This is a genomic window from Compostibacillus humi (assembly GCF_014637175.1).
GTDB classification, from domain to species: Bacteria; Bacillota; Bacilli; order Bacillales; family Amphibacillaceae; genus Oceanobacillus; species Oceanobacillus humi.
This window is the reverse complement of sequence record NZ_BMEV01000018.1, coordinates 1-52,549: the sequence shown is the minus strand read 5'-3', so window position 1 is coordinate 52,549 and position 52,549 is coordinate 1. Positions and strand designations below refer to the sequence as shown.

The window sequence follows — 52,549 nt, the reverse complement described above, 5'->3', positions numbered from 1 at the left end:
GAGGCCTCTTTCTAAGTGTATTTGCCTGGTACGCATACATTTATGATAGAGTGCCTCTTCCTTTTTGGCTAGGATTTTGTAGAAATATCACCGAGAACTATTTTACACATACCTGCTTTTTTAGTCAAACCTCAAATATCTTCATTACAGGAATGCTTCCTCTGTAATCCAGCTTTCAAGCGTATCCGTAATATCAATCATCTGATCGTGCTCTGTCGTGCGTAAGTGAAATGTTTTCTCCACTTTTTTACCTCCGTCCTAAAGAATAAATAGAATGATAGTTGTTTACACCATTATTTTATATAAATATAGCTGAATATTACAGTTTAAGCGGAGCCGAAATCTTACATTGGATGGGCTTCTGTCAAAAAAATAATGCGCCGAAGCTTGGCACAACAATATTTCAAACCGGAAAATCAGATATGATAGTAATTTCTTATTTTCGGAAAATGAACTGTAACCCTGGTAAATTCTCCTTCGGCGGATTGTATGGATATGTCGTGGCCTAACTTATTTGCTAATTTTTTTGCCAGATACAATCCCATTCCGGTTGATTTGGAATGAGCCCTTCCCGTCGTGCCAGTAAAACCTCTTTCAAATACCCGGTTGATATCTTCCGCTTTGATTCCGATGCCATTATCTTGAATTATCAGCCGTTTTTCGTTACCGTCCTGTTCAAAACGGATCGAAATACTCCCTTCATTTTCTGAATATTTTAAAGCGTTCGTGATGAGTTGGTCGATGATAAATCCCAGCCATTTTTTATCACTATGAACAATTTTTTCGCTGTCATAATCCATTGTTAAATGAATTTGTTTGTTAATAAAGATTTTCGAGTATTTTTTGACACTATGTTTGATAATCTGGTCTACATCCACCTCGGTAATAAAATAATCATTGGCAAAAGAATCGACCCGGGAGTAATAAAGGGCTTGCTCCACATAATCCTCGATTTTATCCAGTTCGTCTTCCAGTTTATTCACAAGTTCATCGATTGTTTTTCCTTCATAGTTTTCCATTAGCAAGCGGCTGGAAGTAATGGGCAGTTTTACTTCATGTACCCATGACATTATATATTCTTCATGTTCTCTTTTCCGGGTATATAACGATTGTAACTGTTTGTCTTGCTCACTCATGATTCTTTTAAAAAGATCCAGATACAGCTTTTGCTCATGGTTCTGTGCTTGAGGCAATAACGAAAGTGCATCTTCATGAGGGTTTTGAATGAGCTCTTCCATTTTTTTATAAAAATGCATGCGGTAAAAGTACCCGATGACCATATATAAAATCGCAAAAAACAGGCAGCTAATATTTATGTATACTACATTGCTCCACACCTCTTGCGGTTTGGCGCTCAACAATAAGACTAGAGAAACAAAAATCATGATTACGGCATAAAAGACCAGAAAATAACGCTTATCTTTTACATATTTTAGGAAATTCATTTTATGAAATAGCCTTCTCCTTTTTTCGTCGTAATGAAGTTTTCAATCCCCAATTGCGATAATTTTTTTCGTAAGCGGGTAATATTCACGGATAGCGTATTATTGTCAATGAATTGTTCATGTTTCCAAAGGGTACGCATTATTTTATTCCGGCTCACAATACTTCCTGCATTTTTCATTAATAGATGCAGAATGACAAATTCTGTTTTTGTCAGCTCAATCTTTTTTTCCTCATAATATACTTTTAAATCATTCAAATTTAAAATAACCCCTTGATGTTCCAGTACGTTTGTCTGTGTTTCAGTATAGGAGTAGGAACGCCGCAGGAGGGCTCTGATTTTTGCGATAAGCACTTCTGTATCGAATGGTTTCTGAATAAAATCATCGCCGCCCATGTTCATAGCCATAATCATATCCATATGGGACTCCCGGGAAGAAATAAAAATAATCGGAACTTGCGATACTTCTCTAATTTTATTGCACCAATAAAATCCGTCAAATAATGGCAAGTTAATATCCAGCAATATAATAGCCGGCTGCTCATGCAAAAAATCTTCCAATACATTTTCAAATGACTTTAACGCTGCGACCTCAAAATTCCATTTTTTCAGGGATTCTGCTAACAGCTCTCTTATTGCCTGGTCATCTTCAACAATCAAAACTTTCATTGTGGACACTCCATCAATTTGTTAGTAACAGTATGACATTATTTGTATAAGAAATCATTCCTCAATCTAATATTAGTATTTTCGTTCATGTTTTTGTACCATTCTTTCAAAAATGTAAGGTTCAAGGCTCAACCTGTAAGGTTAAATCATAGTAACTTCCGATAGAATAAAAACATAATGATTCATATGGAGGATGGAACGCAATGAATATTGTTGTAGATGCAAAAAACGTAAAAAAAGTATACGGAACAAAGGGAAATGTATTTACTGCATTAGATCATATTGATGTAAAAGTATATGAAGGTGAATTTGTCGGTGTGATGGGGCCTTCTGGTGCTGGAAAATCAACACTTCTAAATATTTTAGCAACAATCGACCAGCCAACTTCAGGTGATATTTATATTGATGGAACAAACATTGTAAATATGAATGAGGAGCAGCTGGCAGCCTTCCGCCGCGATAAGCTTGGTTTTATTTTTCAAGATTATAATTTGCTCGATACATTAACGGTGAAAGAAAATATCATCTTGCCTTTAGCCTTAGCCAAAGTGAGTGTGAACGAATTAGAGGAAAGGGTCAACAAAGTAGCAAAAACCTTTGGAATCCATCAAATATTAACGAAGTATCCTTATCAAATTTCTGGCGGTCAAAAGCAGCGTACTGCCGCAGCCCGCGCTATTATAACGAAGCCGAGCTTGCTTTTAGCGGATGAACCAACGGGGGCATTGGATTCAAAATCAGCAACCGATTTATTGGAAAGCTTAAAAGATTTAAGTGAAGCAGACCGGGCAACGATCCTTCTCGTCACCCATGATGCCTTCGCTGCGAGCTACTGTGATCGTGTGATTTTCATTAAAGACGGCAAATTATTTACAGAACTTGTGAAAGGAAAGAGAACACGGAAAGAATTTTTCCAGAAAGTTCTAGATGTACTGTCAGCACTTGGAGGTGGCCTAAGTGACACTATTTAGTTTGGCGAAGAAAAATATAATCGGGAACTTTAAAAATTATCTGCTATATTTTATATCCATGATCTTCAGTGTCGTAATTTACTATACATTTGTGTCGTTGCAATACAGCCCGGAAGTACAAAATGCGATTGAATCTTCAGACAGTATATTGAATATCTTTATTGCAGGTTCTGCAGTGCTCATATTATTTGTATCCATATTTATTTTCTACTCGAATTCATTTTTTACAAAAAAACGAAAGAAAGAAGTGGGATTATATTCCCTTTTAGGTTTAAAGAAAAAAACGATCGGCAGAATGCTTTTTTATGAAAATATCTTCATGGGCGGCATTGCGGTTCTTATCGGGATTATCGTTGGAACGATTTTATCGAAACTGTTTACGATGATGGTGCTTAAGCTCTTGGATGCGCCGGTTGAAGTCAGTTTTGGCCTATCTGTGGAAGCAATCATAAATACGCTTATCGTTTTTCTGATTATCTCTTTAGTTACTTCCTTTCAAGCTTACCGTTTAATCTATCGTTTTAAATTAATTGAGTTATTTCGGGCAGAAAAGGAAGGAGAAAAAGTTCCTAAACAATCTTTTATCGCGGCAATAGCTTCCATTATTTTCATCGGCTTCAGTTATTGGCTTGGCTTTGAACCGCCAACTGAAAATCTGCAAGTGCTTACTAATCTTGTTTTGTTTTTAATCAGTATCGTTGCAGGCACCTATTTGCTGTTTCGTTTTCTAACGGTTTATATATTGCGACGGATACAGAATAGAAAGTCGAGTTATTATAAGGGAACAAATTTAGTTGGAATCTCGCAACTCATTTACCGGATTAATGGCAATGCCCGCACCCTTACCATCATCGCGTTGCTCAGTGCCGTTACGGTAAGTGCAATATCCGTCGGCTATAGTTTCTATTATACGAATGAAAAACAGGCAGAAAAAGCAGCACCTTTCAGCTATATGCATATTTCAGCAAGTGATTCGACCGACAGGGAAATAGAAGATGTCATTCAATCAGATACCGAACACGCGGTGATCGGGCAAATCGATATCCCGGTTATTATCGCAAGCGGGGAAGTTACAAGCCCGATTCTGCAGGATTATTTAGAAAACGGACCGATTAAAATCGTATCGGAACATACGTATCACGAAGCATTAGAAATATTGGGCAAGGAGTGCAATATTCAGCTTACGGACAAACAAACGCTTGGCATTCAGCCGCTTTTAACGGAATATACTTCCGATAATTATAAAGGACATACCGTTACCGTACAATTGCCAAATAAAGAACTGGATTTAACGTTTCACTCCATGGCAGAGGACAGAATAATTCCGTGGAGCTATCCGGATTTTACGATTGTCGTGAGTGACCAGCTGTTTTCTGAAATCGCGGCACACGTAAATCCGGTAACGATCAAAGCATATGAAGTTGCCGATGAAAAAACGACTAAGGATACGGCCTCTCAATTACAAAGTTTAGCAAGTGAAGAGATGCATCTAACCACCTATTACGATGTTTATCGAGAAGGGCTGGAATCAGGCGGATTAAACCTGTTTATTCTGGGATTTTTAGGGCTTGTTTTTCTGGCAGCAACGGGAAGCATTATCTATTTTAAACAAATAACCGAAGCCCACGAGGACCGAGGCCGGTATGAAATTTTACGCAAAATTGGCGTGAGCAGAAAAGAAGTTAATGCGATCATAAGAAAGCAAATGATTTTTGTGTTTGGATTGCCTCTGATTATTGGTGTTGTGCATGGTTTAGTCATTTTACAAATTGCTTCGAATATTTTTTCCGTATTAATCGGAACGGACTTAACGGTTCCAATTGTTGTAACAACGCTGGTGTATTTTATCATCTATCTTGGTTATTACTTTTTAACCCTCACGACCGTGAAAAATACGGTGAATAACTAGAGGTAAAAGTTTCTCGTATCATGGAGCGACTTTGGAGAACAATCCCTCATATGGACTGCAAAACTGAATATGAGGGATTTTATTATTTTCTGATAGGAACGGTCTTCATTTTCCATTGTTTCTAAGCTTTTACCGTATCATTAGAACGAATATGGGCAAAGGAACCTAGCGCAGAAAAATAAAAATGCACGGTTAAAGATGAAATGTTGAAGTCAAGCAGAAAACGATATTGAAGCTTCCAAACATTTGCAGAAAGTACGGGAAATCATTGAAGGATATGAAACTCCCTATGGCCTTGAGTTATTGTCAACCATCCACGCGGTGATTCATTCAAAACCTGAAATTAAAAATAATCTCCAAAGCGTTATAGAAGAAGTTCATAACTGGAATGAACGGAAGAGAAAGATATTTAAAGAAAAACACATTAAAGTAGCTTTGAAACATCTGAATAATGTCACAGTTTAAATAAAACCAACTTGCATGCAATCGTCAAGTTGGTTTTCTTTTTGACCAAACCATTAAGGATGCCTCAGCTGCTAGTTCCTTCTGCTATAGAATTTTTACATGTAATGCATTTCAATATGAAATGCATTACAATATAATGAAATAAAGGAACTGTCCGTATAGCTTGCTGTTTATGAAGGAGGGAGATTCTTTGAACATTCCAAAATCATTTGATAAAAGGCTTTCTTATTCGGATTATCTTAATTTGACCGACGAGGAACGATTGGAAATCATTGATGGGGTTCCGTACAATATGACTCCTGCACCTTCGACAAAGCATCAGCAAGTTTCCATGAACTTATCCTATTTGCTGATGGACTTTTTCAAGGAGAAAAAATGTGAAGTGTTTGCGGCCCCTTTTGACGTGCGGCTTTTTTCAGAAGGGAAAGCAGATGAAGAAGTTTATCATGTTGTCCAGCCTGATCTTTCCGTCATTTGCGATAAACGCAAATTGGACGAAAAAGGCTGTGCAGGATCTCCGGATTTAATAATCGAAATTCTGTCCCCATCGAGTGCAAAAATGGATAAATTGACGAAGCGTAATTTGTATGAAGAGGCTTTGGTGAAGGAATATTGGATAGTTGATCCCCAGAACGAGCTGGTGGAGTTGTATCATTTAGGTGAAAATGAACTGTATGGAAAACCCGATTTCTTTTCAGCGGAAGATACAATTGAATCCATTTTGTTTAACGGTTTAAAGCTCGAAGGAAAGAAAATTTTTTCATAGGTTGGGACGTCTAAAGAAACATGAATTACTGAAATGCACTTCTCGTGTTGTAAATCTTCGCGGTATTCCTAAATTAATAAAAGGAGTGACAACGTATTAAAACAAAGGATATTTAAAAGTTTATTGATCAAATAAACATAAACTGTACATTCATTTATTGAGAAGAAAGGAGAATCAGACCTAATGAACTGGTCCGAAGTCAGAAGAATGTACCCAAATCGATTTGTCAAACTAAAAGTACTTTCGTCGCATATAAATGACAATCGGGAATTTATTGATGAAGTGGCTGTAATCAAATCAATACCAGATGAACTAGCTACGAAGGAATTGTTGAAAGCGAAAGGCGATGAATTGGTTTATCACACCGCAAATGAAGAGATCGTCCTTGAAATTCGGCAAGATGTAGGTTTAAGGAGAATCGATTACTATGAAAATCAAGTATAATCGCCGAATATCATTCTGTCGTTTAATGGAAAAAGCTATGGTAGTAGATACTGGGGCAGCTAGGACACTTATTTTGCAGGATGCTGTAGAAGATATTGGTATACAAGTTGATTCACATGATAGAATGGTGACTTATTTTGGAGTTGGTGGAAAAGAACATGCTTTTAGAAAACGTGTCGATCAAATTCAAGTGAATCAATTTATTGCTAAAAATTTGGAAGCAGATTTTAATGATTTCGGGTATGAAGATATTAACGGATTACTTGGATTGGATTTGCTAATGAGAGCAGGCTTGGAGTATCTTCAAATTTTTAGATATAGATAAACAAATTACATAACCGCATAAATCCCCCCTTCACAAAACTTCATTGTTTTTGAATGTTACCAACTTTTGCAAACATAATTGTAAATAGGTTTATCACAGTACATCAACCCCGCTTAAAATGGATGACGGTATGATGACGACATATGAAGCCATTATTGAATTTTGCATAGCTTTCGCAGCAATATTAACACGAATCATCACGATTGTGGTCAATAAAACAAAAAAGCCGTCCACATGACGGTTGATTTTATTATTAGTTATTTTGTCATAAAACGGATTCCAACATCCCCCTTATTAAATTTTTATATTTTTTATGCAAAATTAAATTATTCTTACCTAATTTCTAGTATAATTAGGATATCTTTTCTCCTTTTTTGTCGAATCTTGTCAAAACCTAATAAAGAGTTTCGATAAAATCAACCAAAAGACTGGGATTTCTTCCTAAAGTAACGGAATTTTTCCAAAGAGCTTGGTTTTTTTCCAAATCGCCTGAAACAAGGCTTTATCAATCTTCCAAAACAGTGTTGAATCGTCCAATCGGTCAGGATATCAGCCGGCCGAACGGGTTATCTTCCAAAAACACGGAAGAATCGTCCGAAAATGCAAAAGAATCTTCCTTTAAAAGATAAGAATCGTCCACACGGATAGACAATCGTCCAAAGGAAAAGTAAATCTTCCAGGAAAATCAGAAATCATCCAATCTGTTTTACATTCTTCCAAGCAGACTGGTAATTATCCAATCTCATTAACAATCATTCAAGCAAAATAAAAAAACAACAATTTTCAACAAAAAATGAATCCTATTTGTCTGTTGTTACGTATTATCATCATCACATTATAGTAAAATATATCTATTATTTAACAACATACATATTGCAAGAAAGGAAATCTACCTATGGAGAAGATACTTTGTCCCCACTGTCAGCTGTTGAGTGAGGACCTTGAATATTGTGATCATTGCGGCCGGGAAATCGGGACAAGCCAGACCGAAACTTCCGCACAACAAGAGGAAACGGACTGGAGTCAGGATACACTCGTTTGCGATACATATATTCGTCCTGGCCAGGCGGAAATCATCCCTGAAATCCCGTCGGTCGTCGAAAGCCCAATACATACTGAGCCCCTGGAAGACGGCATGGTAAAGCTCTATTTTCTGCAGTCGGAGAAGTGCTCCCTGCCCGAATTGCTGGAATAGAATGGCCCTCTTTCCTTTGAAAATATCACAACGATTTTAAAACGAATGGGAACTATTTTTACTGCGATCCACGAGGCAGGATACATTTTAGGCAGCTTTAACCTCACCGATTTTTGGGGAGTAAACCTGGAAAGCTTTCAATTGCGCCCCATCCGCACTATCCGCGTCAAAGGGATGGCTGAGAAATTTGGAGATAATGGAGAATTTGCTGCACCGGAAATGGGAACGGCACGAGCAATCGATGAGTCAGCAGATGTATTTTTGTTAGGCCATCTCTTTCTCTCCTTCGTGTTCGACCGGAAACAACCCTTTTCTGATTACAATGAATTGCGCTATTTATCCCATCAATTGCAAGCCTTCCGCCCGGAAATTCCATTCACGCTGCATACATGGCTGGAAAAGTCGACAAATCTGTCGCCGGTAAGACGGTATCATACCGTATCGGAACAAATAGAAGCCTTTAAACAGGCGCTATGGCAGGATAAACAACGCCGGGGAAACCATCCTGAAATATTGGAAACACTCTTCGCAATAGATTTGTCGGTAAAACAAACTCTGGCTGAACCAACCCTGCTTGAAGAACATGCAGAAAGACGAAAAAAAGACATCAATGTATGGCCGGCAGAATCGGAAAACAGTTCATACTCAGAATCGCTACCATTAAATGATAACACCGACCAGTCTGATGGAAAAACGCACATGGTGAATGATGTTGATTCTGAAATAAAGGCTCTCACAAACTCAAAATCAAGTACTGAAGAGAATAATGAAGAGAAACATGACGAAAAACCGCAGAAAAAATCCCTTTGGAATAAAATCACGCGCAAAACGGCTGCGGAAAAAGATGCGGAAATTCACGGCCCCCATAAGGCATTGGACGGCACTACCTACACCATTGACAATGAAGAATTAGTGTACGAAGAGCCGTACATCGTTATGCAAATGATTGCACCGTTTTGGCAATGGCCGGCCGGTCTTCCACCAAGTCATAGACAAGGTGGAGTTTTGGTGTGCCCGGCATGGGTGCAGACTATAGGATGAAAGTCCCGAACAGTGTAGGCAGTAGTAGCTGTAGCTTAAGACAAGGGCATGGGGGGTGACCGTCATGTCTGAAGGAAGTCGGCGGCAAACTTCCGCCCCGAGGAACACGAACCTCATATAAGGCTAGGTAATATTGAATGAGTCTGCCAAACAAGACAAAGTTCTTACTGCCAAAGGTATTACAGAGTAAATGAGGCGGGGACGTGGAAGGAAAGTCTGTACTCTTACCCGGGGAGAACCTGTTGGAATGCCGTGCGCTCACGGTAAGCAACTTTGTGAAGGGTTGTTGAACAACAGGCGTCAGCAGAGGTCATAGTACCTACTTTACTCAAGGAAGTAGGGAAGGACTGAACCGATTATGAAGAATCACGTCTAGGCGTTCATCCCGTTTGAGGAAGCAGAAAAGATAACAACCTACTTTAAGGAGGAAACGGTGAATCCCGTGGGGACTTGGCAAACTAAATAGCTATCTTAATGGTTGGCTTGGTTACTATCAGTTAATCGAAACGCCAAGCAACCTAAAAGAGTTAGAATCATGGTTACACCGAAGACTCCGAATGATACGTTGGAAAGAATGGAAATTGCCAAGAACCAAGAAGAGAAAACTAATCTCATTAGGAATATCGCCACAAAAGGCATATGAATGGTCAAACTCCAGGAAAGCATATTGGCGTATCGCAAAGAGTCCCATATTACACATAGCCCTTGGTACCAAATACTGGTCAAGCCAAGGGCTAAAGAGCATATCCGCTAGATATGAAATTTTGCGTCATACATAATCTGGAACCGCCGTATACGGAACCGTACGTACGGTGGTGTGAGAGGGACGGAGGTTAGTCACCTCCCCCTATCTCAATTCGCCTGGTTGGACTTAATACGGACAGGAGGTGCTGATTAAAGCAAGGCGCTACGATAAAGAGGAAGGGCTCTTTTCCTACAAAAATAAAATGAGCCGGAAGGAAAAGATTGAAACGATTCGGAAGCGTCGTTATCGACGTACAGGGAGATACAATCTATGCCCAACTCACTTTCTCTGACAAACAGTGGATCTCCACGCTGCATCAGGAAGTGGTAACAGAACTTGGCGATGAACTGACCGTTGATGAAGAAATGTTAGAACGGTTAGGCCAATGGCTGGAGCGTTTTGAATCGGTTCAGCCGGTATACGCCGGGTACGGCTCTTTTCCTGAATTAGGTTTGCAGGAGAAAGAGGGACCATTTGTCAGCTTAGTATGGCTGCTCACTGACTTACAGAAGTAATCGGATTCTAGCAGATGCTTACAGCAAGGACGGAACTGGTCGCGGGAAGCTGACCTTATAGCATATTGGTAAAGGCCCAGAAAAAGACATTCTGGGTTCTTTCCCTTTTAATATATTAATAGAAAGGTGGGGATGGGATGAAAAAAATTCAGGTTATCGATCTGTCCATCTTGCAAATATTTGACCGTCTTTGTATTTTCCTTTCCTTTGGATACATACTTTTCTTTTTCCTGGGGGATATTGAAGGCACCCTTGCTCCCTTCTTTTCCATCGGGCTGATAGCTATAAGTATTTATTTGGCAAAGGTACGCAATAAAGTGCTGTACTCCGCCGTTGGCTATGCTTTGTTTTCATTATTGATGATCGATATTGTCGTTGGCAATTTTGATGATATTACGTTTAAGCCATCTTTTATTTTTATTCCATTTATTATTTTTCTAACGGTAATGATTATCGAATGGAACAGCAATTTTTTAAGCGGATTTTTGTACGGCTATTGGGCAGTGTTTATTTACGAAGTTGTGAAAAATTTTGGCGATGTGCCCATCCTGGGATTTTTGGAAGCAGCTTATTCACCTGACCAATTCTACTATTTAATCACTGAGCATTTTGGCGTCATAATGCTGATAGGGATTATTTTCACATTGATTGGAAAAAATCAATCCTTTGATTTTAACGGCTATTGGATTGAAAAAGTCGACTATACCTTTTTCCTCATGAGCTCAGGCTATTTCGTCATGTGGGTATTATCTGGTTTTGTCATGAAATATTTATTCGTGCTCCTTGTTTATGGTGTATTGACTCACTTCAATCTGCAGGCAAAGGCAACGGGAAAAAGCACTACTTCCGCTTTTACATATGGTGCTGTGACTTTTTTGCTCGCCTATGCTATATGCCAATTATTCCAAGTGGAAAGCATTATTCTGCCGATTATCGTTGCAATCATCGTTTCTTTATTAATTTTAAAGTTGAAAATTTCCACAAGCGGAGTCACCTTCCTCCTTGGGGTATATTGGGTGCTGATATTTTATCAAATGTGGAAGGCAGCTCCAGCGTCATGGGGAGAAGGCTTGCTGATGATTTTCCATCTTAACTCCATTCAGCAGCTTTCCCAATACGTGAATCTTATCGGAATAGCCCTCGCCCTGTTTGTGTTTGGCAACTTCATGATTCAACGGCAAAAGAAAACGGCAAAAAAATAGCGAAAAGCGCAAAATCATTGAGGTAACCAATGGTTTTGCGTTTTTTATTGGGATGCTGCGGGAGTTATAGGTTCCTGTGATTGGGAATCGGCTTTCGTGCTATAGATATCGGCGTTTATTAGGAGATATCGGCTATCTCGCAATATATCGAGCATAAACTGGAAGATATCGGCGAAAATCGGTAAATCGGCGATAGGAGCATAGATCGGCGTTCACCAGGAAATATTGGCTTATCCAGGCAAAAATCGGCACTAAGGAAAATTATCGGCACAAAACGATAATCCGGAGTACCCAAAATTATTAACTGAGCACTATTATTCTCTTTTCTAACCTTTCGAGCATCAAATTCAGCGCTTTTGAAAAGAATACAGCGTAACTCTCGCTGTTTTTAGCGGAGGAATTTAAGATTCTGACGTATCGCAGGAATTCTAACGATCCTTGTGATAATTTCAGCGCAGCACCCGATTATTCTAACGGAAAAAATTTAATTCAGCGCTTCGGCCCGATTCTAACGCTTCCTCCTAAGGATTCAGCGGTAATCGGGATATTTCAGCGCAAACCGTTATTTTTCTAACGGAAAAAATTTAAATTCAGCGCTTCGGCCCGATTCTAACACTTCCTCCTAAGGATTCAGCGGTAATCGGGATATTTCAGCGCAAACCGTTATTTTTCTAACGGAAAAAATTTAAATTCAGCGCTTTGGCCTGATTCTAACGCTTCCACCAATGGATTCAGCGGTAATCGGGATATTTCAGCGCAAACCGTTATTTTTCTAACGGAAAAAATTTAAATTCAGCGCTTCGGCCCGATTCTAACACTTCCTCCTAAGGATTCAGCGGTAATCGGGATATTTCAGCGCAAACCGTTATTTTTCTAACGGAAAAAATTTAAATTCAGCGCTTTGGCCTGATTCTAACGCTTCCACCAATGGATTCAGCGGTAATCGAGATATTTCAGCGCAAACCGTTATTATTCTAACAGAAAAATAAAAATTCCAGCACATCCCAAGGATTCTCACGGTCCGTGCACAAGATTCAGTGATTCTGAAAATTATTCAGCGCAACACCCGATTATTCTAACGGAAAAAATTTAAATTCAGCGCATCGCCAGGATTCTAACGGTCCGCGCACAAGATTCAGCGATTCCGGAAAAATTTCAGCGCAACACCCAATTATTCTAACGCAAAAATAAAAATTCCAGCACATCCCAAGGATTCTAACGCTATAACGAAAGAATCTGACGGTTCCCATCAACATTCTAACATCCCAAATAAAAATTCTAACGTATTGCATAGAAAATTCAGCCCTACACCTAATCAACTCCGTGGTTCCCATCCTCCGTTACCTGCACAGGACCTCAACCCTAAATCTCAAACTGCAATAAAATGATTTTAGCAAAAAAGTCTTAGGAAAATTTGGTATTTTCCCTCCTTTTTCTTCACATCTTTCGTAGTAATCCGATATATAACATATGCAAAGGTTTTATAGAAGTAAGGAGGGACATCATGGACAGGACATCCATCATTGGACTCCTTCTCGGATTTATCGCTATCGGTGTAGGGATGATTCTGAAAGGAGTAGATGTTGCTGCATTAATCAACCCGGCAGCCATTTTAATCATTTTGTTAGGAACCACTGCCGCAGTCATTATCGCTTTCCCTTCCAGTACGATCAAAACAATTCCCGGGCTGTTAAAAATTATTTTTACCGAGCAGAAACAGACCGATAATAAAGAATTGGTACGCTACTTTAGTGAACTGGCAGACTTGACGAGAAAAGAAGGACTCCTTTCTTTAGAAATGAAAATACCTGAAGCAGACGATCCTTTTACCCAATTAGGACTTCAGTTAGTCGTGGACGGCCATCCGTCAGAATATATTCGCGACCTGCTTCTGGAAAAAATTGAAGCGATGGAAAGGCGCCATGAAGAAGGGGCTGCAGTGTTCACTCAAGCAGGAACGTATGCACCGACTCTAGGAGTACTGGGCGCAGTCGTCGGATTAATTGCAGCATTAGCCGACATGTCCGATACGGATACATTAGGTTACGCCATATCTTCCGCCTTCGTTGCAACGCTCCTCGGTATTTTCACCGGGTATGTGATGTGGCATCCGTTTGCCAACAAATTGCGGGAAAAATCGAAGAAAGAAGTCATGCAGAAGGAAATGATTGTGGAAGGAATTTTATCTATCACGAACGGGAATTCTTCGCGGATGGTGAGAGAAAAATTGAGTTCCTATTTGTCCACGAAGGAACTTATCGAGCTGGAGCAGGAGGATCAGGATGCGTAGGAAGAAGGAAAAGGTAAATAGACGCATTAGTGAATCCTGGCTCCTTCCCTATGCGGACATGCTTACCTTGCTCGTTGCTCTATTCATCGTGCTTTTTGCCATTAGTGATATCAACTCACAAAAATACGAGCAAATCGCCAATTTCTTCCGCAGTGAACTTGCCATCGGCGGAGTCGGAATTTTGGATGATAATGATGGTCCGGAAGAGACGCCGCCGAGCAGCGACCCTGATGAAGAAGAGGAAGAAAAACAGGAATCGGAAGAAGCGGAAGAAGATGAAAGCAGCGTCGAGCTGAAGCAGCTGCAGCAAATGGAGTCAGACATTAACGGCTATATCGATGAAAACAATCTGGCGGAAAAACTCGGCACGGAGCTAACCGATGAAGGGCTGTTAATTACGATGCAAAATGAAATTTTCTTTGATTCGGGCAGCGCGGAAGTGAAAGCGGACGGCGAGGAAGTGGCAAAAGAAGTGGCGAAACTGCTGTACACCGATCCGCCGCATCAAGTAGTTGTTGCAGGGCATGCGGATGACCGCCCAATCTCCAGCGCCGAATATGCTTCCAACTGGGAACTTAGTGTGGCACGGGCGGTAAACTTTATGAAGATTTTATTGGAAAATGAAGATTTGGACCCAACGTTGTTTAGCGCCAAAGGTTATGGCGAATATAAGCCAATCGTTCCAAACACGAGTGAAGAAAACCGGGCGAAAAATCGGCGGGTAGAAGTACTGATTACACCAAACTATGAAATAAATGTAAGTGAAGAAGATTAAAGATTGTCCAAAAATGAAAAGAAAGTATTATATTTTCTGTCATTTAAATAAAGCTTTTTGCCTATTTTTCCGCTATGATGAGAATAGATATTGACAGGAATGCATTCTTTAGAAAAGAGGTTTTTCCATGGCGCTATCCATACATGAAAGAAATCGGTCTGTTACCCATTTATTAAACGGTACCCACACGTCGTTACAATCCATCGTTCCAATTCCTTATAAAATTTCCAAGCCAAAATTGCTGGGAAAGGCATTGGATTTGCAATTTGGCGTATTAATCGGCTTTACGGGAGATTTAAAAGGAAAGCTCATCTTATCCGGCGAACATGCGGTTTTTAGCGAGATCGGCAAGTCTATGTTTGGGATGGACATTGAAGGGGAAATGCTGACATCTTTTAGCGGCGAGCTGGGAAATATGCTGGCTGGCAATCTATCGGCAAAAATAGAGGAGCATGGAATCCGCACCGATATTACAGCACCGACAATTATGGAAGGAAAGACAACATTGTCCGGGTTTGATAAAGCGATTCAGCTTACTGCTGACTTTGAAAATACAGGAAATATGGATATATATTTGCTGATAGACGAGCTAGGCTAGGAGAGGGGGAAAAGGATGGAGAAAAAGAAAACGCGCAGGTTGAGGTCGATTCAGAAAAAAATTTTGTATCCTACGATTATCCTTATATTTGCGGCGACTTTGGTCATCTCCTATATCAGTTATAATTTCGCAGTCGAACTGACGACAGAAGAGCTGGCACAAAATGTGGAGAGCCAAATGGCGGGCATGAATGAAGCTTTTCATATATTTTATGAAAATATGGACAGCATTTTGCAGCGTTTAAATGAACAAGACGTTGTCAAAAACGGTGACCGGAATCAGCTGATCAAATATTTAGGGGATACAGTAGATGTGACTCCAAGCATTCAAAGCATGTATTCCTCTTATGAACAGTCCGGGGAAACGATTATTTATCCAGTTGTCGATTTAGGACCGGACTTTGATGCCCGGGAGAGAGGCTGGTACAAAGCTGCGGTGGAAGCAGAAGGGAAAACAATTTGGACGAGTCCATACATAGACCAGGCAACTGGGGAAATTATCGTTACGGCAGCCAGAGCTTTTTATGATGAAAGAGGCAGATTGCTTGGAGCCTCCGGAATTGATATTTTTACCGGCACGTTAATGGAGATGGTCGGCAAAGCGGAAATCGGAGATACCGGGTATGCCATCGTGCTCGATAACCAAGGTAATTTTATTTCCCACCCAAATGCTGCCCGTATCGGTGAAAGTGCTGCACAAACTTCCGGCTTTTCAGCTTTGCTGGATGCGGGGGAGAAGGGAATTCTCGAATATGAGTCCTCCGGAGAAGAACGAATTATCGGATTTGTGAAGAATAGCGTTACCGACTGGATTATTGCCGGAAATATTTCCAAGAAGGAATTTGAAAAGAAAGGCCTCGCCATTACATTGCCGATTTTTATCAGCCTGATGATCTTTTTAATTCTTGTCATTGCGGTCATTATATTCATAACAAGACGAATGATCAAGCCAATCCGCAAGCTCCAGGAAAATATGAAACAAGTGGAACAGGGAGACCTTACTGCAAAAGTGGAAGTGAACCGGGATGACGAAATTGGCGAGTTATCCCACAGTTTCCAAGTAATGGTCGATGAAATCAGAGCGTTAATGAAAAATATTTATGCCTTATCAGGGCAGGTGAAGGCGGCATCCCAATCATTGCTTTCCAATACGGAAGAACAGAATGTTTCTGCCAATGAAGTGGCGGCAACGATGGAACAAATTGCTGCAGGTGCCAGCAGCCAGTCGGATATTGTGGAGAAAAACTTAGAGCAGATGGAAATGATGTCGGAAATGCTCGATCGCGTTGCAGATGAAAACCGTACGATGCAGCGGGAAGCCGAGGAAATGTCACAGATGGCGGATAAAGGAATCGGCATTATTCAGCAGCTCCGCCAGCAGACAGAACAAACGGGCAAAGAAACAGAAAATGTTCTTTCCGCCATTCACAAATTGGACGAACGTTCTAGTGACATTAACCAAATCGTCCAAAAGATTACTGACATTGCCAATCAAACGAACTTGCTCGCATTGAATGCATCCATCGAAGCAGCAAGGGCGGGGGAACACGGCAGAGGTTTTGCCGTCGTTGCTTCCGAAGTTGGAAAACTCGCGGAACAGACAGGGAAAGCATTGGAAGATGTATCTGCATCGATTGCCGAAATGCAGCAGGAAATGAAACAGACCGTTGAAATTATAACGAAAACGAGCGATATTTTTATGACCCAATCTGAATCGGTGAAAGATACGGAAGAATCGTTCTATCAATTGACGGAAAAGGCAAAATCAACGGGTGAAGTAATTGAACGAACGATGCATTTAGTGGAGGATGTGCTGAAGCATGGAGAAGCAGTTACCGAGTACATCCGGGATATCACTTCCATTAGTCAAGAAACTTCAGCAGGCACGGAGGAAGTCTCCGCGGCGATGGAAGAACAGACAGCCGCGATTGAACAGCTGTCCAAATTGGCAGCTAATCTGGAAGAGGATGCGATGAAAATGGAAAAAGAAGTCGGAAAGTTTAAGATGGATTAAGCGTGCACGTCTCCAAAACAATGGCCCTAAAACTGATAATGCAGGGCCTCTGTTTTGGGGACGTTTTTTTGTGTAATTGTATTGGCAGGAAAAACGCTGCTCTTACAGCTGATGGGCTGCTTAGGTCTTAAGTTCCAAAGGTGCAGGAAAGCCGAAAGGATATTTCTTGTTTCTTCTTTAAAACCATTCTCTTATTGCCGATAATATAAACAGATAGTTTCATAGAATAGACAGATAGGTCTTAGATACTAAAAGGTACCTTCGATTTACCGTTTTATCTGTAAAATATGGTAACATACAAGTAAGAAGTTTCTTAGATTTCGCACGAATCTACAACAATAGATAATCATGATAGAACTATCAATTGGGAAGAAGGGAAATGCTTATGGAAACGGATCAATATTTAGACGTGTTTTTGGATGAAAGCCGGGAACATTTGCAGGCAATTAATGACAATATTCTTGAATTGGAACAGCAGCCAAACAATCTTGACATCGTACATGAAATTTTCCGTTCTGCCCATACCTTGAAAGGGATGGCAGCAACGATGGGATTTGAGGATATCGCCTCTCTCACCCATAAAATGGAAAACGTCCTTGATTTGATTCGCAATCAAAAACTAAATGTCACTTCTGAACTCATTGATATTATTTTTGTTGCCATTGAATATTTGGAAGAAATGGTCGCTTCGATCAGTGAAGGAAACGATGGGAAAAAAGACGTATCCGAGCTTGTTCGCCGCTTGGAAGCAGTGGAAAAAGGAGAAGCTGCACCACAGCCAGCAGCAACGGAGGCGGCAGCAGCAGTCGCGGAGGAGAAAGATTTTGACATTGAACTGGACGAATTCCAGCTGGAAGTGATTCAGCAGGCGAAAGAGCAAGGCTTTGGCGCCTATCAAGTTTCCGTTGGGTTAACGGAGGATTGTATTTTAAAAGGCGCAAGAGCATATATGGTCTTTGAAGTGTTGGAAAAATACGGGGAGATTATTAAAACAACGCCGGAAGTTGAGGAAATTGAAGAAGGAAACTTTGACCAAAACTTTTCCTTTGTCTACTTGTCGAAAGAAAATATCGACAAAATCAAAGGTGCCATTTTTAAAATTTCCGAAATAGAAAAAGTGGACATCATCGCTTTTGCCGCCAAAGCACCTTCGGCTAAACCGAAAGAGGAAACCCCGGAGCAGCCAGCGGCAAAACTCGAAAAACCGACGCAAAAAGACAAAAAGAACGCTGTCAAATCAGAGTTAAAGAGTGCTGCTTCGAAAACGATCCGCGTGAATTTGGAAAGAATTGACGACTTGCTTAATATTTTTGAAGAAGTCATTATTGACCGGGGCCGACTGGAAGTAATTGCGGAAGGTCTAGGGAACCAGGATTTAACGGAGACAGTCGAGCATTTAGGCCGGGTTTCTTCAGAAATGCAAAGCTTAATACTGTCCATGCGGATGGTCCCGATCGAACAAGTATTTAACCGCTTTCCAAGGATGGTGCGGGGCTTAGCCCGGGACTTAGGCAAGAAAATTAATTTGGAAATCATCGGTGCAGAGACGGAGCTGGATCGGACAGTCATCGATGAAATAGGCGACCCGCTCGTTCATCTTATCCGCAATTCGGTGGACCACGGAATTGAAATGCCGGAAGTAAGGAAAAAGGCAGGGAAGCCGGAAACCGGAAAGATTATTCTTCGCGCATACCATAGCGGCAACCATGTGTTTATCGAAATCGAGGATGACGGAGCAGGAATTAACCGGGAAAAAGTTCAGGAGAAAGCAATCGAAAATGGGTTAGTGACAAAAGAAGAAGCCGAACTATTAACGGATGACCAGATTGCCCAGTTTATTTTAGCCTCCGGATTCAGCACAGCGGAGAAAGTTTCGGATATTTCCGGCCGCGGTGTCGGACTGGATGTCGTAAAAAATAAAATTGAATCGTTAGGCGGGCAAATTAATATTGAAACCTCCCAGGGCAATGGAAGTATTTTTTCCATTCAATTGCCGCTGACGTTGTCGATTATTTCTACTTTATTAGTGAAAGTTCAGCAGGAAACGTATGCCATCCCGCTTTCTTCCATTATTGAAACGGTCCTGCTGGAGAAAGAGCAATTGATGTATGCCCACGGTTCAAAGGTGATGGATTTCCGCGGGCAGGTTATTCCGCTCATCTCGCTGACAGATGTATTTGAAGTACCGGTGACAGAAGAAGTCGATGACACGTATTACGCCATTGTCGTTGTGAAAAAGGGCGAAAAATTAACCGGACTTATCGTCGATTCCTTTATTGGCCAAAAGGAGATTGTCCTGAAATCCCTCGGCAATTACTTAAAAGATGTTTTTGCCATTTCTGGAGCAACGATTTTAGGAGACGGGGAAGTCGCCCTCATTATCGATCCGAATGCATTAGTAAAATAGGTTATATTGCTGAGGCGGCCCGCTAGTTTACATGCGGGCCGTTGAAGCAGAGGGTTCATTAGTTTGTTGGGCGTACTCTCCTTGGTGCAATGAGTACATTATGCAGCGGCTGGAATCCTGCGCAATTTTTAAATATGAGGGAGCTGTCAAAAGGTTACACCAGGATGTTGAAGATGGAATTGGTGTAATCTTTTTCTTAACGTGACGTTTGTATTGAATTGAATTGGGGTGAGACAATGTCTGAAACAGCAAAATACATTATATTTAAATTGCGGGAACAATCCTTTGCGGTAGATATTCATCAGGTGATTTCCATTGAACGGATACAAAAATTGACGGAAGTGCCCCGCACATCCAAATTTATTAAAGGTGTGACGCAAATCAGGGATGTTACGACTCCTATCATTGATCTAAAGGAACGGCTCTATATGCCGAAGTCAGAAGTGACGGATGATTTTCGAATCCTTGTTATTCAGTTTAACGAGATGCAAATTGGCCTGATTATTGATGCGGCCGAGGAAGTGAAGGATATTGCCAATTCGGCAATTCAGCCGGCGCCGCCGATTATTGGCGGAGTTAAACAAACCTTTGTGAAAGGAATTGCCAAACTAGACGAAGAACTGCTGATTATCCTCGAACTGGAAACAATACTCAACGCAGAAGAAATCAGCGAACTGGAGAAAGTAATCGATTAATGCACGTGCTGATGCAGGCGCTTCCCAAAGTTTGTCAATTAGAAATGGTCCTAGTGACGTTTCATCATAAGGAGGAATTACATAATGCCGGATAACATCTTAGAATTGCTGAAAAGCCATGTATCAATCCGAAAGTATAAAAAGGATCCGATTCCGGATGAAAAATTAGAAGAAATGCTTCATGCAGCACAGCATGCAGCAACATCAAATTTTGTTCAAGCCTATTCTGTCATTAAAGTAACGGACCCGGAGAAAATCAATAAGTTAGCAGTGCTCTCCAATAACGAGCCGCAAATTTTGTCCGCGCCGGTCGTGCTTCTGTTTTGTGCCGATATGAAACGGCTGGAAGCAGCAGGCAAAAAAGCAGGCGTCAACATCAATGTGGAGCATTTGGAAACATTCATTGTAACGACAGTGGATACAGCATTATTTGCCCAAAACTTTGTAATTGCTGCGGAAGCCCACGGTTACGGAATTTGCTATATTGGCGGGGTTCGGAACAAACCGGAGGAAATTAGCGAGCTGTTTGGCCTGCCGGATAAAGTATTCCCATTATTCGGGATGACCGTCGGTATTCCGGATGAATCTCCGCAAGTGAAGCCGCGAATCCCGGTTCAAGGGATTTTGCATGAAAATAGCTACGATGAGGAAAAATACGACGCTATTTTAGAAGAATATAGCAAAGTGACCGAAGAATACTATCGCAAACGGCTGACGAACAAAAAGGATACGAACTGGCCGAAATCGATGGGAGAATTTCTGAAAGAGCCGCGGAGACCGCATATGCGGGATTTTATTACTTCAAAAGGTTTTCTTTTAAAGTAGAGCAGACGAGGCAACCCAAGCTCGGTTGCCTTTTTTGGTGTCTGCAGGTGCTGCCGGAATGACCGGGGGTACCAGCCGGACAGGCACTTCTCGAATTTTGACGAAAAAGGGCAAGTGACAGACAACGATGATTATATTAAAATAACTTCAGGACACCTTGGGAAAGAGTGATAACATGCCAAGAGAAATTTGGATTTTAGTAGTTGCAACGACGGTGAGTGTCACAGGGGGTTCCTTCCTGTGGCCGATGAACTCCATTTATATGCATAATGAGCTCGGAAAAAGCCTGGCCTTTGCCGGCTTTATTTTAATGCTGAATCAGGCAGCAAGTGTAGCAGGGAATCTGATTGGCGGAACGCTATTCGACAAATACAGCGCCTATAAAACCGTTTTAATCGGGACATTCTTATCGATGACATCGGCGATTTTGCTTTCCTTTTTCCATACAGCCGCCCCATACACGATTTTGCTCATCGTCATGGGGTTTTCATCCGGAATTACGTGGCCGGTAATGTATGCGATGGCAGGGTCCCTATGGCCGGAAGGGGGACGGAGGACCTTTAATGCGATTTACGTCGCCCAAAATTTAGGTGTCGCACTTGGAGCAACGGCAAGCGGCTATGTTGCCAGCATATCTTTTTCATATATTTTTATGGCAAACGCCTCATTGTTTGTCGTCTTCTTTTTCATCGTCCTATTTGCATTTAAAGACTTTGACAAAAAAATCGACAGACAGATGCAAACATCCGTCATTAAACAAAAGGCAAAAATCAAACAAAAAGACCCGCTTATTGCTTTGTTAATTTTGTGCGGAGGATTTTTCGTAATTTGGTTTTCCTATTCCCAATGGCAGGCAACGATTGCGCCGTATACGCAGGAAATCGGAATTCCATTGGAACAATACAGTACGATATGGGCAGTAAACGGTTTTCTGATCGTAATTTCCCAGCCCCTTGTACGTTGGGTTACGTCGAAAATCCCTTCTACAAGAAAGCAAATTTATATTGGGAACGTGTTGTTGATTTTTTCCTTTATTGTTGCGATGGTTTCGGAAAATTTCGCCATGTTCGCCGTGGCGATGGCGATCTTAACGATGGGGGAAGTCATTATGTGGCCTGCCTTTCCGACAATTGCCAATGAGCTGGCACCGAAGGGAAGAGAAGGATTCTATCAAGGGCTCGTCAACAGCATCGCATCGGTAGGAAGAATGATCGGCCCGGTACTCGGCGGATTTATCGTCGACTACTTTAACATGGAAATTCTTTTCTATTTCCTCCTCGTAATCCTGTTCATTCCATTTGTTACAACGAGATTTTATGACTGGAAGTTGCGGGAAAAGGAAATGGTGAAAGGTCAGGAAGAAACTGCATAACGATTGACGGTTGCCGCCTTCCAAAAAAAGATCTGACTCATCTATCCCTTTCTTTGTCTCTGGATTAGGGGTATAATGTATCTAATATGAGAAAAAGGGGTTGCATTCATGTCATTTTCACGCGGACCAAAAGAACCGGTCCCTGAGGTGGAAACAAACGTATGGGCTTGTACAAGTGATGATTGCCAAGGATGGATGCGGGAATCATTCAGTTTTGCAAAGGAACCTAATTGTCCGTTGTGCAATTCTGAAATGGAGTTAGAAGTACGCATTTTACCCGAAATAAAATAGTGCGTTATATATTTCGTAATTTTAAATGAGATGTCAGGTTTTCTGGCATCTTTTTTATTGGCTTTATTCACTGATAAACAACAACAGGATAAAAGTATTGTGCAATTATTAATATACGCCAATTGAAGCAGGTAAATATATCCATTATAATAAAAGTAAGCAGTTACAGAATATTTTAATAAATTTTATTTATTTTAGAGAGGGGTGTCCTGTATGGGGAAAGTTCTTGGTTTGGATATCGGCATTTCATCTGTAGGATGGGGAATCATTGATCAGGAAACTGGGGAAATCATTGATGCAGGTGTAAGACTTTTTGAAGAAGCGAGTAGAAATGCAAATGAAGAAAGACGTTCCTTTCGTGGAGCAAGGAGATTAAAAAGAAGAAGAACTCACCGCTTAGAACGGTTAAAAGAATTATTTGATAGTTACAATCTATCGTGTGAAGGAATTGGTAAGTTCGATCCCTATGAAGCGAGGTACAATGCGATTTATAATGATGTAACGGAGGAAGAGCTTGTTGCAGGCCTCTACCACATTGCCAAAATGCGTGGTACAGTACTAGATTCTCCAATGGAAGAAGATGTTGATGAAGAATCATTGTCTACGAAAGACCAGATTGCATATAATAAGAAATTATTGCAGAACAAGTACATTTGCGAAGTACAATTGGAACGAAGAAAAACGGAAGGAAAAATTAGAGGACACAAAAATAGGTTCCGAACCCAGGATTATATAGAGGAAGCAAAAGCGATACTGAATAAACAAAGGAAAATACATACAAAGATAGATGATACATTTATAGAGCAATATATAGAATTAGTAGAGAGCCGCAGACAATATTATGAGGGCCCTGGATCTGAAAAGTCACCTACACCATACGGCCGTTTCTTTATTAATGAAAAAGGTGAACTGGAAGAAGTATCTTTAATCAATAAAATGAGGGGAAAATGCACTTATTTTCCGGATGAATTGCGGATTGCAAAAATGTCGTTTACTGCGGACCTATTTAATTTGCTTAGCAACGACCTAAACAAAATTCAAATCAATGGTGAGTATTTAACTTACGAGGATAAGAAATTTCTAGTAGAAAATTATATTAAAAAAGGAAAAAACATTACACTAAATCAAATTTTAAAATATAAAGGCGTTTCTAGTGATGCAGATGTAACCGGATATCGGATAGATGTTCGGAATGATAAACCTCTCTTTACAGAGTTTAAAGGATATAAAGAGATTAAAAAAATTGTAGAACAACACGATCTTCCGCCTGATATATTAGATGATATCGATCTACTGGATGATATTGCTGAAGTATTAACAGCAGAAAAGGCTTACCACCGTCGGGAAAAAGGACTCTTACGACTTTTTGAAAAATATGATGAAGAGACAAAAAGAAAAATTATCGACGCATTAAAAGAGTCGACAGCTTTTACCGGTTACCATTCCTTATCCAAAAAAGCGATAAACACTGTTTTACATGACTTATGGCATACAAATAAAAACCAAATGGAATTATTTGCCGAGCTAGGGCTAGAAGAAAAAAGATTATCAAGATTAAAGGCGAAAAATAAAATTGTATTTGATGATACGGCAATACTGAGTACGGTTGCCAAAAGGGCACATCGGGAAGCGATCAAAATCGTAAATGAAGTTAGAAAAAGATATGGAGAAATGGATTCCATTTTGGTGGAAACTGCAAGGGAAAAAAATAGTGAAGAAAAAGCACAAAAATATAAAGAATTTCAAAGGCAGACGAAGAAACACGAAAATGAAATGGCGAAATTATTAGGCGTAAAATCCCTTAAAGAATTAAAATTAAACAGTAAGCAGCACCTAGCATTAAAGTTATTGAGCAGTCAGGACTGGAAATGTATTTATTCCGGAAAATCTATTACTGCTCACGACGTAGTAAATAATCCTTACTTATATGAAATTGATCATATTATTCCAGTCTCCATTTCCTTTGATGACAGTCAGGCAAATAAAGTAGTCTGTTTGCATGGCGAAAACCAGAAAAAAGGACAAAATACCCCATTTCAATACTTTAGCTCAGGGAAAGCTTCCCGTACTTTTGAAGAGTTTAAGGATGAAGTTATAAGGCTATATAAAAGCAGAAAGATTACTAGCAAGAAAAAAGACTATTTATTAGAAATGCGGGATGTCAAATTTAACGAAGAATTACAAAGAGAGTTTATTAATCGAAACCTTGTAGATACCCAATATGCGATGAGAACCTTTTCAATGAATTTACGATCATTCTTTAAAGCAAATAATATAGACACCTCTGTCTTATCAATTAGAGGGTCTTTTACAGCAGCTTTAAGAAGACATGCTAAATTAAATAAAGAAAGGGAGGAGGGCTATGCCCATCATGCCATAGATGCACTTATAGTTGCGGCGATTGGCAAAATGCCCATCTTTGAGTTCTTTCATAAATTTGAGATGAACGAAACAGGTGCTGTGATTGATAGGGAAACGGGTGAAATATTAAGTGAAGAAGAAGTATTTGACAACCGATTTATTTCTTTTTTGCGCAACTTACAAAATTATGAGTCGAAAATTAAGTACTCCCATAAAGTGGACAGAAAACCTAATCGTACCATTTCCAATCAAACAATCTATACTACAAGAATGAAGGATGGAGATAAATATACGCTAGGAAAATATAGCAATATTTATGAAATGAATAAGAATGAAGTTAAGAAGGTAATCGAAAAACTGGAAAAGAAACCAGAAGACTTTTTAATTGCTAAACATAATCCGGAACTAATGGAGCTCATCCTAAAGATTATAAAAGAATATAAGTCTGCAGATAATCCTTTCCGGGCTTACAAGGAAGAACATGGATATATTAAAAAAGACGGAAAGGTACCTGTCAAAACGCTTCGCTACTATGATCAAAGACTAGGGGTGCATTTAGATATTACACATAAATACCCTGATGCACGACATAATGTTGTGCTAAAAAGTATCAAAAGCATTCGTATTGATTTGTATAAGAATAAGGATGGAAAATATAAGTATATCGGTGTCCCGTACTACTGGTGGAAACAAGAGGGAGATCGATACGTTTTAGATATGGACAGGTATAACATGGAAAAAATGCAGAGCTACAAGAAAATTGACGATAGCTATGAATTTGTTTTTAGTCTATATAAAAATGAAAGATTTGCTTTTGAAAAAAATGGAGAATGGCATGAACGGATTTTTCGCGGTGACAATAACCCAAGACAAAATAAAATAGAGGTTGATTTTGTTGACAGGAAAAAAGCTGCACGGAAGGACGGAATTTTAGCCCCATCAACATTTAGTCATGTTTGTAAGTATAAAGTTGATATTTTAGGAAATAAATATCTAGTGGAGAGAGAAAATTTCAAAAACTATTTACAAATATGACTAAATGGGGTATATTAATAGTACGATAGATTTAATTCTATCGTCTCTATACCAAAGATTGGGAGAACCTACCAAAATAAGGGTTTATCCCGAACGCAGCCCCATTTATTGGGGCTTTTTTATTTGGAAAAAAGGAGGTATAGGGTTCGGTGAGCTGGAGAATAGTATATGTTTCAGAAGCAGAAGAATTAAAGTTATATCTCGATAACTTGAAAGTAGTAAAGGGAGAACAGGAAGTATTAATTCCTCTCTCTGATATTCATACCATCGTTGTGGATAATAGCAGAACAGTAGTCACGGGAAAATTAATGAATAAATTAGCTGAATATCATATTCTCTTAATCATTTGCGACGATAATCACCACCCAAATGTATTTTCCTTAGGATTGTATAGCCATTATAGGGTTTATGGTGTTTTGTACAATCAGATAAAATGGGATCCTTCTATAAAAGAAAAGATGTGGCAAAAAATAGTCCGAATCAAAATAAACAATCAGGCATCTGTATTAGAATTTCTTGAAAAGGACAGATCAGTTATTCAGCGATTAAGAAATATGGCCGATAATGTAACACTAGGTGATTATGATAATCGCGAAGGACATGCAGCAAAATTATATTTTGACGAATTGTTTGGGGCGTCTTTTAGAAGACGAAGAGGTGCCGTAGACTCATATAATGCTGCATTAAACTATGGTTATATTGTATTAAGAGCATGTGTTGCCAGAACAGTCGTAGCTTATGGTTTACATCCGGCATTTGGAATAGGGCATCGTAATCAGTTTAACGCATTCAATCTGGTGGACGATTGTATGGAAGTATTTAGACCGATTATTGATATTTGGGTTGCTACAACAGTTGAAGAGGAAGATTACTTAACTTTAGAGATGAAGCAGCAATTAATAAGTCGCTTAAGTTCAAAAGTGAGGATAGGCGGTCAGAATCAAACTGTGTTAAATGCAATCGACTTATTTGTGCAATCATTCATTAAATCAATGAATGAAAACGATACTAGATTACTGGTGTACCCGGAGAATGGCATCGCCGTATAAAATTATGAGACTGCTGTTATTTTTTGACTTGCCTATGACGACGAAAGAAGAGCGACGAATATATTCTAAATTCAGGAAATATTTAATCAATAATGGATTTACCATGATTCAATTTTCAGTGTACGTTAAAATCTTCCCAAATAGAATAAGCTTGTTTCAGTATATTGAAACTTTAAAAAGGAACTTGCCGAGCAGGGGATCGATCAGAATAATGGCCGTTACAAACAAACAATATGAAAAGATGTTAATTTTAGTCGGTGATAAAACAATCCAGGAAGAAAATATTACAGAGGATCCGTTGGTGATATTATGAAAATATGGTCAATTGAATCAGATAATGGAAATTTTGATATCGAAACAAATAACATAACCATTTTGTTTGGTGATAATATCAAATGGTTTCATCTGATAAGGCAAATAGATGATTTTTTTAACAATCGCTATTCAACCGTTAAAATTTATGAGGATGCTCAGTTAATGAATAAAAAAGAGTGGGATTGTCACTTTATTCCATTCGATGCGCATATTCAATTAGATAAAATAACTACGAAATCTCCATTGTTTAAAATAAGAGAAAATGCTGCTGAACAGCTCACTTATTCGCCCTTATACAATGAATTGCTTGATGTTTGGAGCGGGCTGAATGATGAGCTTGTACTATTTAACCAAAAGTTAAAAAGATGGGGTATTCAAGCAACCTTAAGGGAAACAGGGACAAAAGTTTTTTCAGAGAATATTGTATTTTTTCCTATAAAAAAAATGAAACCGCTGGATTATAAAAAATTGTTTTTGAATATTATTGTTGATAGTCCCTTTGAGAATAATAATTTAATTATTTTGGAATTGCCCGAATTATATACCGATGAAGAGGAAATGGATACGTTTTGCGAGTATATAAAAGAGTTGGCAAATAAAGGTTATCAAATTTTTATAGTAACCAATACAAAATTCAAAGCAATGGGCAGGAAAGAAAGCTGGAATTACTGTATAATGGATGTAATAGTAAATCATGCAGTAATTGAGCAAAGAAAGAGTAAAATAATAAATGATTTGCCATTTTTCTGTGAGGATGCGCTATTTGAAACAGCAAAAGAATTACTTTTTAAAGTTGTGGATAACTCCATTTCATTGCATGAATTAAAGCAAATAATTGATAAAAATTATGACTCAATAGTAACAATAATTTTTGCCATCCTATACAATTTAGGTATTGAAATCCCTTATGAATTGGAGGATCTAGAACCAAACCTCAAAATGTTTTTACGGGAATATAAGTCATAGTCGAACAAAAAATGAGGTTTTGGTACTCTCCTGATTTTTGGTATAGAGAAACGATAAACGTAAAAGCCAGTATCTGGCATTAGTTTTGGTACTCTCCTGATTTTTGGTATAGAGAAACCACTGTTAGAAGCAGAGTATATTATCACGGGTTTTGGTACTCTCCTGATTTTTGGTATAGAGAAACTTACTCTAATCGATAACGGCGAATCCGTATGTTTTGGTACTCTCCTGATTTTTGGTATAGAGAAACTGAAAGATAATTATGGAATTCGTAAGATAGTTTTGGTACTCTCCTGATTTTTGGTATAGAGAAACTTTATAAAAAATAACAATGGTCGTTTGTTGTTTTGGTACTCTCCTGATTTTTGGTATAGAGAAACATCAAATCGGGCAATCAATAATAAAAGCTAGTTTTGGTACTCTCCTGATTTTTGGTATAGAGAAACTTTAAATGGTTACTGTAACCATTACATCAGTTTTGGTACTCTCCTGATTTTTGGTATAGAGAAACATATCTTCCAGAAAGCCTTTCAAGGACTAAGTTTTGGTACTCTCCTGATTTTTGGTATAGAGAAACAACTTTTTATTCAAGGAGGTTAAAAAATGGGTTTTGGTACTCTCCTGATTTTTGGTATAGAGAAACGTTTTACCTCTGATAAAAACTTTTTTATAGGTTTTGGTACTCTCCTGATTTTTGGTATAGAGAAACTAAGGGAGAGGGTAAGTAATGAAAATCAAGGTTTTGGTACTCTCCTGATTTTTGGTATAGAGAAACCCGTAGAAGCACAATTTCAAAGTGTTCTTGGTTTTGGTACTCTCCTGATTTTTGGTATAGAGAAACGGAAAATAAAACAGCTGCAGGAACAAGTAAGTTTTGGTACTCTCCTGATTTTTGGTATAGAGAAACGAATAAACGCATAAATACGCAAGTAACATGTTTTGGTACTCTCCTGATTTTTGGTATAGAGAAACAGGGGTTTGCCATTTCAGGCAAGCCCCCTTGTTTTGGTACTCTCCTGATTTTTGGTATAGAGAAACTAGATACGGTCCTAACTTTTATAAGGATGAGTTTTGGTACTCTCCTGATTTTTGGTATAGAGAAACAATGCCGCCCCCCGAATAACCATCGGGTTAGTTTTGGTACTCTCCTGATTTTTGGTATAGAGAAACCCTAGAATTTGTTCTTGTTGGTACTGGGTGTTTTGGTACTCTCCTGATTTTTGGTATAGAGAAACTGCCCTTTTCAAATGTTGAGTATGATTTTAGTTTTGGTACTCTCCTGATTTTTGGTATAGAGAAACTATATAACGTAGGTATACCAAGCTTAACGCGTTTTGGTACTCTCCTGATTTTTGGTATAGAGAAACTATACTAATCTCTAAATCTTCTTTCGTTGTGTTTTGGTACTCTCCTGATTTTTGGTATAGAGAAACAAAATATCGAACATCGTAGAAAGCGAAGCAGTTTTGGTACTCTCCTGATTTTTGGTATAGAGAAACAGGATGTTAAGGAGCATAGCGAAGCAAATCGTTTTGGTACTCTCCTGATTTTTGGTATAGAGAAACTTCAGGATTGGCATGGTAAGTATGGACAGTGTTTTGGTACTCTCCTGATTTTTGCTATAGAGACACATTTTTCAATTCCTCATAGGTAAGAGTTTTGGTACTCTTCTAATCTTGGTATAGAGAAATAGTGAGTGAATCATACTCATATTTACACTGGCTTATATCAAGCCTTTTTTTATTTGTCAAAAAAATTTAGTGCAGGACCCTGCATTTTTCTTTGCAAAGTCCTGCACTATAATTTTGATTTTTGCTTACCTACATCACTCCGCCCCAGGCCTATACATTGTCACTTGATTCCTTCCGTTTTTCTTTGATAGATATAACGCCTGGTCCGCCATATGAATGAAATCGTTTATCTCCATTCTGTCTGTAGGAATAACAGTAGCAACACCAATGCTGATGGTGACGCAATCGCAAATGTCTGAAGAAGCATGGGGGATGTTTAAATCCATGACCGCCTGCCGCATTCCTTCAGCGATACAACGGGTTTCCTGTTCCGTCCGATTAATCAGGATAACAGCAAACTCTTCTCCGCCGTATCTGGCGGCAAAATTAAGGGAGCCCCCTTGAAAGGTGCGGAGGCAGTGGGAAATTTTTTTCAGGCATTCGTCTCCTTCCAGGTGACCGTACGTATCATTATAATTCTTAAAATAGTCGATATCGAAAAGGATTAAAGACAAACATTTTTGCTCCTTTTTTGCCGTATTCCACTCTCGCTCTAAATATTCGTCAAAATACCGTCTGTTAAACAGCCCTGTCAATCCGTCCGCATTGGCCTCCGTTTTTAAAGTATGGAAACTGGAAGACAGTTCCTCCCGCATTTGATCTACATTTCGAATCAGTTCAGATAATTCGTCCTTTCGTTCGTAGACCGGAATTTTTTTGGAAAAATCATGTTTCGTATACGCAGTAACACAATCATTTAAATGAATAATCGGTCTGACGACAGATTGCAACACTCTGTAGTTAATATATACATTAATACATACAATGGCGATGATGCTTATCACGAGACTGACAAGTGTAATTTGTATGCCTGTTTGCATTTTTTCCCGGACAACAGTTCTTTCCGCTTCAATATGCTGGAAAAACACTTCCGAAGACAGCCGGAACTCATCAAGGGCTTGCTTACCAGCAGACAATAGCTCAAGGCTTGGTGCTTCGCCTTGCTGGGACATCTCGACCAAAGGCTCCCCGTAATGATGATGCCAATATTCACCTTTTTCAATCAGTTCTTTAATTTCAGCAGTTAAACTTGGATATTTAATCATCAGTTCCGCTAGTGCTTTTGAGCTTTGAGAAAAATCTTCCATTCCCTGATAATAAGGTTCCAAAAAGGAAGGGTTATTCGTTAAGTTATATCCCCTTTGCCCCGTTTCCTGATCGATGAGAGAGTTATGCAAAACGTTTACCGATTCATCGATTTGATCTAAAATTCGCTGTCCTTGAATGTTCTCATATAGGAAAAAACGAACGCTAATTACGCTTAATATCGTTAATACGATAATAGCCATTGCTGAAACAGTAATAGATCGCAGCATTCGATTTCCCAATTTTCCTAGGTATTTTGAATACATGAAGCCTGACCAACACCTTTGACCTATTAAATTCTACCGATATTTTATCATATTCATAGTAATAAAGAATGATTATACTGACCAATTCATAGAATGTTCAGTTATTTATTTGTGATTGAACTATTTAATGGTAAATCTGTCATTTTCCTATCTCCAGCTGCATATACGTTAGAATAGGACAGCCCATGACTTTCATCGCAAATAATAAGGAAGAGGGGGAATGTTCATGCGGTACAAAAACCCAAATACGGACGGTGCCGTCATCCACTTTAGAGAGCGGTACGATAACTTTATCGGAGGAGAGTATCGTCCGCCGGTAAAAGGGATGTACTTCGAAAATGTCAGTCCGGTGACAGGGGAGGTGTTTTGTGAAGTAGCACGTTCGACAAAGGAGGACGTGGATCTTGCTGTTGCGGCAGCCCATGCGGCAAAGGACGAATGGGCGCGGACTTCGGTGACAGAGCGGGCCAATATTTTGAATAAAATTGCCGATCGCATCGAAGAAAATATGGAAATGCTTGCTGTTGCAGAAACGTGGGATAACGGGAAAGCGGTGCGGGAGCCGTTAGCTGCAGATTTGCCGCTTGCTGCCGACCATTTCCGGTATTTTGCCGGAGCTATTCGCGCCCAGGAAGGCGGCATCAGCCAAATTGATGATGACACGGTAGCCTATCACTTCCATGAGCCGATTGGGGTAGTGGGACAAATTATTCCTTGGAACTTCCCGCTTCTCATGGCGACTTGGAAACTTGCTCCAGCTCTGGCGGCCGGAAACTGTGTCGTATTGAAGCCTGCAGAACAAACACCGGCATCGATCCATGTTTTCCTCGAGCTCATCCATGATCTGCTGCCGCCGGGTGTTGTCAACGTCGTAAACGGTTTTGGCTTGGAGGCAGGTAAACCAATTGCAACCCATTCGGGCATCCAAAAAGTGGCCTTCACGGGTGAAACGACGACAGGACGGCTTATTATGCAATATGCTTCAGAAAACTTAATCCCGGTAACGCTCGAGCTTGGCGGTAAGTCACCAAATATTTTCTTTGCTGATGTAATGGACAAAGATGACAGCTTCTTGGAAAAAGCTGTTGAAGGCTTGACGATGTTTGCTCTCAACCAAGGGGAAGTATGTACTTGTCCGTCCCGGGCGCTCATTCATGAATCAATTTATGATGACTTTATGGATCTTGCCTTAGAACGGGTGAAACAGATTAAAATTGGACATCCGCTTGATACCGAGACGATGATGGGAGCCCAGGCATCCACGGAGCAAATGGAAAAAATCACGTCTTACCTTGATATCGGCAAGCAGGAAGGAGCAGAAGTACTGATTGGCGGAAACGTGAACAAGCTGGAAGGGGAGCTTGCCGGCGGCTATTATGTCCAGCCGACGATTTTCAAAGGGCATAACAAAATGCGCATCTTCCAGGAAGAAATTTTCGGTCCGGTTCTCTCGGTAACGACCTTTAAGGACAATGAAGAAGCATTGGAAATCGCCAATGACACGCTTTATGGCCTGGGCGCCGGGGTCTGGACGAGAAATATCAATACAGCGTATCGTTTTGGCCGGGCGATTCAGGCTGGCCGTGTCTGGACGAACACCTACCACCAATATCCTGCCCATGCGGCCTTTGGCGGTTACAAGAAGTCGGGAATCGGAAGAGAGACGCATCAAATGATGCTCAGCCATTATCAGCAAACGAAGAACTTGCTCATTAGCTACAGCGAAAAACCGGCAGGATTATTTTAAACGAAACGGCTTTTACCAACTGTACGTCAGTAAAATGGGCTCCATTTTGCTGACGTACTTTTTTGGGCAATGCGGCGGCTTTTTTTCGGCTAAAAAAAGTGGTGTACCCATTGCAACACAGCATAAAGCAATGGAATGGTAACGATACAAAGAAGGGTGGATATTAAGACTCCGAAAGAGGCGAAGGAAGCATCTCCGCCAAACTTTTGCGCGTAGACGGATATCGTTGATGCGCTCGGCATTGCAGAGGTCAACACGGCGATTAAAATTAGCGGATAAGGTGTTTGAAATAGGAAGAATACGAGCAAAAATAATGGGATGATCAGCAGCTTGCAGCCGGCGGCAATCCAAATATACATATTTTTGCTATAACGGCGCAGTTGCTCCTTGTTTATATCTGCCAACAAACTTCCGATTAAGATCATCGATAAGGGAATGGTCATTTTTCCCACACTTTCAAACGTATCCAAAATCGGCGTTGGCCACTGAAACGGGAGGAAAAGCATCACTACGCCGATAAAGGTAGATAAAATGCCGGGATTGAAAAACAACAGTTTCCAGTCAATATTAGGATTGTCCTTTGTAAATAAATAAATCCCATAGGACCAAATTAATATAAGGTAGAAAACGTTAAAAATCGTTAAGTAAATGATACCCTGCTCCGCCAACAAAATATACGCAACGGCAAAACCCATATACCCTTGATTTCCAAAAATAATTAAACTTTCATAAACTGTTTTTTGGTCATCTGGCAAATTGGCCTTCATCCTCAGCCATGCGGCGGCAACAACGAAGATGCATATGATAAAAACAGACATGACGACAAGCCAGGTGAAATCGGAAAGCAGCTTCACCGAAAAAGTTCCATCGAGGGAATATAAAATTAATGCGGGCAAAGTGATATAGAGCATAAGCTGAGTAATTACGTTATTCGCCTGAGGAGGAAGGACTCCCATTCTCCGGCTGGAAAAGCCGATCAATCCCATAATATAAAGGGGAATCATCGCTTGTAAAAAGGCACTTGTAGATAGCACAGAATTCTCTCCCTTCCGTCTCCTTTAGCATATGAAGATAACGAAAAGAAGGTACACATTTGCCTATATGGAGATGAAAAATGACTAGACGCTTTGTGCGGCCCGCGTTATCAATGATTTCAGCCTTTAATCGTACAAACTGAAACCGCCCTGTCCAAATTGGTCAAAATCCCACTTTCCTTTGCATAAGTATGAATAGGAAGGTAATTTCTGACAAAGAAGTTTTCCGATGAAAGGAGGAGAGGCGGATGGTTGCCCGTGTTACTGCCACGGATGCAGCATTGGCGCTCATTGAAAAGTTAAAAGCAATTCATGGCCCGCTAATGTTTCACCAGTCCGGCGGCTGCTGTGATGGAAGCTCGCCGATGTGCTATCCCCGGGGTGAATTTCGGACGGGAGATTCAGACGTATTGCTTGGGGAAATCGGGGACACCCCTTTTTACATGTCAAAAGATCAATACGAATATTGGAAACATACCCAGCTAATTATTGACGTAGTAGACGGCAGGGGAGGGATGTTTTCTTTAGAAGGTCCCGAAGGGAAACGGTTCCTGACAAGATCGAGAGTGTTTACGGAAGAAGAACGGAAAAAATTGAAAATGCTGGAAACGTGAACTGTAACCGCAGGAGAAACAGAACAGCTCCTGCGGTATCTTTTGCCGTTTCATTAAACCGAAGAGAAGAAAGGATGCACTCCATTTTTGTCTATGTCATAAATTATTGTATGATGGACCTGACAGGAGGGGGGCGGATCCCCCACGGAAAGAAAATTTGATAAAGGATGTGTCTCCTTGAAAAAGTATTATTACGCCGCGGGCAATACATCAGCCGGTTTTGTAAATCTGATTAAGTCGAATGTAGATTATTTGAAGCAAATCATCAGTCTGAAGCACCCTTCCCATCGCTTAAAAACAGCGATTTTGCAAGAAATTATCGAGACGTATGAACAGAAGGAACCGATGGAAATATTGAAAAGTTCGTTGGGGGAAGCATATATAGACGGTGTCATTTTGCCGCAGAAATCGATCGCTATTTTGGATAATTACATGACGAAGGAACTCGAAGATGTCGTCGAATTAGATTTGGAGCGATTTTTTCCGAAACAGCCGCCGAAAAATCAGGAGTTATACGCTGCCTATGAAGGGAAGCGGAAAGAAGCTTACGACAGCTTTGCGCAAGGGTTAGCGATTCACGATGACCTGGAAGCGATTTACGTCCGGGAAATGGATTTTGCCAAGGCAGACCGGCTGGCGGAACGGTTCATTGCCGAACTGGTAGCAGCACAGCCGGATAAAAATAAGAAATCCCGGATTACTTACCGGTTTTTTGGCACGAACACGAGGGACGGAGTCGTCAACGTCGTTCCCCATATTATCGAAAGTATTCCGAAAGTGTACTATATAAAAGGGCGTGCCGGAACAGGGAAATCCACCTTTATGAAAAAAGTTGGCAATGCTTGTTCGGCAAAAGGGTACGATGTCTTCCTGTACCGCTGCAGTTTTGACCCGAACAGTCTCGATATGGTCCACGTGCCTGAACTTGGTTTTTCCATGTTTGACAGTACGGAACCCCATGAATTTTTCCCTGGACGGGAAGGCGAGGAAATAATTGACCTATACGAAGAAACCGTAACACCAGGAACCGATGAAAAATATGCCGATGAAATCGGGAAAATCACCCGCCATTACAAATCCTTTATGAAAAAGGGAATAGTCTATTTGAAAGAAGCGGGGGAAATTTTTGACCAAATCGAGGAAACGTACCCCTTTGACGAAGAAACAAAAGGAAATATCGCTTCCTTTATCCTGACAAAAGTCATTTCCTGAACAAGAAAAAGGCAGATTCTCATTCGATTTCTGCCTTTTCCCTATTGATGGGGAAAAATTGGGAACCCGTTCCACAAATACATTTAAAAAAAAATTTGTGAAATAGCTTGAAATTTCTAAAAATATAATGTAAAATAAACTAACTAAAAATTAATATAGGGTCACTATCAAATCTTTTTGGGAGGTGGAATGGATGGTAACGGTAAAAATGTTAAAGCCATACTATATTAAAACAGATAATGAACACGTCCGAATTGTATTGGCGTATCAGTATTTTTCAATTATTATTCAAGAGAAAGTGTATCAGTTTATCCCTATAGAAGCGAATGAAATCCGCATCAACCGCCGTACGCAAAAGGTGGAAAATATCGATGCAAAATTCGCTTTTCAGCATGGCAAAGATGTCGTTTACCTTACAATGGCCAAATTAATAACCCTCCCCGATTTCTTACAGCAGCTGCATTCGATTGCTGGCACGTATTATATCCAGGATGAAAATGAACTGAATGGGAACAGCAGTATTCAACATGCGGTTCTTATTGATGAATTAGAAAGAATGAACATATTAAGGTTGATCGATAAAGCGTTAGACGAAAGAGACGAAAAGTCGTTTTATGAACTTGTTAAATTATTATAAATGGATATAAGCGGTCAATTTTGGCTTGCTTCTTTTTTTGGAAATCCCCCGACAGAAGTTTGCTTCCATCGAATGATTTCTCCTGATTCCAACCTTGCGATGAATTCAATATATTTCTCAAATATGGAAGAATTGTATGCATCTACATAGACAAAAAAGCGGAGAAACGGTCATCGTCTCTCCGCATTACTTTTTCACTTCCTCTAATATTTCCGTCGTTTTCGTTACGATATATCCGGCTTCTTTTTCGTGTGTATTTTCAATCATCATTGCCAGCATAATATCCTGGTCTTCCGTCGGGTAGGCAACCATCCAGCTGTTTTCTGCTCCTGCCTCATCTTCCTTTTGCTTCAGTTCTGCTGTTCCGGTTTTAGCGGATATCGGAAAGTCGGCATTTTTTGCCCCTCTGGCGGTGCCGTCAGTGACAACGGCCCGCAATCCTTCTTGAATCAACTTCGCATGCTCTTTTGTCATTATGTTTTCTTTCCATACTTGACCTGTCTCTTCCGAAGTTAAAATCGTCGGTTTCAGCATGTTTCCATCATTTAAAAAGGCAGTATACATCATTGCAGCATGCAATGCGCTCACTTGCAATTCCCCTTGGCCGAAACTCGAATCGGACAGCAAAATTTCATCTTTGATGCTTCCTTCATTGGCGATGGACGAGGCGGCAATCGGGTATTCAAATGGCATTTCTTCACCAAAGCCAAATTCGGTTAATCCGTCGGTAAATGCTTTCGGTCCGATTTCCAGCGCTTCCATCGCAAAGTAAATATTATCGGACCGGGCGAGGGCGTCGGTTAAATCGACCGGGCCGCTGGAGGTGGAAACTCTCGTTACTTTATAGTCGCCCCATTCGTCACCTTTGCTCCACGTTAATCCTTCAATCGATCTTCCTTCATCCGGATCTAATGTTCCGTTTTTTAATCCGATAGCTGCAGTAATCGGCTTGATAATCGATCCTGGAATAAAGGTCGATGCAAACCGGTTAATTAAAGGCAGCTGTTCGTCTTCTTCCAATCTTTTCCACATATTTGCGTCGGTCCCATACATAATTTCATTCGGGTCAAAGGCCGGGCTGCTGACTAATGCCAATGTTTCCCCGGTTTTCGGGTCGATGGCAGCCGCTGTGCCCGCATCTCCTTCGTATGCATTAAAGATCTTTTCCTGAATGTTGACATCAATCGTCACCATCACATCTTCCCCGTGCTTGACTGGTTTTTCGGCGAGAATGACTTCTTCGCCATCGTCTTTTGCAATAGTGATTTTTACGCCCTGTTCTCCGCGCAATACATCGTCAAATAGCTGTTCCAGTCCCCGGGCACCGATCATATCGTTCGGACTGTATTTTCCTTCCTCATCTTTTTCCAAATCTTCTGCAGTTACTTGGCGCAAGTAGCCGACGAGATGAGCAGCAGCTTCCCCTTCAGGATAAATCCGGCCTTCCGTTTCATTGACCATGACACCGTCAACTTGCAGCAGCTGATTGACCAGTTCATTCGAAATCACTTTTTTTAACGGCACAAAGTAGTCCGGCTGCACCCAGCTGGCATTCAAAGCGGAATCAATTTTTTCCTCGCTCATGCCGAGCAATTCGGAAAGCTTTCCTTTCGAGGAATCGCTCATTTTTTCCGGGACAACTCCGACTTCGTAAATAATATCGTTTAAGGCGAGTGGCATTTGGTTCCGGTCTAAAATTTCTCCCCGTTCCGGCTGGACGGTGGTGATATTAATTTTTCCGCCGTCTTTCAGGTCAGGGAAAATAAATCCCGGGTCCCATTGAACGTACCAATTTTGCGTTTCCTCTTCTTCACCTTCAAGCTGCATAGGAGCATGATAGACAAAAGTTATCGGTCCTGCCATCGTTTCCATTTTCACCTGAAAAGGAACCGTCGCCTTTCCTTTTTCAAAGGCAGCATCCACATCTTCTTCCGATAATTTTTCATATGTAATTTCAACATCATGAATATCTAAGTCGTGATAAATTTTTTCCAGCCGTTCGATGGATTCTTCTTTCGGATATTCGGATTTCGCATCGCTGGAAAAGAAAGAATATAGGTCGGCAAATTTACCCTCTTCCCACAACTTGGCAAATTCATCAAAACGTTCTGTCGGGGTTATACGATCTTCAGAGCATCCAGCTAAAAGAAAAATAAGTACGAGAAAAAGGATGAATTTTTTCATGCATCAGCCTCCGTTCTTGTTTCGTTATTTCGAACCGGATAGCCTGGAAATTGGCATACCGGACTGATTTTTCTAATCTGATTCCATCTATACTATAACATTGTTTACACTGGAAATGGTAATAGGAAATCATTTAGACAAAAAAGTCACGCTGTTGCTGGAACAGGTGACTTATTCATCCATATGGGCTTTAATTTCAGAAGTGACCCGGCTAAATTCTTCATCTGGTACAACATAGTAGTAGATGCCGTTTATTTTCTGGCCTGATCCTTCGATTTTTATTTGTTTAATGTTTTTTCGGGTACTTAAATAATCGGTAAATAGTGTCTGTATTTTTTTCATATCTAAGTTTGTTTGTGCGGTTGTACCAAGTATTTCTAAAATATCGGCGAATTTCGTAATGCTTGTGAAACTGGCTGCTTCATCAATTGCTGCGGCAATGACCGCCCGCTGCCGTTCATTTCGGCCAAAGTCGCCTTGGGGATCATTTTTCCGCATGCGAATATATTCTAGTGCTTCTTTGCCGTCGAGATGTATTTCGCCGACTGGAAAATTATGCCCCCCTTGGGAGAACTCAAATTCATTTTGTACCGTTACACCGCCAATCGCATCAATTCCTTTTTGGAATCCTTCCATATTTACCCGGCCATAAACGTGGATAGGGATGTCGAACGTTTCTTCCACCGTCTGTACAGATAAATCGACCCCGCCAAAGGCATAGGCATGGTTAATTTTGTCCATTCCCCGTCCGGGAATGTTCACATACGTATCCCTTGGGATGCTCATCATTAACATTGAATCGGTATTCGGATTTAACGATAACAAAATCATCGTATCCGAACGGCCCCGGTCGCCTTCCCTTTCATCCACACCGAGCAAAAGCATGTTAATCGAGTCTTTTTTCTTAAAACGTTCATCGACTTCCTTTTGCTTTGCCGGTTCAAATGGGTTGTGCATCGTTTCAATCGTGCTTCCAAGCTGCGTCCAAACATATGCGGCGACTCCTCCAGCGATTAAGAAGAGAGCGAAGACGATGCCAAGCAGCCAGCGAACCCATTTCCTTTTCTTGTTTCGTTTTTTTTCCATTCTTGAAACCATCGGTATTCCCCTTTATTATCCATTCTAGGTCAAAAGCTTTATGCAAATTCTTGTCTTTATCTGTCTAAATCATAGCGAAAAGTACGAAAATTGTCTACTTGGATTGCCAGGAATCACGTTAATTTGCATGTTTTATTCTTTGCAACTTCCTGGTTCATAATCTTGGAACAAGGTAGCATTATTTAGGTTTATTCCCGGTAATTGGAAATTGAATCAGAAAGAGAAAAGCCTGGGAATGCATCAGGAGCACCCCAGGCAATTAATATTTGTTGTTCATAGAAATATCATCTTTGTTAATTGGCAGGGCAGTAATAATATATCGATCTGGAGCATTCCCGATAAAACGAAATGGGTAGCATGTAGTCACGGTCAGCACTTCTTTGCCTTGAGGCTTGATGACAGTCCGATCGTCAGCACTGACGATTTTCGTATCGACAATTTCATAAGAAAATTCCCCGTAAGGCAACTTTACGGTGAATTTATCTCCCAATTCCAGCTCACCCATTCTTCGGAACACCGTATCCCGATGGCCAGATAGGACTATTTGTTCACCTTGACCGGGAAAGGCTGTTCCCCGGTAATGCCCAACCCCTTTTTCCAGTTCGTCTTCATCGGTACCTTCAACGATGGGAAGGTCTGATTCCAATTTTGGAATATGCAGGATGCCGATCGTTTCGCCGATTTCCGGTGTAAAGTCCGCTGATGACAAGGAATCTGATTTTTCTGTTGGGGATAATGTAAGTTCTTTTGCTTCTGCAAGGCTTTCCTTTTGTGCCCTTTCCGTCTCCAGCCATTGAAACCCGCCATAAGCCAATATAAGGATACCTGAAAGTATAAATAAAAGCGAAAGTTTTTTCATCCGATTTACTCCTTTAAATCGCATCTTACTTCATAAGTATATCCATTTTTTTTAAAATTGAAATAAGTAATTGATGTTCTGTAAAAAGAAATAATTATTTTAAAAAATACAAAAAACTAAGAAATCGAAAGAAAAATCGAGATTTATCGAGATAAATGTGCGTTATAACGTATTTTCGTCATTTTTTCAAGTTTTCCTATTAGGAAAAAATGTCCTATACTGCAATTGTGGTTGTTCTTTATAACAAACGAAATCCCCCTCAAAAATGAACAACACAGTGATCATCGTACATAAAGAAAGGAGGATAGCGCTAGTCAACTCTGCAAACATACAAATTTTTATAACACAGAATTTTCACTTATGGCAATATCGCTTCTAGCAATTTATTCATCATATTAAAAAATATTTAGGAGGCTGGAAACTTATGAGTTTGAAAAAGAAAATTGGTATGGGGATAGCATCCGCTGCCCTAGGTATTTCCTTAATTGCTGGAGGAACGTTCGCGTATTTTAGTGCAACTGCAGAGCAAACTAGTTCATTTGCATCCGGTTATATGGAGTTAACTGCGAAGCCTACTGAACTAATAGATTTAAAGAAATTCAAACCGGGCGATTACGCAACCAGAACATTTAAGTTAAAGAATGACGGCAATATTGATATGAAAAATATCAGTCTGGACACTAGTTATTCTGTTACCCGGGATGGAGCTCCAGTAGATAATGCTTTAGCAAACAAATATGCAAATTCCATTAAAGTCATGTTTTTAGATAATACAAGCGGGGACAAAGCTAATAATATTATCGATGAAATGACATTATTAGAGTTGAGAGACATGACTCCAGAACAATTAGCTGAAAGATTGGAATGGAAATGGTCTCTATGGCCTTTCCCTGGATACTATGCTCCTGTTGAAGGATTAAAAGCAGGTGAAACAGCTAATTTTAGAGTTAAGTTTATGTTTGAAGAAACTGGTGCACCACAAAATGATCTACAAAATCTCGATCTTGAATTACTTTGGACGTTTGAAGGTTTCCAAGTTGATGGTGAAAGAAGATAAATTTAACTTTATCTGATTGAAGGCGAGTTTACCCTCGCCTTCTCCTACATATTTATATTTTTTATATTTTTGGAGGGGTTCCCTTGAGTGTGAAAAAACATATTGCGATGGCGATGACGACAGGGTTAATAGGGATGGCATTAATTAGCGGGGGCACAGTTGCATATTTTAGCGATGAACTGGAATCAAAGGCAGAAATACAATCCGGTACGTTAGAGTTAGGCTTCGTCGATATTGATGAAAATATCCTATTTAAAATTGAAGATATTCAACCGGGGGAAGAGTTTGAATCCCGTTTTACACTTCGGAATAACGGTTCGTTAAATATTGGAGAAATCGTTTTGTTCTCGAAACATACGATTTTGGATAAAAACGGAAACGAAAAAGATAATGGATTTGGCAGCCAAATTTTATTAAAAGAGCTAATCGTTGACGGCAAGGAGATTATTAAGGGTAAAGATTCAGCGATGACATTAAATGAGCTGAGAAAATTGAAAAATGGCTTGTTAATAAAAGAAGAGGACATTCCATTTCCTAATGGAGACACGATGGATGTAAAAGTTAAATTTCAATTTAAGAAAACAGCAAAAGACCAGAATGATTTTCAAGGAAATAAGCTGGAACTGGATTGGACTTTCCGGGCAATGCAAACCAACAAATGATAAAGAAAGGGAACACTCTCCTGGACTATTATTTATAGTCCTAAGGAGATTCTGACGAAAAACTTTAGGACTGTAAATAAGCGAGAAATTTAAAGGGTGGAGATGATTGTGAGGCAAACCCGTCTGCGAAAATATCGATCTCAATATCGATGGTTTCGGTTTGTATCAAAAATTGCGTTAATATGGTATTTATTTGTATTTTCTGCTACCTACTTTACTTCGGGAACGAGTGCGGATTTCTTTTATGATGCAAGGGCAACATCCGAAGTGTCGTCTGGGATTTGGCTTGGAGACTATAGATTAAAATTCACCGAAAATGGAACAGAAAACGTCTATTTATGCGGTGAATCGGTTGAAATTGGCAGAGCGCTAAAAAATGTCGGTCCTGACGATATGGCGGAAGATGGCACTTATTACGTTTATTATTCTGCGGATAATGGCAGTCCTCAAAATCATGGTGTTGAAGTATATGAAGGTACTTTTAATGCATTGAAATCCAAAGAAGAAATCCGGCTGCAATTCCATGCAAAAAATATTGGTACTTATGCGTTTCACGTCCAGGATACAGACGGGGATAAATGGAGCGCCAAAATTCATGTGAAAGAAAATAAGAGTGGCAACAAATGCCATAATACAAATATGACAACGGAAGAAATATCAGTTGAAAATGAAAAGAGCGACATAAATGAAAGTGAAGAAAAGGCAACTGCAAATGCTAAAAAAGACGACTCTGATGACGAAAATGCCAAGAAAGTAGAACAAATTGAGCAAACCCCTTCAGAAACTGAGAATGAAACTAGGGAAGAACTGCGGGAGCAAGAGCCTACGAATGAAGGAAGCAGTCAAGGGAAGGAAAGCAATTTGAATGAAGAAGCGGAAATGAACGAGCAAAACGATGATAATGTTGAATAATGGAGGATTGGTAACATGAAAATATTCTTCAAATGGTTAAATCGATTTGTTACGGCAGTATTATTCGTGTTGCTTATCGGTTTAGGATTTCTAGTTTTCTCATCAAAACTAAGCGGCGGGGAACCGAACGTATTTGGCTATCAGCTGAAAACCGTCCTATCGGGATCGATGGAACCGGAATTTAAAACCGGATCGGTCATCGCGGTAAAACCGATTGACGGGGAGGAGCGTCAGCAATTAAAAGTTGGAGACGTAATTACCTTTATGGAATCGGACGATAAATTAATTACCCACCGGATTATTGAAGTAAAAGAAACTGGCGCTGGTATCGTATATACGACGAAGGGAGACAATAACAATGCTCCTGATTCAAATCCGGTACTGGCTGAAAATGTAGTTGCCGTTTATAGTGGCTTTACTATACCATACCTAGGTTATATTTCTGAATTTTCCCAGTCAAAAAACGGAATTATCGCATTATTAATTGTGCCTGGTTTTCTTCTTATCGGATATTCCGGCATTACCATATGGAGAGCATTTCATGAGCTGGAAAAAGAAAAGAAAAAGGCAGAAGTTGAAATGCCAAAAACGAGTTAAAGGAAGAGGTATATGGAACGAACTGTAAAGGTCTTATTATTAACCGTGACGTCCCTAATATTGCTTCTGCCTGGATTCATCAGTACATCAGCTGTTTATGCAGAAAATAATGAAAGCAAAAATGAAATTGCAATAGAGATCGAACCAAAGGGTGTTTTATTTAATGTAACAAATATGAAGCCGGGCGACTGGGCTCCGAGGACCGTTACCGTATACAATGATGGGAAATGGGAATTTGATTATATTGTAAAAATTGAACCTGTCGGGGATTCAAGAATGTTATTTAATGAATTGGAGTTGGAAGTGAAACAGTCTGATGAAGTATTATTTAACGGGAAATTGAAAGATTTTACCGAATTAAATCCTAGAACATTACTCCCGTCAGAAAAAGAAGAGTTAGATTTTATTATTCGATTCCCAGAACATCTTGGTAATGAATTTCAAGGTTTAGACGCTAAATTTAACATTATCTATAGTGCTGAGGACAAACAAGCAATAGGTTCTAAAGGAAAAAACGAAAAAAGCATCGAAGGGATCATCGGAAGCGGAAATGGCGGTGGCTCTCCATTACCCGATACTGCGACAACAATCTTTTCTATCCTCCTTATAGGCTCCATGTTAATGATTGTTGGTCTAGGTTTACTCTTAACCAGCTATTTCCGTAAACTAAAGAGAAAGGAAATTTAATTTCCAACAAAACTAGTAATAATCCGACAAAACTAGTCATTCAAATAGGGAGAGAGATGTAGTAAGATATTCACAGGGGTTAAAATATCAGAAAAGAGCGACTTTTCAAAACGATAATAATCTAATGGGGGCCGGTGAAGGGTGAAAGACTTGGTAGAAAAAAAAGGGCTGGATATGGACTGGGTATTATTAATAAAAGAAGCAAAATCCTTAGGAATGACCGTGGAGGAAATTCGGCGGTTTATCGAAAAGGCGAAACAAAAGACCTAATTTTGAAAAAAATGAATACCTTATCTACAACCGCTCACCTGATTATGATATAATGCTCTTGAAAGTAGGTGAGAGGACTTTGATTGGTGAAAAGATAAAGAAACTGCGTCAGGAAAAGAAAATGTCTATATCTGAACTAGCCGAAAAAGCAGGTGTCGCCAAATCATATTTAAGCTCAATTGAACGGAACTTGCAATCAAATCCCTCGATTCAATTTATTGAAAAGATTAGTGGAGTATTAGGGGTTTCTCCTAATGATTTAATAACAGATAAAGAATCTGCAGATGCAGAGGAGCTGGATAGCGAATGGCTCCAAATCGTTCGAGAAGCGATGGAATCGGGCGTTTCCAAAGAACAATTTAGGGAATATTTAGAATTTAACAAATGGCGGAAAAGTCAAGGAAACGGATAGAAACAGTAACATAAACCAATCTGTCAAAATGAAAAAATCCATATAAAACCGTAGAGCAGTTGCTTTACGGTTTTTTTCTGCTGTTTTTGTAACAAACGGAATGTTATATCGTTACATATGTAGGAGGTGGGAGACGTTTGCAGAAAAATATATTTATTTCGCTGTTTGAAACGTACCAGCTCCCACTGTACCGCTATCTTCTGCAAATGACACGCAATGAAGAAACGGCGGAAGAATTGCTGCAGGAAACCTTTTATCGGGCAATGGTGTCTCTAAAAGTAGAGAATATGAATCAGGCTAAGGCATGGCTGTTTAAAGTGGCGCGAAATTTATATATTGACCAGCTGCGGAAGGCAGAAGCGGAGGAGCGGATGTTGGAAAAAGTAAAGGCAAAACAGACCGGAATTAGTTCTCTCGGCAATCCGCAGCAACAATTGGAGAAAAAATGGAAACAAAAAGAATTGGAACAAATTTTATCCATGCTTCCGGAACGAATGCGGACGATTCTCTATTTGCGGGAAATCCAAGGATTTACCTATAAAGAGCTGGAAATCATGATGAACTTAACGGAAAGCCAGGTAAAAGTGACACTGCATCGGGCAAGAAGCAAATTTCGCCAACTGCAAGCAGAAAGAAAAGAGGAGGGGGCCGATTGAAAAAAGACGATCACGTATTAAAGGATTGGAAGGAAAGTGAAAAAAACATTGATCAGCGGACAGCGAGGAAATTCGTTTGGCGGACGAGACTGGCCATCGGATTTACAGTGATTCGTATTCTGCTTGGTGTTTTTCTAATATATGTGCTCTATCAGATTCCGGTTGAAATCTACTTTGAACATTCGGGAAAACGGGCTGAATTTGACCGTTTTGTAGCAACGGTAGTAGAAACAAGGCATGCCGGAATAGAAGTGGATAAGTTGTCTCACCCGAGGGCAGAGATTTCACCATTGCTTACGCAGGAGACGACATTGCCCGTTTATCGTCAAGTTGGCGGCTGGGATGTAGTTGTTGGTGAGGTGAAAGCGAAAAAAAGGCTATTAGGAAAATTGAGCTATACGATTGAATATAATAAGAAATATATACACGAACAAATGGAGTATCCTTATGCATTGCCGCCAGATCTACCGGAGTTAACGGTTTCGTACCAGCCTGGCGAACTTGTTGAACCGGCAGAAGCCCAGTTGGAAAAAATACCTGATGGATTCGTCGTGCAGCTACAGTTTTCCTTGAAAAAGGGGATGAAGCCGGAGGAGCTCTTTCAGATTTTAAATAAATATGATGTAACTGTATTGCAAATGCCAGTATATGCCGGGGAAATAAAAGAATTTGAAACAGACCGAACTACAATTATAGAAGATGGAGTTTATACATATGAAGTACCGACGCTTATGCTCCGTCCTTTTGTCGAATATGATGAAAAGAACCGTTTATCCATTGCCGATCATATTATTACTGCCGAATATCTTGAGGAATCAGTTGAGACATTTTATCGTGATTTATCCTGGCTAATCGAAAAAGGAGGCTATTCAGAACAGGAGCTGGATGAAAAACGGCTTGCATATCTTCGGAAACATGGTATAAAAGTGTTTGGAGCAACTGTTACGGGACCGGTGCGAGAAGCGGAAAAATTAATCCAGGAAGAACAGTTCCATAAATTCCACGTTACTGGTATAGAAGTTTGGAACTGGTATGGCCCGTAATTCGCCTTTTCGTAATGGAAAAAACATGACAAAGTATGGTGACCTATGAAAAAGTTTTTATACTGGCTTTTGCCGATCGGGTGGATGGGAGTTATTTTTCTTTCCTCGTCCACACCGTATGAAAAACAGGACGTAAAACCGCTCTTGAACAATGTGGAATTTCTGCGATTTTTAGAACCTTATTTGCAGCCAATCTCTTTTGTGTATAACCAATCTGTAGTAAGCGTAGACCATTTGGGGCTTGCCGGATTTTTAGAATTTTTCCTCCGCAAAGGCGCCCATGTCGGCGTATTTTTTCTACTGCTTTATTTTTTGTATATTGCGTTCCGCAAAACGACGGAATTGTCTTTTAACCGGGCGGTTACATTTTCCTTTTTCATCACGGTTGCATATGCTGTTACAGATGAAATTCATCAAGGATTCACTCCCAACCGGACTCCGTATCTCGGTGATGTACTGTTGGACAGTATTGGCGCCCTTCTTGCAGCCAGCCTATTAACCGTGATTAGGAAATATCAGATGAGACAAAAATCCCTTCACTAAATACTATATTTTTCTACAAGTTTATGGTATTATCTATGAAAAATGATATTTTTCTACAAATATGACATGGAAATTTAGGAGATTCCTATATACTTTTTGTAAAGGCGGTTCTATGTTCATGGGAGAACAGGAGAAATTTAAAAAGGTATTAAAGAAAATGATTGACGAAACGGAAAAAAACAATATTCGCTCTGCGGAGGAACTTCTTCGGCAGTTAGTACAGGAATTGTCCAGTACACAAACGATGCGAGAAAACGCATAAACAGATGCCACGGCATAGCCGGTGGCATCTTTCCATATTCCTTCGCATTATTCTTTTGTAGACGAAACATCGATTTCAATGTATTTCTCGCCAATGGTTTCAATCTCCGCTTGGGCGTTCGTTAAATCTACCATCCATTCCGTAAAATTCTCTTCTTTCCCGTCTTCCACATAGACGATAAATTCCACGTTCTCGGAATAATGAATATCTTCCAATATATATTCAGATTGCCGCAATACATTTTCCAGTTTTCCGAGCAAACCGTAATCTGCTGTTACGGAGAAACCTTTCATCAATTGTCTTTTTACGATTCCGGTATGACGAATGGCTTCCGAGGTGGCATTGCCGTAGGCTCGAATCAGCCCTCCGGCACCTAGCTTAATGCCTCCGAAATATCTCGTGACGACGACCGCCGTATCTTTCAAGCCCATTTTTTTCAGCACTTCCAGCATCGGCACACCGGCGGTACCGCTCGGCTCTCCATCGTCATTCGCCTTTTGGATTTGATCATGTTCACCGATTAAATAGGCGGAGCAATTGTGCGTGGCGTCATAATGTTTCTTTTTAATTTCCTGGATAAATTGCTGTGCTTCTTCCTCCGTTTCCGTCCGGCGGACATAGCCGATGAAACGGGATTTCTGGATGACGATTTCATGGCTGCCTTCACGTTTTACCGTATAATATTTCGATAACATATGCTCTCCATTCCTTTATAAAATAGTATAGTAATTATTAATCTTGTCATGACATTTATAATGTACTGATGTATACGTTGGTACAATAGTAATATTTTTGTAAAGAGAATGATACAAAAAATATGAGGAATTTCCCTATAATTCTAATCGAAATACAAGTATAATTATAACATAGGTTGGTGATAAATCATGTCTATGGCCGTCAGCGAACAAGCATTAGACAGAGTTATCGATGAAATGATTGAAGTGGTGGAAAACTCGAAAGATGAAATTTTCCATATAAGCGAAGCTGCACGTACGGAATATGAACAATTGGTCATTGAATTAGAAATTACAAAAAAGAAAGTGTTAGAATATATTGAAATGGGAGACGAATTGGAAGATAGAGTCCGTAAGTCGAGAAAACAGCTTGCTCTCGTCAGTAAAAATTTTGATAAATATTCAGAAGAGGAAATTCATGATGTATATGAAAAAACCCATGATTTGCAGACGAGATTAATTATGGTACGGAATAGGGAAAAAGCGATGCGGGATAAACGGGATGATATAGATCGGCGACTCCAATCATTATCGAAAACGATTGAAAGGGCAGAGGGTTTGGCGAATAAAATCTCTGTCATTCATACATACTTGCAGGACGACTTCCAGCAGGTAAACGAAATTTTGGAAAATGCGAAAGAAAAACAGGAATTTGGTTTGAAAATTATTGAAGCCCAGGAAGAAGAACGGCGAAAAATATCCCGGGAAATTCACGACGGCCCTGCCCAAATGCTTGCCAATATTTTGCTGCGCTCCGAGATCATTGAAAAAACTTACCGCAAGGGAGATATGGAAAAAGCGATCGAAGAGCTGAAAGATGTTCGAAGGATGGCACGTTCTTCTTTATATGAAGTGAGGCGGATTATTTATGACTTGCGACCGATGGCATTGGACGATTTAGGTTTAGTGCCGACGATTAAAAAATATATTGATACAACTGCCGATTATCATAAAATGGACATTGACTTTACGATTATCGGGAAAGACAGCCGGCTTCAGCATAAATACGAAATTGCCCTGTTTCGCTTAATGCAGGAGGCGCTGCAAAATGCAATTAAACATTCTCAAGCTTCAAAAATTCAAGTTAAACTAGAAATTAATTGCCAACATGTTATATTAATAGTGAAAGATAATGGCATAGGCTTCGACCCTTCGTTGAAGCAGCAGGATAAATCCTTTGGCTTAATCGGGATGAAAGAACGGGTAGAAATGTTGAAGGGTACGATGAACATACAATCCGACTATGGGCAGGGGACGACGGTAACGATTAAAGTACCGTTTAATCCAAGTTCATAGGTATGATTATAGGACATTACATCGAGACTCTAGCATCTTTCAATATATAATTTGGGGAAACCAATGGGAGGAGATTTCGATGGAAGAAAAAAATACTATTAAAATTGTTTTAATCGATGATCATAAATTATTTCGTGAAGGTGTCAAGCGCATCTTAGAATTTGAAGATTCCTTTGAGGTAGTAGCCGAAGGAGACGACGGGGCTGAAGCAACGAAATTAGTAAAGGAACATAAACCGGATGTCGTTTTAATGGATATTAATATGCCAAATGAAAACGGAATCCAGGCTACTGCCGACTTAGTCCGCTATTTTCCGGAGACGAAAGTCATCATTCTTTCCATCCATGATGACGAGAACTATGTTACCCACGCACTGAAAACCGGTGCTCAAGGCTATTTGCTGAAGGAAATGGATGCGGATTCATTAGTGGAGGCAATTAAAGTTGTCAGCGAAGGCGGATCTTACCTCCATCCGAAAGTGACCCACAATTTGGTGAAAGAATTCCGCCGCTTGGCAAAAGAACAGGCAGCAAGTTCGTTAAGCAACGGAGTAGAATATCGCCAGCCTCTTCATATTTTAACGAAGCGGGAATGCCAAGTATTGCAATTGCTGGCAGACGGCAAGAGCAACCGGGCTGTTGCTGAAACTTTATACATTAGCGAAAAAACGGTGAAAAACCACGTCAGCAGCATTTTGCAGAAGATGAACGTGAATGACCGGACACAAGCAGTTGTCAACGCAATCCGCAACGGCTGGGTCGAAGTGATGTAATTTAGAAAGCTGTTCCAAAGTTTGGAGCAGCTTTTTTTGTGGATGGAGGAAGGAACCGGACGGTATCAATACGGAAGAAAATTTATAAAAAGGAACAATTCTTCCAAACCGATTTCTATAACGGAAAACCTTAAGTCAGGAATGCTTTTTTAAATGAATTCATGTACAATAAAATAGAAAATGAGTACATCTTGTCTGCCCGCATGAAGCAAAATTATTGTAGAGGAGAGATGTTATGAAAATAGCTGTCATGACGGATAGTACAGCTTACATACCTGAAGACGTACGAAAAGAGCATAATATTCACCTCGTTCCTCTTAGTGTTGTATTTGGAGAGGAATCTTACCGGGAAGAAATAGATATTACAACGGAAGAGTTTTATGAAAAAATGCGGAATGCGAAGGAGCTTCCGACAACTTCCCAGCCGTCCATCGGAGTAGTAACGGAGAAGCTGGAAGAACTTGCAAAGGAATATGATGCTGTCGTGTCCATCCACCTGTCCAGCGGGATTAGCGGAACCTATCAGGCAGTAGTCAGTGCCGGAGAAATGGTAGACAGCATTAAAGTTTACGCTTATGATTCCGAATTAAGCTGTATGGCCCAAGGCTTTTATACGATTGAAGCAGCGGAAATGGCTAAAGCCGGGAAATCAGTGGAGGAGATTTTGGCAAGACTGGATGAAATGAAACAGTCGATGCGGGCCTACTTTATGGTGGATGATTTAACGAACTTGCATAAAGGCGGCCGTTTAAGCGGAGCACAGGCGTTAGTCGGCGGACTGCTGCAAATTAAGCCGGTTCTTCATTTTGTCGATAAAAAAATCGTGCCTTTCGAGAAAATCCGCACCCGGAAAAAAGCAATTCAGCGCATTTTCGGCATGCTGGAAGAAGACGCTGCCAAGGGCAAAAATTTACGGGTCGTCTTTATTCACGGCAATGACGAACCTTCTGCCAAAGAACTACAGGAGAAATTCCTGGAAAAATATCCGGAGACGGAAACTTATATTAGCTACTTTGGCCCGGTCATCGGAACCCATTTGGGAGAAGGAGCTTTAGGTATTTGCTGGTATGAGAAATAATTTTTGGGACTAGACGCTAAAAAAAATGTTTGGAATGTTGATATCTTAGCAGGGAAAAGCTGATCATTTTATTTTTATTTGCCAAAAGCCGAAATATCCAGTTTTTCATCAAAAACTGATAAAAGCGGAAACGCTAATATTTTCATAGGAATGTACGAGTAAAGCTGATAATGTTTAAGTTTCGCCGATAAATCTAGCTGGAACGCTGAAAAATTATGGCAGATATGTAAAATAAAAACAAACATGATCTTTCGCTCTCAACCCTGAATGAAAATAATTAATTTTCGTCTATAATGTAGATACCATAACAGTGAGTATATGACGCGGGCTTTAATGGTGGTTTTAACCCTGTAATAAA

The 52,549-nt window shown here is 40.0% G+C and carries 48 protein-coding genes, 1 pseudogene and 1 CRISPR repeat array; of the genes and pseudogenes, 41 read left to right on the top strand and 8 right to left on the bottom strand.

Going from position 1 to position 52,549, the window contains the following annotated elements; genetic code table 11:
• Positions 1-416: 416 nt before the first annotated feature.
• Complete coding sequence (locus IEV18_RS06530; protein ID WP_188391582.1) at positions 417-1,445, bottom strand: sensor histidine kinase; 1,029 nt, start codon at positions 1,443-1,445, stop codon at positions 417-419.
• On the bottom strand, positions 1,442-2,113 hold the full coding sequence (locus tag IEV18_RS06525; protein WP_188391581.1) for a response regulator transcription factor: 672 nt from the start codon (positions 2,111-2,113) through the stop codon (positions 1,442-1,444). Before IEV18_RS06525 ends, IEV18_RS06530 begins: the two co-directional genes overlap by 4 nt.
• 203 nt (positions 2,114-2,316) lie before the next feature.
• Between IEV18_RS06525 and IEV18_RS06520 the strand changes: the two genes are divergently transcribed.
• The 23 genes and pseudogenes from IEV18_RS06520 (at position 2,317) to IEV18_RS06410 (ending at position 28,683) form a co-directional block, all read left to right on the top strand.
• A complete protein-coding gene (locus tag IEV18_RS06520; RefSeq protein ID WP_188391580.1) occupies positions 2,317-3,084 on the top strand; it encodes an ABC transporter ATP-binding protein in 768 nt (255 codons plus the stop codon).
• Positions 3,071-4,993, top strand: coding sequence for an ABC transporter permease (locus IEV18_RS06515; RefSeq protein WP_188391579.1), 1,923 nt, complete (start codon positions 3,071-3,073; stop codon positions 4,991-4,993). The genes IEV18_RS06520 and IEV18_RS06515 overlap by 14 nt, the downstream gene beginning before the upstream one ends.
• 655 nt (positions 4,994-5,648) lie before the next feature.
• Entirely contained in the window at positions 5,649-6,224 is a 576-nt protein-coding gene (locus IEV18_RS06510; RefSeq protein ID WP_229733564.1) for a Uma2 family endonuclease, read from the top strand.
• Positions 6,225-6,407: 183 nt separating this feature from the next.
• Positions 6,408-6,668: a hypothetical protein gene (locus tag IEV18_RS06505; RefSeq protein ID WP_188391577.1), complete on the top strand. Its 261-nt coding sequence runs from the start codon at positions 6,408-6,410 to the stop codon at positions 6,666-6,668.
• Positions 6,652-6,993, top strand: a complete 342-nt coding sequence (locus tag IEV18_RS06500; RefSeq protein WP_188391576.1) for a retropepsin-like aspartic protease — start codon at positions 6,652-6,654, stop codon at positions 6,991-6,993. Before IEV18_RS06505 ends, IEV18_RS06500 begins: the two co-directional genes overlap by 17 nt.
• Before the next feature lie 895 nt (positions 6,994-7,888).
• Entirely contained in the window at positions 7,889-8,188 is a 300-nt protein-coding gene (locus tag IEV18_RS06495) for a hypothetical protein (protein ID WP_188391575.1), read from the top strand.
• A 45-nt stretch (positions 8,189-8,233) separates the two neighbouring features.
• Positions 8,234-9,229, top strand: a complete 996-nt coding sequence (locus IEV18_RS06490) for a hypothetical protein (protein ID WP_188391574.1) — start codon at positions 8,234-8,236, stop codon at positions 9,227-9,229.
• 458 nt (positions 9,230-9,687) lie between these two features.
• Positions 9,688-10,008 (top strand): annotated as a pseudogene (locus IEV18_RS06485) (group II intron maturase-specific domain-containing protein); the annotation flags it as partial.
• 187 nt (positions 10,009-10,195) lie between these two features.
• Positions 10,196-10,489, top strand: a complete 294-nt coding sequence (locus IEV18_RS06480) for a hypothetical protein (protein ID WP_188391573.1) — start codon at positions 10,196-10,198, stop codon at positions 10,487-10,489.
• A 137-nt stretch (positions 10,490-10,626) separates the two neighbouring features.
• Positions 10,627-11,691, top strand: a complete 1,065-nt coding sequence (locus IEV18_RS06475) for a hypothetical protein (RefSeq protein ID WP_188391572.1) — start codon at positions 10,627-10,629, stop codon at positions 11,689-11,691.
• A gap of 1,504 nt (positions 11,692-13,195) precedes the next feature.
• Positions 13,196-13,981, top strand: a complete 786-nt coding sequence (gene motA / locus IEV18_RS06470) for a flagellar motor stator protein MotA (RefSeq protein ID WP_188391571.1) — start codon at positions 13,196-13,198, stop codon at positions 13,979-13,981.
• Positions 13,974-14,756, top strand: coding sequence for a flagellar motor protein MotB (motB, locus tag IEV18_RS06465; protein WP_188391570.1), 783 nt, complete (start codon positions 13,974-13,976; stop codon positions 14,754-14,756). The genes motA and motB overlap by 8 nt, the downstream gene beginning before the upstream one ends.
• A 127-nt stretch (positions 14,757-14,883) precedes the next feature.
• Positions 14,884-15,354 carry a chemotaxis protein CheX gene (locus IEV18_RS06460; protein ID WP_188391569.1) on the top strand — a complete coding sequence of 157 codons (471 nt, stop codon included), beginning with the start codon at positions 14,884-14,886 and terminating at the stop codon, positions 15,352-15,354.
• A 15-nt stretch (positions 15,355-15,369) separates the two neighbouring features.
• The gene (locus tag IEV18_RS06455) at positions 15,370-17,367 is read left to right on the top strand and encodes a methyl-accepting chemotaxis protein (protein ID WP_188391568.1); all 1,998 of its coding nucleotides are present in this window, start codon (positions 15,370-15,372) and stop codon (positions 17,365-17,367) included.
• Positions 17,368-17,752: 385 nt separating this feature from the next.
• Entirely contained in the window at positions 17,753-19,774 is a 2,022-nt protein-coding gene (locus tag IEV18_RS06450) for a chemotaxis protein CheA (protein ID WP_188391585.1), read from the top strand.
• Positions 19,775-20,010: 236 nt separating this feature from the next.
• Positions 20,011-20,469 carry a chemotaxis protein CheW gene (locus tag IEV18_RS06445; RefSeq protein WP_188391567.1) on the top strand — a complete coding sequence of 153 codons (459 nt, stop codon included), beginning with the start codon at positions 20,011-20,013 and terminating at the stop codon, positions 20,467-20,469.
• An 84-nt stretch (positions 20,470-20,553) separates the two neighbouring features.
• The gene (nfsA, locus tag IEV18_RS06440) at positions 20,554-21,294 is read left to right on the top strand and encodes an oxygen-insensitive NADPH nitroreductase (RefSeq protein WP_188391566.1); all 741 of its coding nucleotides are present in this window, start codon (positions 20,554-20,556) and stop codon (positions 21,292-21,294) included.
• 175 nt (positions 21,295-21,469) lie between these two features.
• Complete coding sequence (locus IEV18_RS06435; protein WP_188391565.1) at positions 21,470-22,666, top strand: MDR family MFS transporter; 1,197 nt, start codon at positions 21,470-21,472, stop codon at positions 22,664-22,666.
• A 108-nt stretch (positions 22,667-22,774) separates the two neighbouring features.
• Positions 22,775-22,957 (top strand): cold-shock protein, encoded by a 183-nt coding sequence (locus IEV18_RS06430; protein ID WP_188391564.1) that lies wholly within the window; start codon positions 22,775-22,777, stop codon positions 22,955-22,957.
• A 231-nt stretch (positions 22,958-23,188) separates the two neighbouring features.
• Positions 23,189-26,353: a type II CRISPR RNA-guided endonuclease Cas9 gene (gene cas9, locus IEV18_RS06425; protein WP_188391563.1), complete on the top strand. Its 3,165-nt coding sequence runs from the start codon at positions 23,189-23,191 to the stop codon at positions 26,351-26,353.
• Positions 26,354-26,502: 149 nt separating this feature from the next.
• Positions 26,503-27,402 (top strand): type II CRISPR-associated endonuclease Cas1, encoded by a 900-nt coding sequence (gene cas1 / locus IEV18_RS06420; protein WP_188391562.1) that lies wholly within the window; start codon positions 26,503-26,505, stop codon positions 27,400-27,402.
• Complete coding sequence (gene cas2, locus IEV18_RS06415; RefSeq protein ID WP_308421550.1) at positions 27,350-27,715, top strand: CRISPR-associated endonuclease Cas2; 366 nt, start codon at positions 27,350-27,352, stop codon at positions 27,713-27,715. Before cas1 ends, cas2 begins: the two co-directional genes overlap by 53 nt.
• Positions 27,712-28,683, top strand: a complete 972-nt coding sequence (locus IEV18_RS06410) for a hypothetical protein (RefSeq protein ID WP_188391561.1) — start codon at positions 27,712-27,714, stop codon at positions 28,681-28,683. Before cas2 ends, IEV18_RS06410 begins: the two co-directional genes overlap by 4 nt.
• A gap of 16 nt (positions 28,684-28,699) precedes the next feature.
• Positions 28,700-30,314: direct repeats of the CRISPR family, unit length 36 nt; unit sequence GTTTTGGTACTCTCCTGATTTTTGGTATAGAGAAAC.
• A gap of 194 nt (positions 30,315-30,508) precedes the next feature.
• On the opposite strand, the gene IEV18_RS06405 is transcribed toward IEV18_RS06410, so the two are convergent.
• Positions 30,509-31,789, bottom strand: coding sequence for a sensor domain-containing diguanylate cyclase (locus tag IEV18_RS06405; protein ID WP_188391560.1), 1,281 nt, complete (start codon positions 31,787-31,789; stop codon positions 30,509-30,511).
• A gap of 262 nt (positions 31,790-32,051) precedes the next feature.
• On the opposite strand from IEV18_RS06405, the gene adh reads away from it, so the two are divergent.
• A complete protein-coding gene (gene adh / locus IEV18_RS06400; protein ID WP_188391559.1) occupies positions 32,052-33,572 on the top strand; it encodes an aldehyde dehydrogenase in 1,521 nt (506 codons plus the stop codon).
• Positions 33,573-33,661: 89 nt separating this feature from the next.
• Here adh and IEV18_RS06395 read toward each other — a convergent pair whose 3' ends face one another.
• Positions 33,662-34,606 carry an AEC family transporter gene (locus IEV18_RS06395; protein WP_188391558.1) on the bottom strand — a complete coding sequence of 315 codons (945 nt, stop codon included), beginning with the start codon at positions 34,604-34,606 and terminating at the stop codon, positions 33,662-33,664.
• A 248-nt stretch (positions 34,607-34,854) separates the two neighbouring features.
• On the opposite strand from IEV18_RS06395, the gene IEV18_RS06390 reads away from it, so the two are divergent.
• The 3 genes from IEV18_RS06390 to IEV18_RS06380 all read left to right on the top strand — a co-directional run bounded on the left by IEV18_RS06390 (position 34,855) and on the right by IEV18_RS06380 (position 37,069).
• Positions 34,855-35,220, top strand: coding sequence for a DUF779 domain-containing protein (locus IEV18_RS06390; RefSeq protein ID WP_188391557.1), 366 nt, complete (start codon positions 34,855-34,857; stop codon positions 35,218-35,220).
• A 177-nt stretch (positions 35,221-35,397) separates the two neighbouring features.
• Entirely contained in the window at positions 35,398-36,432 is a 1,035-nt protein-coding gene (locus IEV18_RS06385; RefSeq protein ID WP_188391556.1) for a hypothetical protein, read from the top strand.
• 193 nt (positions 36,433-36,625) lie between these two features.
• The gene (locus IEV18_RS06380; protein WP_188391555.1) at positions 36,626-37,069 is read left to right on the top strand and encodes an IDEAL domain-containing protein; all 444 of its coding nucleotides are present in this window, start codon (positions 36,626-36,628) and stop codon (positions 37,067-37,069) included.
• A 186-nt stretch (positions 37,070-37,255) separates the two neighbouring features.
• Here the strand turns inward: IEV18_RS06380 and IEV18_RS06375 are convergent, their stop codons facing one another.
• From IEV18_RS06375 to srtD, 3 genes are all read right to left on the bottom strand, one after another.
• Positions 37,256-39,253, bottom strand: coding sequence for a penicillin-binding transpeptidase domain-containing protein (locus IEV18_RS06375; RefSeq protein ID WP_188391554.1), 1,998 nt, complete (start codon positions 39,251-39,253; stop codon positions 37,256-37,258).
• Positions 39,254-39,424: 171 nt separating this feature from the next.
• Positions 39,425-40,351 (bottom strand): LCP family glycopolymer transferase, encoded by a 927-nt coding sequence (locus IEV18_RS06370; protein ID WP_188391553.1) that lies wholly within the window; start codon positions 40,349-40,351, stop codon positions 39,425-39,427.
• A gap of 259 nt (positions 40,352-40,610) precedes the next feature.
• A complete protein-coding gene (srtD, locus tag IEV18_RS06365; protein ID WP_188391552.1) occupies positions 40,611-41,210 on the bottom strand; it encodes a class D sortase, LPxTATN-specific in 600 nt (199 codons plus the stop codon).
• Positions 41,211-41,634: 424 nt separating this feature from the next.
• Between srtD and IEV18_RS06360 the strand changes: the two genes are divergently transcribed.
• The 11 genes from IEV18_RS06360 to IEV18_RS06310 all read left to right on the top strand — a co-directional run bounded on the left by IEV18_RS06360 (position 41,635) and on the right by IEV18_RS06310 (position 48,311).
• A complete protein-coding gene (locus IEV18_RS06360) occupies positions 41,635-42,267 on the top strand; it encodes a TasA family protein (RefSeq protein WP_188391551.1) in 633 nt (210 codons plus the stop codon).
• 89 nt (positions 42,268-42,356) lie between these two features.
• Positions 42,357-42,929 carry a TasA family protein gene (locus IEV18_RS06355; RefSeq protein WP_229733565.1) on the top strand — a complete coding sequence of 191 codons (573 nt, stop codon included), beginning with the start codon at positions 42,357-42,359 and terminating at the stop codon, positions 42,927-42,929.
• Between the two features lie 108 nt (positions 42,930-43,037).
• Complete coding sequence (tapA, locus tag IEV18_RS06350; RefSeq protein WP_188391549.1) at positions 43,038-43,841, top strand: amyloid fiber anchoring/assembly protein TapA; 804 nt, start codon at positions 43,038-43,040, stop codon at positions 43,839-43,841.
• Between the two features lie 15 nt (positions 43,842-43,856).
• Complete coding sequence (gene sipW, locus IEV18_RS06345; protein ID WP_188391548.1) at positions 43,857-44,438, top strand: signal peptidase I SipW; 582 nt, start codon at positions 43,857-43,859, stop codon at positions 44,436-44,438.
• Positions 44,439-44,450: 12 nt separating this feature from the next.
• A complete protein-coding gene (locus IEV18_RS06340; protein WP_188391547.1) occupies positions 44,451-45,125 on the top strand; it encodes an LPxTATN C-terminal sorting signal domain in 675 nt (224 codons plus the stop codon).
• 141 nt (positions 45,126-45,266) lie between these two features.
• The gene (locus IEV18_RS06335) at positions 45,267-45,395 is read left to right on the top strand and encodes an anti-repressor SinI family protein (RefSeq protein WP_229733563.1); all 129 of its coding nucleotides are present in this window, start codon (positions 45,267-45,269) and stop codon (positions 45,393-45,395) included.
• 79 nt (positions 45,396-45,474) lie between these two features.
• Complete coding sequence (locus IEV18_RS06330; RefSeq protein ID WP_188391546.1) at positions 45,475-45,807, top strand: helix-turn-helix domain-containing protein; 333 nt, start codon at positions 45,475-45,477, stop codon at positions 45,805-45,807.
• A gap of 137 nt (positions 45,808-45,944) precedes the next feature.
• Positions 45,945-46,463 carry an RNA polymerase sigma factor gene (locus IEV18_RS06325; protein WP_188391545.1) on the top strand — a complete coding sequence of 173 codons (519 nt, stop codon included), beginning with the start codon at positions 45,945-45,947 and terminating at the stop codon, positions 46,461-46,463.
• The gene (locus IEV18_RS06320; RefSeq protein WP_188391544.1) at positions 46,460-47,506 is read left to right on the top strand and encodes an anti sigma factor C-terminal domain-containing protein; all 1,047 of its coding nucleotides are present in this window, start codon (positions 46,460-46,462) and stop codon (positions 47,504-47,506) included. Before IEV18_RS06325 ends, IEV18_RS06320 begins: the two co-directional genes overlap by 4 nt.
• A 45-nt stretch (positions 47,507-47,551) precedes the next feature.
• Positions 47,552-48,049 carry a VanZ family protein gene (locus IEV18_RS06315; RefSeq protein ID WP_188391543.1) on the top strand — a complete coding sequence of 166 codons (498 nt, stop codon included), beginning with the start codon at positions 47,552-47,554 and terminating at the stop codon, positions 48,047-48,049.
• Positions 48,050-48,167: 118 nt separating this feature from the next.
• The gene (locus tag IEV18_RS06310; protein ID WP_188391542.1) at positions 48,168-48,311 is read left to right on the top strand and encodes a hypothetical protein; all 144 of its coding nucleotides are present in this window, start codon (positions 48,168-48,170) and stop codon (positions 48,309-48,311) included.
• Positions 48,312-48,358: 47 nt separating this feature from the next.
• Here the strand turns inward: IEV18_RS06310 and IEV18_RS06305 are convergent, their stop codons facing one another.
• Complete coding sequence (locus IEV18_RS06305; RefSeq protein ID WP_188391541.1) at positions 48,359-49,006, bottom strand: YigZ family protein; 648 nt, start codon at positions 49,004-49,006, stop codon at positions 48,359-48,361.
• A 189-nt stretch (positions 49,007-49,195) separates the two neighbouring features.
• Between IEV18_RS06305 and IEV18_RS06300 the strand changes: the two genes are divergently transcribed.
• The 3 genes from IEV18_RS06300 (at position 49,196) to fakB (ending at position 52,191) form a co-directional block, all read left to right on the top strand.
• Positions 49,196-50,341, top strand: coding sequence for a sensor histidine kinase (locus IEV18_RS06300; RefSeq protein WP_188391540.1), 1,146 nt, complete (start codon positions 49,196-49,198; stop codon positions 50,339-50,341).
• Between the two features lie 79 nt (positions 50,342-50,420).
• A complete protein-coding gene (locus IEV18_RS06295) occupies positions 50,421-51,113 on the top strand; it encodes a response regulator (RefSeq protein WP_188391539.1) in 693 nt (230 codons plus the stop codon).
• A 235-nt stretch (positions 51,114-51,348) separates the two neighbouring features.
• Positions 51,349-52,191 (top strand): DegV family protein, encoded by an 843-nt coding sequence (gene fakB, locus IEV18_RS06290; protein WP_188391538.1) that lies wholly within the window; start codon positions 51,349-51,351, stop codon positions 52,189-52,191.
• Positions 52,192-52,549: the final 358 nt, after the last annotated feature.

Excerpts from the sequence above, each read along its gene's own strand:
- adh (WP_188391559.1), top strand. The coding sequence starts at position 32,052 with ATGCGGTACAAAAACCCAAATACGGACGGTGCCGTCATCCACTTTAGA.
- IEV18_RS06380 (WP_188391555.1), top strand. The coding sequence starts at position 36,626 with ATGGTAACGGTAAAAATGTTAAAGCCATACTATATTAAAACAGATAAT.
- nfsA (WP_188391566.1), top strand. The coding sequence starts at position 20,554 with ATGCCGGATAACATCTTAGAATTGCTGAAAAGCCATGTATCAATCCGA.
- IEV18_RS06495 (WP_188391575.1), top strand. The coding sequence starts at position 7,889 with ATGGAGAAGATACTTTGTCCCCACTGTCAGCTGTTGAGTGAGGACCTT.
- IEV18_RS06525 (WP_188391581.1), bottom strand. The coding sequence starts at position 2,113 with ATGAAAGTTTTGATTGTTGAAGATGACCAGGCAATAAGAGAGCTGTTA.
- IEV18_RS06340 (WP_188391547.1), top strand. The coding sequence starts at position 44,451 with ATGGAACGAACTGTAAAGGTCTTATTATTAACCGTGACGTCCCTAATA.
- IEV18_RS06375 (WP_188391554.1), bottom strand. The coding sequence starts at position 39,253 with ATGAAAAAATTCATCCTTTTTCTCGTACTTATTTTTCTTTTAGCTGGA.
- IEV18_RS06430 (WP_188391564.1), top strand. The coding sequence starts at position 22,775 with ATGTCATTTTCACGCGGACCAAAAGAACCGGTCCCTGAGGTGGAAACA.
- IEV18_RS06475 (WP_188391572.1), top strand. The coding sequence starts at position 10,627 with ATGAAAAAAATTCAGGTTATCGATCTGTCCATCTTGCAAATATTTGAC.
- IEV18_RS06460 (WP_188391569.1), top strand. The coding sequence starts at position 14,884 with ATGGCGCTATCCATACATGAAAGAAATCGGTCTGTTACCCATTTATTA.
- IEV18_RS06490 (WP_188391574.1), top strand. The coding sequence starts at position 8,234 with ATGGGAACTATTTTTACTGCGATCCACGAGGCAGGATACATTTTAGGC.
- IEV18_RS06360 (WP_188391551.1), top strand. The coding sequence starts at position 41,635 with ATGAGTTTGAAAAAGAAAATTGGTATGGGGATAGCATCCGCTGCCCTA.
- IEV18_RS06315 (WP_188391543.1), top strand. The coding sequence starts at position 47,552 with ATGAAAAAGTTTTTATACTGGCTTTTGCCGATCGGGTGGATGGGAGTT.
- IEV18_RS06500 (WP_188391576.1), top strand. The coding sequence starts at position 6,652 with ATGAAAATCAAGTATAATCGCCGAATATCATTCTGTCGTTTAATGGAA.
- IEV18_RS06300 (WP_188391540.1), top strand. The coding sequence starts at position 49,196 with ATGTCTATGGCCGTCAGCGAACAAGCATTAGACAGAGTTATCGATGAA.
- motA (WP_188391571.1), top strand. The coding sequence starts at position 13,196 with ATGGACAGGACATCCATCATTGGACTCCTTCTCGGATTTATCGCTATC.
- IEV18_RS06410 (WP_188391561.1), top strand. The coding sequence starts at position 27,712 with ATGAAAATATGGTCAATTGAATCAGATAATGGAAATTTTGATATCGAA.
- IEV18_RS06295 (WP_188391539.1), top strand. The coding sequence starts at position 50,421 with ATGGAAGAAAAAAATACTATTAAAATTGTTTTAATCGATGATCATAAA.
- IEV18_RS06530 (WP_188391582.1), bottom strand. The coding sequence starts at position 1,445 with ATGAATTTCCTAAAATATGTAAAAGATAAGCGTTATTTTCTGGTCTTT.
- IEV18_RS06310 (WP_188391542.1), top strand. The coding sequence starts at position 48,168 with ATGGGAGAACAGGAGAAATTTAAAAAGGTATTAAAGAAAATGATTGAC.
- IEV18_RS06435 (WP_188391565.1), top strand. The coding sequence starts at position 21,470 with ATGCCAAGAGAAATTTGGATTTTAGTAGTTGCAACGACGGTGAGTGTC.
- IEV18_RS06305 (WP_188391541.1), bottom strand. The coding sequence starts at position 49,006 with ATGTTATCGAAATATTATACGGTAAAACGTGAAGGCAGCCATGAAATC.
- IEV18_RS06450 (WP_188391585.1), top strand. The coding sequence starts at position 17,753 with ATGGAAACGGATCAATATTTAGACGTGTTTTTGGATGAAAGCCGGGAA.
- IEV18_RS06405 (WP_188391560.1), bottom strand. The coding sequence starts at position 31,789 with ATGCTGCGATCTATTACTGTTTCAGCAATGGCTATTATCGTATTAACG.
- IEV18_RS06370 (WP_188391553.1), bottom strand. The coding sequence starts at position 40,351 with ATGGTTTCAAGAATGGAAAAAAAACGAAACAAGAAAAGGAAATGGGTT.
- IEV18_RS06455 (WP_188391568.1), top strand. The coding sequence starts at position 15,370 with ATGGAGAAAAAGAAAACGCGCAGGTTGAGGTCGATTCAGAAAAAAATT.
- IEV18_RS06390 (WP_188391557.1), top strand. The coding sequence starts at position 34,855 with ATGGTTGCCCGTGTTACTGCCACGGATGCAGCATTGGCGCTCATTGAA.
- IEV18_RS06520 (WP_188391580.1), top strand. The coding sequence starts at position 2,317 with ATGAATATTGTTGTAGATGCAAAAAACGTAAAAAAAGTATACGGAACA.
- sipW (WP_188391548.1), top strand. The coding sequence starts at position 43,857 with ATGAAAATATTCTTCAAATGGTTAAATCGATTTGTTACGGCAGTATTA.
- srtD (WP_188391552.1), bottom strand. The coding sequence starts at position 41,210 with ATGAAAAAACTTTCGCTTTTATTTATACTTTCAGGTATCCTTATATTG.
- fakB (WP_188391538.1), top strand. The coding sequence starts at position 51,349 with ATGAAAATAGCTGTCATGACGGATAGTACAGCTTACATACCTGAAGAC.
- motB (WP_188391570.1), top strand. The coding sequence starts at position 13,974 with ATGCGTAGGAAGAAGGAAAAGGTAAATAGACGCATTAGTGAATCCTGG.
- IEV18_RS06445 (WP_188391567.1), top strand. The coding sequence starts at position 20,011 with ATGTCTGAAACAGCAAAATACATTATATTTAAATTGCGGGAACAATCC.
- IEV18_RS06505 (WP_188391577.1), top strand. The coding sequence starts at position 6,408 with ATGAACTGGTCCGAAGTCAGAAGAATGTACCCAAATCGATTTGTCAAA.
- cas2 (WP_308421550.1), top strand. The coding sequence starts at position 27,350 with ATGAAAACGATACTAGATTACTGGTGTACCCGGAGAATGGCATCGCCG.